Raw genomic sequence first — 57671 nt, 5'->3', positions numbered from 1 at the left:
GCCGTTTTCGTGATTTTTCGTCATCGGCTGTTTTCCGCCTTCCGCATCGACAACCGTTAACCGTTTATGACCAAAGGCAACATGGGCTTCGCTCCAAACATTTTCTTCGTCTGGCCCCCGCTTTGCCAACGTTTTTGTCATGTTTTCCAGCGTTTTCGTTTTTGTCCGTAAATCTTTTTGAAAATGCACCCAGCCTGTTATCCCACACATTTTACACTTCATCCTTTCTATCCGGACTATCAAAAATATATTGGCTCCCTGTCTTAAAAAGATTTACAGTCCCTAAGTATCGCTCAGCATCATTCCGTAGGAACCCCCTGCCCACAACGCCCGGCGTCGTTAATGAATTGTTGAGCAAAGCATCCCGTGTTTAAACATAGCCTATGCAAAGACGGAAAGATGGTTATTTGTCCATAATATTTTAAAATATACAGTTATATTTTCATTGGATTTTGACTAAAAAGTAGGTGAGGATTCCACTATTGGAGGTATATGTATGAGTCAGCAACAACGAACTAAGTTAATGAACAGGCAAACAAGAGCTTTTACCGAAGGAACAGTGGAAAATATCAATCAACAATGGATTTTTTTCGATGATGAAACAGATGAGGCCTGCTCCATTGAAGACCACGTTGACAGCATCATCGAAGTCTACAGGGGTGGGCGCTGGCAGCAAGGAGTAATTGAAGAAGAGGGGAAAATCCTGCTTCATCGGGAAATCACCTTCTTAAGGGAAAATGAGCCCATTCGGATACGCAAAAAACTGCTCTACTCTTTTGAACGTTTATTGGAAGAATTGAACGACGATTCTTTTTTCCAATTTGTAACGACATTGAATTCACTTGATTTTTCTATTTATGATTGTATATATAGCTATAACCAGCTCACCTTTTTAAGGGCAGTCCCAAACCAGTCCGGCGTGAATTTCTTCACCTTTGATAACGAGAGCCAAATTTGTCTCGTTCAGCACCACTTTTCTTACGGGAAAAAGGATCATGATCGTTTTGAATTCACCCTGAACACCGGAAAAAGGATCGTCATTGAGAAAGTGAATTCACAATAACGGGTAAAAGAAAACGGGTAAATGAGATTTCCTCATTTACCCGTTTATAATTCTGTATTAAAAAAAGTCCATTCCTTGTGGCAGCGAAAGTCCTAAATAAAGGACGAATACAAGCGCTACGATAAACAATGTCCACATGGCACTTGTGCTTTTTCCTTTTTTCGTACGGACCAGCACCATTTCCATCGCCGCAATCACGATGATTCCAACAATCATTTTTACTGCGTAAGCACCAAAATCAGTGATCAGCATGCCGCCAGTAAGGAAAATCAATAGATAGAACAACCGTGTTATCATATGTAGCATTTTCGCTTTCGGGTTTTCACCTTTAAGCATCGAATATGTGACAAAGAAAAGAATGATTCCGATAACCCAAGCTGTAATATGCATATGTGTCATTTTTTTGCCCCCTCGTTCAGTTTCCATTTCATCATATCATAGGCTTTTACAAAAAAACAAAACTAAGGACCCACCTAATGGGTAAAACCAACAATTTAATGAACATCATTTACATTTCTTCTTAACTGGTCCCTACTTGCGCATAACCGGCTTTTTACCATATGTAAAAAAACGCCATATATATTCAACAGGTCCGTAATAAAACAGACCCATCCACAATAAGGAAAGCAGAATTTGCAGGCAAAACAGGGCTATTAGGAAAACAAATCCTGCCGTATAGGAGACTGATCCATATAAACCAAGCCCATATGAATAAAAAATGGCCGTACATACCATCGATTGGAACAAGTAATTGCTCATCGACATCCTTCCGATATACGAAAACGGTTGTAATAGGCGGGAAGCCCCTGCCCGCTCCGCCAAAAGCGCGATTGCCGTGATATAAAAAACCGTAAGTAACGGTCCTCCCAAATAATCCTGCACGAATATCGTACCAAAATGGTATACCGTCACATATGGCAGAATCTTAATTGACATCCCCAATAGCAAGCTTACAATCGATATCGTTTTCAATTGTCGTTTATATTGGGTTGGATTTTGGAGAAAGCCTTGTTTTGCAACGCCTGCTCCCATTAAAAAAAACGGAAAAATCGATAAAAAAAGGATAATGGCATTAAAGGGGTTGTTCACCATATACCAATCCAACGCCCTTTGACTCATTATTTCCGTAAATGTACCAGATTGATAAACTTCCAATGACTGTTTCATCATCGCCGAATCAGTCGTGATTGCCATCGCATCTCCTTCAAAAATGCCCATTATAAGAAATAGTGAACTCAATATCGCAAAAGGCAGGACATAACAAACCGAGCCTAGCAGAATTAAATTCCTTCCCTTCATCTTATAAAAAAACAAAAAGGCAAACCCCAATACAGCATAATTAATCAGGATGTCCCCATGCCAGATGAAAAAAGCATGAATGCATCCAAGTATCAGCAGGAAACTTAGCCTTTTCATATATAGCAAAGGAAATGAAGTACCCTTTTCTTCACTCCTTACAGCCAGTATGATCGCCCCGAAACCGAACAGAAAGGCAAATAACGGATAAAAGCTGGCCTGTGCGACAATATCACTGAATATATACAAAATCCTGTCCCATCCTCCAGCCCACCGCTCGGCACCATCTATGTACAAGAGAGGCGAGTGGAAAGAAGGCATATTCACTAAAAAAATCCCTAAAATGGCTAATCCGCGTAAAATATCGATGCTTACGATCCTCTTACTTTCCTGCATTGGTACCATCGTGCCCTTCATAGGTACACCCTCTTCCATCCATACAGATTTTTCTATAACTCCATTGCACCATCTTTAACTTTCGTGACCGCTTTTTGCTTTTTTATCAGTATGACAAACAAGCTGCCCAATAAGCAAAAGATTCCTGCAAGGAAGAATGCCCATGTATAGGAGTTGAATATTTTGAAGATAAGCCCTCCACCGTACGCCGCCACTGCTGCACCGACCTGATGGGCCGCGAATATCCACCCGTATACGATCCCGCTTTTCTCCATGCCAAAGACTTGCCTTGAAATGCTTATGGTCGGAGGAACGGTGGCAATCCAATCCAAGCCATAAAAAACGGAAAAGATGATCAATAGGCCAATTGAGCCTTCATTTAGCGCAAAAGGAAGTAATACGAGGGAAGCACCCCTTAGAGCGTAATACCAAAACAATAGCCAACGGTTATCAAAACGATCTGATAACCACCCGGATACAGTCGTACCAATCAAATCAAAGATTCCCATGAAAGACAGCATTGATGCTGCCGTCACAACCGGTAAACCAAAACTAATGCAGTAAGAAATGAAATGTGTGCCGATCAACCCGCTTGTCGAAAGTCCGCATATAAAAAAGCTTCCTGCCAATAACCAGAACTCCTTCACTCTCACTGCTTCAATCAACGACTGAAAGGCCATGGCGATGGGGTTCTTCTTTTGGACTGTAACAGCCTCCTGATTTTCCTCTTCTAATCCATATGGAAGAGTGCCCACTTCCTTCGGATTGTTTTTCATGAACAAAAGGATGATTGCCAGCATGATCAAGCTAAGGACCAAAATTAATCCAATCGCCCATCTCCACGAGTAATTCTCAATGATGATGGCTAAAACCGGAAGTAAAATGAGCTGACCTGTGGCCGTACTTGCCGTGAGTATCCCGACCGCCAGTCCCCGCCTCTTTTCGAACCAACGATTTGCCACATATGGGCTCAATACCGTTAAAAACACTCCAGAACCCAATCCAATGATAATTCCCCAGATAAGAATGAGCTGCCATTCATGCTCCATGAAAAAAGTGAGTAAAATCCCTGCCAATAAAGTGGACATGGCCAATACCATCATTTTCTTCAATCCAAGCACTTCAATTAAAGCGGCCATGAATGGACCCGATAATCCATAAAGAAACAAACTTATGGCGAAGGCTAAAGAAATGACGGACCGATCCCACCCGAACTCATTTTCAAATGGAACGATGAATACTCCCGATGATGACCTAACGATTCCGGCTACAATAATCGAGAAGAATGTTATGATTAAAATAACCCAGCTATAATGAATACGTTTCAATGCTCTCCCCCACAATCCAATTCTCTTAAAATAAACATGATAAAAAAATGAAAATTATTATAATTTGAAATATTTTATAATAGTAACACTTTCTCGTTAAACAGGAAGCTTTTTATCGAAACAAATTCCAATGCTCTTGAATGACCATCCTTATCCAACAATGGCATGAGTTACTGCGGCTTATTTACGAATGGAAACATATCGCCCCCGCAATCTTCATTTATCAAGTCCGATATCTTCCTAGCTTAATATGAAACCCCTCGAACGGGTGAACGGAAAAAAACGCTGATCATTTCTGAACAGCGTTAGCGAGCTTCAATTGACGAACCTGCCTGTTTTTCCCTTAGATTCCCAGTAATCATTACGGAGATGGATTTTTTGTATTTTCCCCGATGCCGTTTTCGGAAGCTCATCGACGAACGACACACTGGTAACTGATTTGAAATGAGCTAGTTTTTCCCGTGTGAAGGTCCTTACATCATCCTCCGTTAATTCCACGCCCCTTTTTGGCACAATGAAGGCATGCGGCGTCTCCCCCCACTTTTCATGGGGAACGGCAATGACTGCCGCTTCAAGAATGTCCGGATGTTCGTAGAGCACTCCTTCCACTTCTATGGAAGAGATATTTTCTCCGCCACTAATGATGATATCCTTTTTGCGGTCAACGATATCCACATTGCCCTTTTCATCAATCGTGGCCATATCCCCTGTATGCAGCCATCCATTTCTCAATGTCTGGCTGGTCGCTTCTTCATTTTTCCAATAACCTAACATCACTCCATGACTGCGGACGATGAGCTCCCCGATATCCACGCCATCATGGGCCACTTCCTCACCATTATCATGGATGACCCGTACCTCACTGCCTATGATGGGATATCCGGCTTTCGCCTTCATTCTGTATTTTTCTTTTTCCGAAAGATCATCGAATTCAGAACGAATCAGCGATATCAGACTAACCGGTGTCGATTCAGTCATTCCGTAAATTTGAATGAATTCCCAGCCCAACTCTTTTTCCACCCTTGTAACGAATGCAGGAGGCGGAGCGGAACCCGCAACAACAATTCGAATATCCTGCTCGAGATTCGGAACATTCCGTTCATAATACTGAAACAATGAATTCAGAACCGTTGGTGCCATATGCATGATGGAAACCTTATGCTTTTGTAATGCATCAAATATCGTTTCGGGGCTGGTTTTCCTCAAACAAACTTGAGTGGCACCATTTGCCGTATAATAAAATGGGGCACCCCACCCATTCACGTGGAACATCGGCAGTACATGCAAATATGTATCGCGGTCATTGACCCTGAAATGATGCATCGCACCCAGGGCATGTAAATAGTTGTTGCGGTGAGTCAGCATCACCCCTTTAGGATTCCCAGTGGTCCCGCTAGTATAAAGGAGACTCGAAACATCATTTTCATCCACGGTTTCCCGGTTAAAGCACTTGTCATCATAACGTTCCAGCCAACGGTTGTAATCGGTTTCATTTATTTCTTCACCTTTATAATGAACGATTATGTGCTCCACCGATTCAAGTTCATCCTTAACAGGGGAAATAAGATGATACAATTCCTGATCTACGAAAAGGACCTTTGACTCGCTGTGGTTCAAAATGAATACATAATCTGCAGGTTTCAAGCGGATATTCAAGGGAACGATTACGGCCCCAAGCTGAAACACCCCATAAAAGCCTTCAAGCATTTCAATTGAGTTAGGTGCCAAATATGCCACCTTTTCACCCTTTTTGACTCCAAGATTCCTTAAACCATTTGAAAGCTGGTTTACACGGCCGTTCAATTCTGCGTAGGTTAATACCCTGTCATCTCCAATGATGGCTCTCTTATCGCCATATAGTAAGGCTGCTCGATCTAAGAACTGCGATAATACTAATGGTACATTCATTTCCTCACCTCTGTTTTTATTTGAAAATTCTGAATTAGCATAATATTACCATATCTGTTTATAACATTTCAATAATATCCACCAGTGTTATATAACAATATATTGATAGGCAGATGAATCACATCAATCTTCAGTCAACATACAATACATTGAAACTCCCTTCAGCGCTAGGCTCATGCCTGAGATTCAGGGAAAAACCAGAATAAAAAAAGGGTGATTTTCTTGCCGGCCATCGTAGGAGTCGTTCAAGTCATCAACGTCGGTAGCAGTGGAATTGTCCATATTGGTGACGTCTTTAAAATTAGTCCCTATTCCACCTCAAAAACGTTTGCAGGTGCTGGCTCGTTTAATACGGGTGAATCCATATCCCTCTATAATGCCTATAGCACCACGAATACAAATGATACAGATGGTGTTGATCAGCCACTGGTCTTAAATCTCTAATGTTTTAAGAAAGGAGTCAGCATGATCTTCAATATTCACCAGACCATACAAATCAATATGATAAAAATTGAAAGCATCGCCAATTCATCCGTTTTTCAAATAGGAAGTGCCGGGGTGATCAAACCATATTCCACATTGGCCAATACCGGTGGATTCACTGAGCCTGCTCCACAAATTGAAGCTGATGTTACCCCATCAGCCAGTTTCGTCCCATTTACCCCTGGTTGATAGGCATTCACCTACATCCAACTTTTTCATATACTGTCATATATGAAATTTACTTATTGTGAAGGTGGGGTGTTGAATCGTGAATCAGGATCTCTATTCATATTCCATACAAATGCAGCGTTTCCTTGAAGCCCAGGATAAACGGATCATGAAACTTGAACACGAACTCAAACGCCTGACAGATGAAATTGCCGAGCTGAAAAATAAACCGCCAATCCATGTGGATAAAATTGAATATAAATTCGATCAGCTAAAGGTCGAATCTTTAGATGGAACATTGAATATCGGTTTAAATCCAACTGACCTTAACAACATTGATGAATTTGCCGTCAACAACCAACCCGTCCAACCAGCACCTAACCTATTTCCAGGCAGGGAAATCGTCGTCCAGGAAATTCATAACGATATACTTTCAGACTTGGAAAATATGATCAACGATGCGGAAACCCAGCTGAAAATATCATTGGAACCCTCTTATCATGACTTCATTAAGCAAGACGTCGAGCGCCAGCTTCATCAACGGATCAATATGTATTTCGATAATCTTTCTTACGCCGAACGTGCACCGCAGCAACGGGATAATGTCAAGGAAAAGATCAGGGAGAAGGTGAAATCCGATATTCAAACTGCATTATTACAATTCATTACCCATTCACAAGCCGAGACAGGAGGAAATCCAAATGGAGTTTAATGTAACCAATCACCAGCTTTGTGTAGGAGATATTAAAATTACCGGTGTAGCAAGCTCTGCCTTATTTCTAATTGGGGATGTACAAACGGTCCAACTTTCTTCAGCATTCGATACCCCGCCGGAATCCCTTATCATCGGGTCATTCGTGCCGCTTTCTCCAGAAGGATAAATAACATGTTTTCTAGAATATCAAAAGTAAAATCTTTATTATCCGACACGGTATCATTCAGCTCCACCCTGCAAATCGGGGATACTTCATATATAGATGGAAATGCCCTGGCTATAGCCGTTCAGAAGAAAAGTGAAACTTTCCATTCAGTCGATATTCATTTCGAAGACTATGACATTTTTAAGAAACCACTTTATATCCCGAGATTGAATGAACCCGTGATATCAAGTTTTTCAAATCCGAATCCCTTCATACGGGTCGGCAATATCAATATAATCGGGATATCTTCCTCATCTGTGGTTGGTGTGGGGAACGTAGGCCATGCACGTATGGAATCAAGAGTGAAACATATTCGGGAGGTTCCTAAAAAACCCGAAGAGACGCCAATCGAGGATTCGACCAACAACACTTAAACTTTTAAAGGAGGGGTTCATATGCCCGCCATTATCGGCCCAGTTCAAGTATTTAATGTCGCTCAAGGAAACCTGTTATTCGGTGATTGCGCCGTCATTTCCCCTAAGTCTTCCTCCAAATCGGTTAGCGGATCCGGCTCAGGGAACACGGCTGCAATCGTTTTTACGGCCAATGGCCTGAACGGCAGCAATGTCCTTGATGTCAATGGGGTCGACCAGCCCATTACAGGGAATAATTAGTCACAGAAAAAGCCTCCCATTTCCAGGGAGGCTTTTATATTCGGCTTATTTTTCTAACATGTTGAATACTTGTTCGACATCTTTGTCTCCCCTGCCTGATAAATTAACGATCAGTATATCATCTTTTGTTAACTCTTTTGCGAGCTTCATGGCGTGAGCTAGGGCATGTGAGCTTTCGAGAGCAGGAATGATTCCCTCTGTTTTGGATAATACCTGAAAAGCCTCAAGCGCTTCTTCCCCTTTTACCGTCACATACTCCGCTCGTCCGCTTTCTTTCAAAAAACTATGCTCGGGTCCCACGCTCGGGTAATCCAAACCGGCAGCTATGGAGAATGTCGGTTTTGGTTCCCCTTGTTCGTCCACTAACGTCAAACTTTTGAATCCGTGCAATACTGCCGGGACACCTTGCGAAATACTTGGGGCTTCAATTGGCTCTACACCAATTAAACGGACATTGTCTTCATCAATATAATGAGCAAAAGCACCGATCGCATTGCTTCCCCCTCCTGCACAAGCAATGATGGCAGTTGGCAGTTTCCCTTCCTTTTCAAGAATTTGGCGCTTTGATTCTTCACTTATGATTGATTGGAAATGTTTAACGATCGTTGGATATGGGTGTGGTCCCACTGCTGAACCAAGCAAGTAAAAAGTATTTTCATAGTTTTGCACCAAATCATTCAATGCCTCATCAACGGCATCCTTCAAGCGACCCTGTCCCTTTTCGACCGCTACGACTTTTGCCCCCAGCAATTCCATCCGAAAGACATTCAATGCCTGCCTCTCCGTATCCAGCTTACCCATATAAATCACACACTCCATGCCAAACATCGCACATGCAGTCGCAGTCGCCACACCATGCTGCCCAGCGCCAGTTTCTGCGATGATTCGTTTAGAACCCATCCGTTTAGCGAGCAGGATTTGGCCGATCGCGTTATTAATTTTGTGAGCACCTGTATGGTTCAGATCTTCACGCTTCAAGTATATTTTTGCCCCGCCAACCTTTTTCGTTAAATTCTTTGCAAGTGTTAACGGGTTTTCGCGTCCTACATATTCTTTCAGATAATATTTAAACTCCTCAATGAATTCGGGGTCATCCTTATATTTCAGGAATTCCGTTTCTAAAATATCCATTACTTCCTGAAGTTCACCCGGTACAAAGCTTCCGCCGAACTCACCAAAGTATCCCTTGTTCTTAATCTCACTCGTCATACTCTTCTCTACTCCTTTAAAAAGGTATTTTTCTCCACTAGTATATAGTAAGCATTTATACCTTTTCAAACTATTCTGTTTATTTATCCAAAAAGAAGCGTCCCACATCAATGGGACACTCCTTCTCTCTTATACTTCCAATAAATGCGAGCCGTCAAAGAAAAACAAGTAACGGCCGGTTACCTTCTTATTCATTATCCCTTCAACAGCCCGCGTATAAAGCTGAAGCTGCATCCGGTATCGATCGGCAAGAATCTCTTTAGCCCCTTCATACCCGCTGGCAAAACGGCCGGTGATTGTATCCGTTTTATAATCGAGAAGCACAAGACCTTGTTCATCCTCAAAGATACAATCAATTACACCTTGGATTAGGATCTCTTCATCTCCAGCTGCCCAATCGCTGTAAGCTTCCTTTGCAGGCAGCGACATCGTAAATGGCACTTCACGGCGAAGGTTCACGGCCTCTAGCATTCTTTGCCCGATTTCACTGTCAAAGAAATCGACGATCGTCTCAGGGTCCACAGCTTCTTTCTGTTCCTCCGTCAACAGTTCACGTTGAATCAAGTCAACCATCAGTTCCTGAATCGACTGAATGGTAACCTCTTTTGATAAATCAATATGCTGCATGACTAAATGTGTAATCGTACCCCTTTCAGCAGGAGTCAGTGACTTTTCTTGCATGAAAGTCGGCCGCTTCGTGATAGGCCGCTTAAATTTACGCAACAGCTCTGTGGAGCTTTGCTCGTCCTTGAGTTCATATTGACGTTTTAATTCAGAAACGGATTGCTTGGAACGATACACCGTTGCCTCATGCTCGGGGTACTCCCACTCGAGCTGTCCCTTGATATCATCATAAAACTCAGAAACGATATCAACCTTCTCCGATTTCTGGACATGTTCAAGCATTCGCTCTTGAACCAGTGCCTCTTCCTCATCCAGAACAGCAAGCTCTTCACTTGGAATGACGGAAATGGACCAATTCGATGGGTGCGACTCCATTTCCAAGCCAAGACCTGCAGCCCCAAGAGAATCCCGATGCCGGACAAGGGATGGACCAATCCAATCAAGATAACTTTTTGCACCTGCCCGTACATAGTCCTTCAATAGCCAATCTCCATGTGCCGCATTACTTTCCCAGTTTTGCTGCATCTTTTCTGCATCATTGATACTGGCAATCAAATAAAGCTTTTCCTTAGCCCTCGTTAGAGCCACGTAGAGGACACGCATCTCCTCGGCAATTAATTCAAGCTGCTTTTTTTTCTTAAAAGCCAATTGAGGGAGGGATGGATAAGTTATCCGTAATTCGGAATTCACATACTTTGCCGCAAAGCCATAATCCTTATCAAGTAAATAGGGCTTGCGTAAATCCATCATATTGAATTGCTTGGAAAGACCGGCAATGAACACGATCGGGAACTCAAGCCCCTTTGACGAGTGAATCGTCATCAGCCTGACTACATCTTCCTGTTCCCCTAAAGCACGAGCTGCCCCTAGATCATCTCCACGTTCTTGCATCCTTTCTATGAAACGCAAGAAACGGAACAGACCGCGGAAAGAACTTGCTTCATATTGCCTTGCCCTGTCATACAGCGCTCTTAAATTGGCCTGACGCTGTTTTCCGCCCGGCATCCCACCTGCAAAATCATAAAACTGCGTTTCGCGGTATAGCAGCCAGATCAAGTCTGATAATGCCTCCTGCCTGGCAAGCTTTCTCCACGTCACTAGTTTTTTATAAAAAGCAGTGGCCTTTTCATAAAGCCCCGGATGTTCTTCCGGGTCACTCTTTCTGTAAAAATCAGCTAGCGCTTCATAGTAGCTTCCTGTATGGAATAAACGCACCTGTGACATCTCTTCTTCATCCAATCCGACGATGGGTGAACGGAGAACGGATGCCAATGGGATATCCTGTTGCGGATTATCAATCACCTTCAATAGGGAAATCATGATGGCCACTTCGGTCGCTTCAAAATACCCTGTCGATAAATTGGCATAGACTGGAATTCCTTGTTTTTTAAATTCCTCCATGATTTGCGGTGCCCATGGCATCGAACGAAGAAGAATGACCATGTCCCGATAAGTGGCAGATCGGTACTTTTGGGTTTTCGTATCATATATCCGATGCTTTTCGCTTATAGCCTTTTTAATGAGCTTTGCCATCTGCCTTGCTTCGAGCTGCGCTTTTTCAAGCTCCTCGGCCTCAAACCCGCCTTCCGATCCTTCCATTTCAGAATGAGCTTCCGGATCGGCTGTTCCGTCAATTAAATGGAGTTCGATCGGGTTTGGATCGTCTTCGGGATATGGGGCGCCTTTTTTCAATTGGGCATCTTCATCATAATCAATCTCACCGACAGTAATGCCCATCAACTGTTGAAACAAGAAATTGGTCCCATCGAGAACTTCCTTTCGGCTCCGGAAATTGCGGTTTAAATCAATTTTCAGTCCGGAATCAACACCATCATGGGTAAAACGTGTGTATTTTCCAAGGAAGAGATTCGGTTCCGCAAGCCTGAACCGGTAAATGGACTGCTTGACATCGCCTACCATGAAAAGATTCCCATCATATTCGCCGTCGGCCGTCACAAGTTTTAAAATGGATTCCTGAACCAGGTTAGTATCCTGATATTCATCCACTAGTACCTCTTTGAACTGGTTCCTGTATTCAATGGCTGCCGCTGAGGGCTTTCGTTCACCATCCACCGTTTCCCCTGTCAAAATTTGTAGACAATAATGTTCCAAATCGGCGAAATCCACCAAGTTCTTTTCTGCTTTTGCAGCAAAGAACCTTTCATCAAACCGTTTAACAAGCATTACAAGTGTATCGACATATCCCTTGAGCTCCCTTATATCCCTCAAGTAGCTTTCCGGTTTACGGGAAAATAACTCTTCCTGTAACGATTTGATGATTTTCTTCGCCTTATCCCGATACTTGGTAGCCTCATCCGTAATTTCTTTGATAAACTCCGCACCAGAAAGGCGTTTCGCCGTCCCAAACTTCACATTTTGGATTTCTTCATAAAGAGCATTCCAGGATTGGTCCTTCACTTCCGAAAGTTTAGCAACCACGGCAAGATCGGCTAAATAGTTTTCAGCCCTTGGTGCCGGTCCCCCAGGGATTTTTGTCAACGCAAGCGAGCGTTCCAATAAATCTCTGGAGGTGTCCAATTGTAAACCAATATCGAACTTCAATGAATCGATAAACGAAAGATCATCAATCCCATCATCATCTGCCAGCTTATACATACTGGCGGCACCATCAAGCCATCGGTCCGGGTCTGGATTCGATTGCGAAAAATCATGCAGCGATCGAACGATATTCTGAAGTGCATCATCGTTTCGATCGCTAGTGAAAGCATCAACCAAATTAAAGAACTCTTCATTATCACTTTGGCCATACTGCTCCTCGAAAAGCTCTTCCATCACTTCATCACGAAGCAGCTGGATTTCCGTAGAATCTGCAATCCGGAAGCCCGGGTCGATATCCGTCAGATAATAATACTTCCTGATCACCTCTAAACAAAAAGAATGAAGTGTGGAAATCGAAGCACGATTAATCAAGCTCAACTGCTTACGCAAATGCTGTGAATGCGGATTATCATTGATCGCTTTTTCTAATGCCTCACTTATCCGATGACGCATTTCGGCAGCCGAGGCATTTGTGAATGTAACGACGAGCAGTTCATCAACATCGATTGGTTCTTCTTCTGAAATGACTTTTTGAATGATCCGGTTGACCAGCACCGCTGTTTTCCCTGAGCCTGCTGCGGCCGCAACCAGAATGTCCTGATCTTTAGCCCATATCGCCTTCCATTGATCTTCCGTCCAAGTCACGTCTCCTGGCAGAGCAGGAATTTTCGTTTTACTCATCGCTCTCCCCCTCCCCCCTTAATAGCTCAAGAACGTCATTTTGTTTTTTCTGTGCCAAATTCCTGAATTGGTTCTCCTCCAGTGACTGGTCGAATTGGCATACAGATTTAAAGGAACAGAAGGTACACGGCGTTTTTTCCTTTAATTTGTATGGTGTTATATCCACATCACCATCGACAATTCGATCACCAGCCTCCTGATAAATACGGCGCACATGATGATTAAGGAGCGAAAACTCTTCCCTGCTGGCAACTTTGGAAGCCGCAAGGAGCGATCCGTCCTTTTTAAATCCAGCTGGAATGATATCCGACTTACCAGGATTTTCAATATCAAGTGAGGTATCCATCATTTGAATGACATTTGAATGATCCAGTACAAGTCCATTCATTTTAAAACTTTTATAGATTTCTTCTTCAATTTTATCCAAGCTGAGCATTCCCTTTGATTTGACAACGGGATTATGCACATGAAAATATAAAACCCCGGCAGGGATCGCTTCTTTTCCAATAAGCGACTTGGAATGGGTGACGACGATATCAAGGTATGTCAACATCTGCAGCGCGAGTCCATAATATACTTCACTCATGTTCAGTTCCTTTTCACTCGACTTATAATCGAGCACACGCAAATAGACACCCTCATCTTCTTCCGCTTTATCCACGCGGTCTATTCGCCCGACCAATTCCATCTTCGTACCGTTTTTCAATGTGAAAGATAGTGGCGGCAGCTCGCCATTTTTTCCGAATCCGAGTTCTAATCCGATTGGAGCAAAACCGCTCACCTTTGCATGTTCACTTAATACGATCGAGGCCCGTCCAATCACGTGTTCCAGTTTCCTGCGTAAATAGTGATGGCGGTTCGTACTTAACAAGATTTGATTTTGGAGTTTAGGAGCAAGTCTCTCAACGGCAATTCTGGCCAGCTCCAAGCATTGTTCCGAAGTCAATGTAGACCAAGGTATATTATGTTCCTTCAAGTAATCGGAAATCATTTTCAACGCTCCATGGAACATCTCGCCTATATCCGGTGCATCCAAACGGAAAATTTGCCGTTCCCTCAATTTCAAGCCATGAGCGGCATAATGGGAAAACGGGCAGCTATTGAACATTTCCATCCTGGATACACTCGTAAGAATGCTCTCACCGTATAATTGCTTACTAGTTTCCTCAGATAATTTCTTTGTCCTATTTTGATAAAAAAGGCTCGATAAAACCTTAGTTGCTGAAGGACCGGCCCTTTCATCATCAATAATGGCATTATACACATCCCACCATAGTGAATGGATTGGATAGTTTCTTTTTTTCAGCTGCAATTGGGCAGCCAGGTACGATAGTGCCACATCATGATTCGCAGCATATTTCACCTGTTCCTCAGCAGGCAGATCGGACGGATCGTTCATATAATACACTTCGGAAACGTTAGGCAATACGTCCCTTACCCGTTTTAAATAGGATGAGGGTAAAAGAGCCTTTCCTTCCTCATCGGCAAGCGGATATGATAAATAAAGTGCCTCAGCAGGCGTAGTGAATGCTTTGTACGCTGTGAACTCCTCATCCAGCAGGCGCACTTTTGAACTTGGGGCAACATCAAGTCCGCCAGCCAGCAGCACATCACGATCACTATCTGAAAAAATTCCGTCAGATACAGCTTTTCCTGGCAAAACCCCTTCGTTCAGGCCGATAACAAAAGCTGTCTTCACATCATCCAGGCGGGATAAACCTAGATTAGCGACCAACACTTGGTCAATTGCCGGCGGTACCAAAGAAAATTCAAGAGATTCCAGACCAGCTTCAATAATTACTGCAAACTGTTTCATGGAGAGCTCTTCCCCGCTCAGCAGTTCAACGAATTGGTCCAATAGGTCGACAACCGCATTCCAAGTTTGCTCATGCTCTCTTGCCGATACCAAATCACCTGCTTCTTCTGCCTCTAGTTTTAGCTTTTCCAATTTTTCCGGCACATGCAATTCTTCAAGATATAGATAAAGGGCTTCACACAATTCCCTGCCATTAGCAGCCTTTTTAACACGTTTTGAGAGCTTCAAGATGGGCTCGGTAAATAATTGCTTCATCTCATTCAACTCTTGCTCAAGCTTCATTTCCTTATCCGTTTGGTTCCGGTCCTCGAGTTCCAGGCCGCGGAAGCGCCTGTAGGTCCAACGTTCTTTGGACGTCCACCTGCTTCCTTTAATGCCGCGGGCCAGCACATAGTTCTCCAGCTTATCTACCTGTTCGCGCATCCTATCATGATTTTTTTGCAGCGGAAATAGAAGCTCCGTCTTGATTGCACGAAATACCGGCTCATAACGCCAATAGCCATTGATGATCTCCAAAGTGGAACGAATCAGTTCAATCAGAGGATGATTCAGCATCGTCCGTTTGGAATCGACGAACAAGGGTATTTGATAATCCCGAAAAACGGTTTGTAAAATATCTGCGTATGCTTCCCCATTACGGACTAAAATCGCAATATCACGAAAACGGTGCTGTTTCTGTCTGACCAGCGACAAGATGTCCCGGGCAACTCCTTCAATCTCAGCTCTGCGGTTAACTGCCTGGGCGATCGTTACATCAGGTGACTGCTCAAACGTTTGTGCAGGACGAATGGCAAAATGAGTTTCCAGGTGATTCAGCCCTGGACTCTTTCCAAACCTTTCCGTCCCTTTTAAGATTCGATCTTCTGAAATCGGTATGCCATTCCTCAATCCAGACTGATAAAGGTGATGATAAAGATTACCCGTTTGCCTGAACAACTGCAAATCATCCGGGGCATATTGCCTGTAGGGCTGATCTAACGTCAGTGAGATCGTTACACTCCTGCACAGCTTCATCATTTCTTCCACAATCAATAATTCCTGTGGAGTCAAGCTATAAAAACCATCGATGTATATATCCGCATTCCTTATATATGAAGACTCTGGCATTTTCTCGATCAGCAAGGTGAAATAGTCTTCGGAATCTAAATATTTGTTGACCATTTCATCCTCAAAAGCCTGATAGACCAATTCAAGATCATGCAGTTTATCCTGAATGCCGCTGCCTGCCTGTGAGGTTTCTTGCAAATAGTTTTGAATGTCATCAGGTTGGATGCAATACTGCTTGAACTCGGCCAGCATTAGCTCCATCTGTGCAATGAACCCCTGCTTATCAGCAGATCGACGAAACATCTTTAACTCTTCCTTTTTATCTTCCATGATCTTCCGTATCAACATATTGACGCCGACACTGTCCAAATGCAGCCGGCTCATCCCCCCGGTTTCCTGAAGGACGCGCCATGCAAGCCTGCTAAAACTGAAAACCTGTGTCCGGATCATTCCGGCAAGGCCTGGTGTTTTAATTAATTTATATTCAGATAGAAACGTCATCTGATCAGGAACGAGGTAGATAATTGGATTTCCTTCGGGATCTTCTGCCAATTTGGAGCGGATTTCGTCCAATATATTCGAAGTTTTCCCTGCACCCGATCTTCCCAGTAAAAAACGGAGTGACATCTCTTTTTCCCCCTTACAACATAATATCTAGACCCATCATACCAGAAATACTTTCGTCTTTATGACTAGGTTTCTGTTTCCAATTAGATTTACTTTCTATTATTTTACCGTTTCCCTTTAAAAAACACCAATCGTACGTTCGCGTTTTCCCCCAAAAGAAAAAGCCCACATAATTTTGGGGCTTCCACAATCATTCACCTGTAAATTTAAAATTGAAATCATTGACCGGCCAATATCGAACATCCACTTTACCGACAACATTTTCAACCGGTATATAACCAAAATGACGGCTGTCAGCACTTTCAAGACGGTTATCACCCATGACAAAAAGCTTACCCTCCGGAACTTTGGTCATGTCCGTCAATTCTTTTAATGTAAAATCACCTGTAAAATCCTGTTCCGGGAAACCTTCCTTGAATTTCTCAAGATAAGGCTCATCCACTTTTTCACCATTTACGTAAAGCCAATCATCTTTATAACGAATTCGGTCACCTGCAATCCCTATGACTCGCTTAACATAATCTTCTTGTGAATTAGCATGAAAAACAATAATGTCAAAACGGTTGATATCATGAATCCGGTAATTGATTTTATTCACGACAAGTTTATTTCCATCTTCAAGGGTCGGCTGCATCGACTTCCCTTCAACATCATAGCTTGAAAAGAGAAATGTACGGATTAAGATGTAAATAACAAAAGCTATCATCGCTGGTTTTATCCAATCGGATAAAGAATTCTTGTTTGTTTTTTCCATCTAGTTCAACCCCTACTGCATTTATATATTAATTTATTGTCCTTCTTCTCTCTTCATGCTTTTATTTAGCCTGACTTCCAGTCTTTTTCCCACATACCATAGGATAAAGATGACGATTCCGATAATGATCGTTCGCACAGGCTTATGAATTAATGATACTAAATCGTAACCTACGAAGCTGATCGTAAAAATCATCACCGCTTTCCCACCCACTACTGCAAGTCCATATTGCAGGGTACTGACTTTTGAAAGTCCTGCCACGATATTAACGATAGCCGAAGGTGTAAAAGGGAAGCAGAGTAATATGAACAAAGGACCGAATCCATGGCTCTCAACCCAAACCATCAACCTCTGCACCTGTTTATGCTTTTGCAAAAATCGGAAAAACCTCATTTGACCATATCTTCTAATAATCCAAAAGATCAAAAAAGACCCCGCTACCGCACCAATCCAAGAAAATAAAAATCCCCACCAGAGACCAAAAGCCGTTGCATTAGCAAGCACGAACACCACTAAGGGCAAAAAAGGCAAAAATGCTTCCAGCATCGGCAGCAAGATCCCAGGAATTGGACCGAATGAGCGATATTGCTGAATTAGTGCCGATATATGATCAAGTGTAAACCACTCACGTATAGTATCCAAATCCATAATTATCTCCCTCGACATGCTGCCATCATTGCAGCATAAACTTATTAAAAACTGTTTATTTTAGATATATCACTTTCCCCTGAAATTGCAAGAATTATTATCCATATATCTTCATACTTTCCCTATCTCCGGAAAACATAATCTTGTTAACGAATATTTCTTGATTTATCAAAACTGCTTGCATATACACTGAAAATACATTAGGATAAAAAAACAGAACGGATGTTCTTGTTTTGCAGAATATACATACTATTATTAAAAACGCGCTATTTTAGAAAGGGGCGGTCATGATGACCCGCATTCCAGAAGATGACCGAAATATGATTGAAAAAGCCATCTACCTCCCTATGGTTATTACAGTCTTAAACCGGGATCTCAAGGTCATCGAAATTAGTCCGTTTAAATTAAAAAGGCCCTATTCGGAGCTAGTCGAACATATTTTAAAAGTGGTTCAAGACGAACTTGCCGAGGTGCGGCGCTATTTGCGCAAGGAGAATATTAAGGTTAGTGAAATCAAACGCGATGAATCCTTCACGATGTATTGTTTTATATATAAAGGATACGAGGAACATCATAATTATTTCAATCCCCGCCTTCGCAACAAAACTGAAGACTTGTTATGTTATTACTTTTTCGAAAAAAACCACCGTTCAAGGAATTAGCGGGTGCAGGCATCCATGTATGTGGATGTTTGGGGCCTTAGATCATCCAGTATCTTATATGAGAAGGTTAAGCTTAATCAGTCAATATATGAATTAACGTAACGGAATGTTTCGATTAAGAATAAGCTATAATGTTTTTTATTTGGAACTTTATCAGCAAATGATATTCCATCGAGTAAATTTGATTTTCTGATTTTAACTACACTCTGTAAATGCTTCTTGATTAATTGCTAACGTATTTAATTATATCCAATCATAGCAACATTTTACTAATATATGGTGTACAATCTATTAGATCTAATTGGAATAGCAGAAAGTATTTTGTCTAAACACAGTATATTGCACCAATTTTCATTTTGAAAACTTTTGTTAAAGAGATTTATCCAGAAGAAACACATAACAAAGAAGACGGAAAGTACAGACCTCCCGAATAGTTAGCGGAAAGAGATAATAAGGGTTACATAGAGACAGAAATTATACAATGGGGTCAAAAAAAGAGAAAAATTTCATAACATATAAATCTTTATACCCTTATATGAAGCAGATTACATTATTCTTACATTAGGAACGTCTTTCATTTTTGGATATATATATTACCTTGAGAAGCAATTAAAGGTCCCCCAAAAGGCACTTTTTATTGGGAGAGCATGTTTTTTTATCACTTTAATAGGTAGTTTCATTTTAGAAGTGATTTGAAATTCAGCATTCTCTCACCTCTATTTCTGAACCATTTGAGAGAAGAAGGCTGTACACATTTCCAGTAACTATACATATTATGATACCTATACTTAAACTGTGTTCAGCTAACTTCCACAAATTAGAAAATTACAGTAAAAATGCTTTATCCTAAGGAAGCAAAAGAGGAAATGTTTGTATATCGATGTTTTTTCAAAGAAGGCTCTGAAACATAAAAAAAAGAAATTCAAGATTTAATGGATGAGCTATTTGAAGATTAATTCTGATGCCCTTCTCATATGAGAAGGGCTTTTGGTTGTGACTTTTGCTAAAGCAAACATTGATATGATTGATCGTATGAAAGAATCATTCCATTATCCGCCTGTAGAATATCATCTCCTCCACCATATTAAAAACTCAGATACATTCCCCTTCTTCACCAGCGAAAATCCATCATAAATACCCAGGATCATTTTACCTAACCACGATTCTGATGCCCGCTTCCTTTTTTTATCACAAGAAAATTATGTCCAAATCCCCATTTTTCGAATTACACATGTTAAATTATTATTTGGAGGGGAAAAATGAAGAAAATAAATATTCTACTGGTTGCTGTTCTTGTTTTGTCTTTATTCACTGGACTTAAAACAACTGAGGCAGCCTCAAATGTGAAGGTACATTTCATCAATGTTGGACAAGGAGATGCCATCCTTATTCAAACCGGTAACGAAAACGTTTTAATTGATGGCGGCGGTAAAGGAAAGGGCGACGAAGTTGTAGCCTACCTAAAAAAGCAAAAGGTGAAAACACTTAATGCATTAGTATCCACTCACCCAGATGCGGATCATGTGGGCGGTCTGGCTTATGTGATTAAATCGCTTAATGTAAAATCTGTGTATGCCCCTAAAGTTTCTCATACTACCCAGGCATATAAAGACTTTTTAACGGCTGTTAAGCAGAAGAAGCTTACAATAAAAAAAGCGCAGACTGGCGTGGAAATCAACACTAAAGCTAAGGATAATTCCCTTAAATTCATTGCACCTGTTAAAGAATATGCCAAGTCTGACTTAAATAATTGGAGTGCAGTCCTTTTACTTAAACACGACAAAAAAACATTCTTGTTTACAGGTGATGCTGAAGAAAAATCAGAGACAGATATGCTGGCTAAAAAACTGGTACCAAGTGTGGATGTACTTAAAGTCGGCCATCATGGTGCAAAAACATCAACTAGTTCCGCATTCATTAACAAAACAAAACCGAAATACGCTGTAATCAGTGTAGGAAAAAATGGCTATGGGCATCCTACTTCCACTGTTATAAAACGGTTGAATTCAGTGAAGGCCAAAACTTATCGCACAGATAAATCAGGTAACATTATTTTTACTTCTACAGGTCAGAAAATTACTGTAAAGACGGTGAAATAAATGGTACAAGGTATTATTGACCGCTTCGAAGGAAAGATCGCGGTCGTTGAAATCGATGGTGGTGACATGAAGGATTTTCCTAAAAGCGCTCTCCCCAAGGGAGCAAAAGTAGGAGATATGCTGATTATCGATGGAGATACCATCACCATTTCCAAAGAGGGCACTGAGAAGTTAAGAAAAGAAATTGACGATCTAATGGATGAATTATTTGAAGATTAATTCCTGGGCCCTTCTTTAATAAGAAGGGCTTGCTTTAATTTTGAATGTCTAACGCGGTATATACTTTGACATTACCTCTGAAGCCTTGACCCCGTTTGCTTCCGTGAACAGATAGAATGATTTCCTCTTTGTTTCCTCAATCCTCTGGATCAATTTCGTTTTTAAAAACGAAGTCCGGTGCAGCTGGTTTTCGAAAGAACTGCATGATACTGCTATATCGATGGTTTGTCTATTCCTGAATGTGATGGTAGTATGTTTGGAATCCAGGCGATCATAGGATACCACATGCTCATGTGATAACCAGATGCATTGAGGACGCAACGGAGATGTAGTGGGAAAGAAGAAAATCGAACTGGTCGGATCGATCGCAATAGGTGCTTTATGTGTGATGTTTATAAGCTGTTTTGTGCCTTGCTTGCGTCCTTCATAACTTGATCCGAAAAACTCACAGCTTTTCTTTATTATTTCCAAAGGTTTAAACGGGGATATGAACTCGTCCTCCATTTCAACTATACGGGCATATATTTTACTGCCGTAATTGATTGGCGAAACCATCAATGTATGTGGCGTGATTTCATATTCCTCGATGATTCCCTGATTGTTTTCCTTCATTTTTAATCCACCTCTTCCTCATTGCTAAACATCGCTTTTACTTTACCAAAGCTTATGCCCTTAATTGCTTGTACCCTTCCATTCCCCATTGCCGAAGAAAAGTGAATGGAGATAGTAAATGTATGTTAAATTACTCACTATAATAGCACAACCCTTGATCATAAAAAGTAAGTTCACAAAGAATTAAAAATTCTTTTATATAGTGGCTTTTTCTTCATATAAACGACACATTCTCTATTAATATTTAAATTTTTTAAATTTTCAGTTGATTTTATCCGCTCAAATCCATATAATAATAAAAAGGGTCAGGGGTGGTAACTTTGAAAAATGAAAAATCTTATTCAGAGTCAGTGAAGTCCTTATCAATGAGCGAAATGAAAAACGATGCCGTGGTTCAGGAAATGTTAATTGATATGATTATTCAGGAAGCCGTCCTTACTACCAAAAAGAATATCCTTGCAAAACAGATCGATGAAGCCTTGGATAAGAAAAACAAACCTTTATTCTTAAAACTAAGTTCTGAAATGAACGTTTTACTAAAACAGTTTGGAAATTAAAATGCATGATTTAAAAAAAGCCTAATGATCAAAAAAGCCTCCCATAATGTTGGGAGGCTTTTCTAATTATCATCACTCTTTATGAAACATCCCCATGACCTCGGATGTTTCGGTAATATTGACAAAAGCATTCGGATCAACTTCTTTTATCATCGTTTTTACATCGGTTAACTGATAACGTGTAATGACTGTCATCATTACTTTACTCTTTTCTCCTGAATATGCACCTTCACCATCCATGACTGTAATACCACGATATAGGTTGGTCAGGAGCTTCGTTTTCATTTCGTCACTCTTTTTGGTCACGATCATCAATGTTAATTTAATGTGATTGGAATGGATCGTATCGATCACCTTTCCTGCTGCATAAATGGAAATCAGCGTATATAATGCGGCATCCCAACCGAAGATGAAGCCTGAGATAACCACCACAACTGCATTCATCACCGAAAGCAATGTACCAAGCGGAAAGTCGCTCTTCTTAGCCAATAGCATGGCAATGATGTCAAAGCCGCCCGAAGACCCCGAAGCGCGAAAGACGATGCCTATACCGATTCCCGATATGATTCCGCCAAATAAAGAAGACAAAATCGGTTCAGTGGAAATTCCGTGAACTGGAATGAGATATAAACTGACGGAAATCACTACAACTGATAATATCGTATAGGTGATAAAGCGTCTCCCTAATTTCAGGTATCCAAGAATCAGCAATGGCAGGTTCATCAGAAAATTCAATATCCCTGTGTTGACCGGGGTGATGATTCCGAACATAATCGCAAGCCCACTAAGTCCGCTGCTTAAAATTAAATGTGGTATCAAAAATAAGTTGTAGGCTACTGCCACAAGCACTGAGCCTATAGTGATGAAAAGTACATTATACATATCCGATCTCCTTAAAACGAACTGGGAATTTAATTTATTATAGTAGAGAACCTAAGATTTTTAAAAATAATAGTTTTTTCTGAAAACAACTACAAACTTCCATTTTCCGAAGAAAAAAAGCCAGCTGGTATTCAGCTGGCTTTCAATCACCCTTTGTATCTGCATTTTCAACAGTTGAAATCCGTTCGAGCATGGTTGGATGGGAATACCTCAGCCATTTAACCAGGAATGGCGGGTTGACCTGACTCAAACCCGACCTCGTGAGTTCCTGGAAAGTCGTGATTGCTGATTCTTTATCCCCGGTCATTTCAATGGCGTAACGGTCAGCCCTTGTTTCTTGATATCTGGAAACATAATTGGACAGCGGACTCGAAGCAAAGAGCAGCACAGACGTTATTAAGAGAAATAATGGAAGAGATGATATGCTGTCAACCGAACGGACCTTTAACAGTTGGCCCCAGCGTCTAATGATAAAATTCATTATTTTCGATGTCAGCCACAAACCGATTAAAGTCAGTCCTAAATAACCTGCAATCCCTATATAAATGTGCTTTTCCACATAATGAGCCATTTCATGTGCCATGATAAAAAGGATTTCATCTTCCTTCAGTTTGTTCAGAGTCGTATCCCAAAGAACTATTCTTGAGTTGGAACCTATGCCGGTCACGTATGCATTCAAGGCATTTGTCTTTTCCGCCATATTTACTTCATACACATGTTCAGCCGGAATTTCAGCCTGTGACGCAAGTGCCAATATTTCCGTTTCCAGCTCTTTATTTTTTAGCGGGTAGAATTCATTGTACAGCGGATCAATCACTACAGGCTGAACAAACATCAGGAACAAGGTAAATGGAATGGACAACATCCAGGCATAGAGCCACCACTTCTTCACACTTTTCTTCATTAACCAATATAAAACGGAAACGATAATGAACATCATCCCAAAATTCACCCAGAATTCAATAACTCCATCCTTCATCCACGAGGTAAAACTTTGTGTACTTATATGGTAACTTTTGCTCATCCGATATCCAATGAAACTGATTGGAAACAGTGCCACGTAAGAAATAACGGAAAGCCAGAATAAGTAAATGCCCGTTCTGATCGCTTTCCTTCTCGAGACCGCCTTTGACGACTTTTCAAATGCTTTTGATAAACCAAATAGTAAAATGAAGAAATACAGCAGCCATTCATATGGCGTGGATACGAAAAAAATGAAATTCCGCAGCCCTGAATATTCTTCGCTAAGCTTTAGTTCCCTTGCATTCAGGAATGTTGCAGGATCTGCTGCAGTTCCACGCAAAGCTTCGGGAATGGAGGTATCAGCTCCATAAAAAATATACCAATACATCGCTGCTGCATAAAGGATATATAATAGAATCGCTCTGCCAGCCCATTTTCTGACCATGATGCCCCTCCTTAAACCGAATCTCCCTCTTAATAGTTTAATCCAAAATGGACAGGTTAGAACCGCATTTACCTTCTATATATTTATTCTTTTCAATCTCCATCATTTTCTTGATTCTTTATTATCCACCAGGCGGAATGATGCATATGCAGAGGCATTTTTAAAAAGCTGAGGGCTGGGTGGGTTAAACGATTTTGTCTCTCTGCCGCTACCTAATTGTTTTGGAATGTGACTCCGATAAAGAATCCGTGAAAACGATTAACGGGCGGACGGACATGAGTAAGTCATCCCTTCATCCCGCTATTTTGAAAGCTATACAAAAGCGCAATAAGCTCAGGTCGATTATTAACATTCAGTTTTCTGTAAATCCGGCTTATATAGTTTTTTACCGTGCCGATGGATAGAAAAAGTTTTTTTGAAATTTGCTGATTCGTTTCCCCTTGGGTTATCAGGATAAGCAGTTCATACTCGCGTTTGGAAAAGGCCCCCAATTTTTCGATTGCCTTATCCAAAGTTACTGGTGATCTTTCAACATTCTGCTGCAGTTTCTTCATTAATATTGATTTTATTGAGGCAGGATAGACTATTTGACCATTGGCACATTGACGGATTGCCGACAGCACTTGTTTCATTCCGCCACCCTGTAACACATAACCTGCGGCACCATGGCATATCGCTTCGATAAGATAATGATCTTCTGAATAGGCAGTAAAAATGACGAAAGGAGTAAATGGGTGTTTTTCCTTTAGAATTGGCATGACTTCCTGTCCATACTTCCCTGATGACCGGGCATCAATAAGAATGGCATCTGGCATGACTGATGGTCTATGATCAGAATCAAGAAGGTCCATTTCATTTCCGGTTATCCCTATGACCTTAATGTCTTCTTCATTTTCGATGATTCCCTCAAGTCCTCCCTGACCACCATATATCATTAGCTTAATCGACTTCATAACTTCACCTGTTCTTTTCATTATTTGTTATTAATCCGATCGTTTTTATAATTTCCCGCAGCGAAATAGTTCTAATGGTCTATATTTTACATCATTAATTCACCTGATAACAAATTTAAACTGTAAAATACTTTAATTAAATATGCTCCTCCTGACATAAAAAGGCTATCAACCCGTTTGCCTTCAGGATGATAGCCTTTTTCTTTGTTCCTCATCTATGAGCGTATCAAGTTTCATGATGCTCTCCTTTGCCCGTGGAAAATCAATTTTGCGATAATGGTGTTTTCCACCTTCTTCTTCATCTTTTTCGTCGGCCCATTTGACGACTTGCTGAAGCGGTGTACGAATAATATCATTTGAAGGTAAGAACGAATCGGTGTGAAATAAGATGGCGAGGGAAATGGTCTTTGCCTTAATCGGGTTTTCTCCCAAGCGGATTAACAGTTTATGTGCTCGTTCTGCACCTTTTATGGGGTGAATATCATTTTGTTTATACAGATCATAATCCCATTTACCATTGCGATACCAGGTGAAATGACCCATATCATGCAAAAGTCCAGCTTTAGCAGCAATATCAGGGTCGACATTATATTCGTTTGCTAAGTGAAAAGCATGGTATGCTACCGCAATCGCATGTGACAGCCCTGAACGGTTCAAGTATTTTTGAGCAATGGGATGTGTAAAAATATCCAAAAGCTTTACATCTCTCATCTAACCCCTCCTTACAATTATGTGGAAATTTTTAATGACTATCATAACTCTTTTCTAAACAAGAATCAAGGTTTTAAGTTTCTCCGATATATTTTATGCAGCTTGATACACTTTGGTTGTACAAAAAAAGGACCATTGCCGGTTATAGGCAATGATCGATCAATGAATTCAGTTTTGCAGTACATGGTTTTTCAAAGAGCGTCGTAAAATTTTACCTGTCGCGTTTTTTGGAAGTTCATCCAAAAATTCAATTTTTGCCGGTACCTTATATTTGGCCAAGTGTTCCATGCAATAGGAAAGCAGTTCTTCCTCGGTCAATGCATTGTTTTTCTTTACCACAAAGCATTTAACCACTTCCCCCTGATTGGGATCGGGAACGCCTATGGCAGCCGCCTCAACTACTTCAGGATGGGCATACAGAACCTCCTCCACTTCACGTGGATAGACATTATAGCCACCGACGATAATAAGCTCCTTTTTACGATCTACAATGAAAAAATAGCCTTCATCATCCATCCTGGCTAAATCGCCTGTATATAACCAGCCATCTTTCAAGACAGCGGCTGATTCTTCAGGCATTTTATAATACCCTTTCATTACATTCGGACCTCTGACAATCAATTCCCCTACCCCATTGATCGGCACTTCTTCTCCAAGCTCATTGACCACTTTGTTTTCCACCCTAAGGATGGAGGTTCCGATGGATCCCGCCTTCCTTGGACGATCCAAAGGATTGAAGCAGGTTACAGGAGAAGCTTCGGATAGGCCATATCCTTCTGAAACCCTGACATTAAATTTCCGCTCGAATGATTCAAGCAAGGACACCGGCATGGCGGATCCGCCCGATATGCAAATGCGTAACGACTTTAAAGCATCTTCTTTCGCATCTGGATATTGGAAAAGAAAGTTATACATCGTAGGCACTCCAGCAAAAACGGTCGCATCATATTTTTTGATTTGCCTGAATATTTCCTTTGGACTGAATTGCGGGACAATTAAAAGCGTACCTCCGCTTATCAATGGGGCATTCACAACTACCGTTAAACTGAAAACATGGAACATTGGCAATGTCGTAATGACACGGTCACTTTCCGTGATTCTTAAATATTCACCAATATCATGTGCATTGGAGTAGATATTGGTATGTGTGAGCATGGCCCCCTTTGGTTTCCCCGTTGTTCCCGAAGTATAGAGTATGATTGCCGTATCTTCAGGATCCAGTTCTGGACCTTTAAAGCCTTCATCCCCCGATTCGATCATTTTTGTAAACGATTTCATTTTTGGGTAGATGTTAAATTTGCTAATATCCCCATTATCAGGCTGCGTTTCACAAATCACATATTGTTCTACGCTTGAGAGAATCGGGTTCATTTTCTCAAGTAAGGGTAAAAGCTTATCTAATGCCACAACAACCTTTACATCGCCATTATTCAGGATATAACCAATCTCGTCAGGTGTGTAAATTGGATTGACGGGAATTACGGTCGCCCCTGCTCGCATAGCTCCATACAACGAAATGATGAAATGTGGAGAGTTGCCTAATAGCAGCGCAATGTTATCACCCTTTGAAACACCAAGCCTATGTAATTCGTCTGCGAACTTCGTAACGGCTTTATCCAATTCCCCATATGAAGTGGATTGATCCATAAAGTAATATGCTGGCTTACCTGCCTTTTTTAAAGCCATTTGATGAAGCTGTTCAGATAAATTCATCTTTCTCCCTCCCCTGCAAATAGCATGAATGAATAGTCATTCATTTTTATGGTAAACTAAATACATTTTTATTATATTAAAAGAATGCGATTGCAGCAACAATTTTATCCATATTCCAGCAATTACTGTCATTATCAGGAACAAAAGCCATCCCATTAAGTCGGGACGGCTTTTCAGGCTTAATATATTAAAGCCAATATTTCTTCTTTCGTTACATTGCCAAAATAATGACGAACATCAATCTCATCTAGTACCCTGCTGATTGCTTCCTTTTCATAGCGTATTCCAGTAAGCTTTTGTTCAATATCCGTAACCTCTCCGACCCCGAAGAAATCGCCGTAGATTTTACAATTTTCAATGATTCCCCTGTTCACTTCAAGGCGGATATCAACAGATCCCACAGGGAATCTATGTGAGTTTTGCAAGTTGAATTTAGGTGATTTCCCGTAATTCCACTCCCAGTTTTGATATCTTTCTTCCGAGATTTCGTGAATTTTCTCCCAATCCGTCTCGGTTAAAACATACTCTGTTACCTTTCCGCTCTCTTTGAAAATATTTTGCAGAAGGAATGAACGGAATTCTTCAACAGACATCGGTTCTTTTAGGAAATCGGCAATATTACCGACACGGCTTCTTATCGATTTAATCCCTTTGGACTCGATTTTATCTTTTTTCACTTTTAAAGCGGATACAATGTGATCCATTTCTGATTGAAACAGCAATGTCCCATGACTGAACATCCTGCCCTTAGTTGAGAACATCGCGTTTCCCGAAATCTTCTTTCCTTCAGCCAGAATATCGTTACGACCACTCAATTCAGCATGTATTCCTAGTTTCTCGAGCGTTTCCACGACAGGCTGGGTGAATTTCTTAAAGTTATGGAAACTATCCCCATCATCTCTCGTAATGAAGCTGAAATTGAGATTCCCTAGGTCATGATAAACCGCTCCACCCCCGGAAAGGCGGCGAACAACTGTAATGCCATTTCCATCTACATAATCGGAATTGATTTCTTCAATCGTATTTTGATTCCTTCCTATGATGATTGAAGGACGATTAATGTAAAATAGAAGATAGGTTTCATCTATATTTAAATGTTTAAGCGCATATTCTTCGATGGCCAGATTAATTCTTGGATCTGTAATTCCCTTATTATCAATAAAAAGCACAGTTGTTCCTCCTTGTAGACTTCATATCCCCGATGTTTCATTTATAGTTGAAATTCAAGATTGGTTTTGGCTACAGCTATTTCTCTTTTGAATACCTCGGATGCTTCTTTTTTCAGTTGATCAAGATTCCCATAATGCGGGAGGTGAGTTAACAGCAAAAGCTGGACGTCAGCCTTTTCTGCCAGCATGCCCGCTTCCCTTGCCGTCATATGCCCCGCCTTTGACCCATCCATATCACTGTAAAAGTTACTTTCACATAATAAAACATTTGCGTCTTTAGCGAAATCTGCAAGCTCATCCATATATGAACTGTCACCTGTGTAAACTATCGAATGATTTTCAGCTTCAATCCTCATTGCAAAACAAGGGACTGGATGTTTCGTTTTCATGAACGTAAATTTACACGGTCCAATGGTTAAGGGTTGATCAGCAGAGAAAGCTATCCCCTTTGTCACGTCTTTATAAGTTAACTTACCAAATTCGACTTCGTCCAAATCATGACCATAAATAGGAATGGTCCTTTTTTCGCTGCCCAATATCTGCTGTATGAACGCAGCGTGCTGCAGTACACCAATATCCGCTACATGATCCGGATGATAGTGGGATAATACAACTGCACCAAGATCCTCCGGCTTCATATGGTTTTGCAGCTGTGATAGAACACCGCTGCCACAATCAAGCAGAATGCGAAAATCTTCATATTCAAGCAAATAGCCGGAACTTGCCTCATTTTTAGCTGGATAACCGCCCCAGCAGCCAATTACGGTGATTTTCATGCTTAGGCACTCCTTTTTTTCTCTCAATGACTTCCCCATTAATATAAACTATTCTTGCCCTTATTTCACCTTTTTTACTTATGTTATAAAACATTCATTGACATTTAAAATCTGTTATAATACAATAAAACCATAGAAAAGCGAATAATAAAAAAATTCAGGAGATGATTTCATGCTTCAAAGTAGCGTTGAGTTCTTTAAAAACCTGCCACCGAAACAATGCACGGAATGCGGAAAAAAAATTGAAGAACAGCACGAATGTTATGGAAACCACTGTGATCATTGCCTTTCTGGAGAGTAGTTGTCCTGTGTTTCACCATCCGCTTCCCAAATAGCAGGATGAATTCATATATGGTTTCGGTTTCGCAGCTGAAAACCCGAAATAAAAAGAAGAGGTACCGAACGGTATCTCTTCTTTTTATTTCGGGTTCATTGCATTTGAGCAAAAAAAATAGAATTATCACTTAACGGATAATCCTTTAAATAAATATATTTTAAATAGTTCAGCAATTTCCTCTTTCTCTAATGGGGCATGGTTCCTTTCCCAATCAAAAATCAGGGCTAGGTACATCTTTAGCATCAGGAATGCTGTTATCTCTGGATCGCAAGGCTGTATATAGCCCTTATCAATCGCTATTTTTAGTTTTTCCTTAATGTAGGAGACAATGGCTTCTTCCATTTCATTAACCATTTCCTGAACGGCCGGCGTCCCAATTTCGCGCTCTTCCTGAAGAAGTTTCAAAGATAATTGATGTTCCTGCCTGAACTCCAGAATTCGATAAACGGCCCGATGCAGGTTTTCAAAAAAGGAAAGTTGGTCATCCAAAGATTGTTCCGCCTCATATTTCATTTCCTCTATCAACCGCTGAACGATTTCTTTAAACAGCTCTTCTTTATTTTTATAAAAGGTATAAATGGTCCCTTTTCCCACATTGGCAATTTTAGCGACTTGATCCATCGTCGTTGCCTTATATCCAAAAAGTGAAAACGACTTGGTCGCAGCTTCTAAAATTAATTTTTTACGATCAACAGACATTTCCCACCTCAATCCTGACCAAACGGACAAAACAGTCATTATGTTCAACGATATCATACCAAAAATTTTCAGTCTTTTCAATTATATTTTCAATTACTTATAGAAACAATGGCCATCCTCATTACTGGACAGCCACTTTTTCGAGTATTCATTTAAATCACCAAGGTCAAGTAAAAAGAAAGCGGTGCTTTTCCAGTTACAACATCTTTCAACTTCACATGTAAATATGTAGAGCACATTGCAAACATTGTTAAACTACTTTCTCCTATTGACTGATCACTTTTCCTGTAATCTGTTTAAAATGATTGTTGCCAAAGCATCGATGAATTCAGGTTTAACATTGGGCATATCCGGCCTATAGTAGCCTGCACCAATCTCTTCCGTCACAACCTTACATTCATAATCGTTATCATAAAGGACTTCAAGGTGCTCGGCAACAAAGCCGACAGGAATATAAATGAAAGCTTTATAACCTTTTGCTTGATGAAGATCTCTGGTTAAATCCTGTACATCAGGTCCCAACCATGGTTCAGGTGTTTGTCCAGCGCTTTGCCAGCCTACTGCATAATTGCTAACCCCTGCGCCTTCAGCAATCATGTCTGCCGTTTCCTTCAGTTGATTTGGATACGGATCTCCCGATTGCAGGATTTTTTCAGGGAGGCTATGTGCCGACACAATCAAAGCGAAATTATCGCGTTCTTCCGAGGTCATTTTCCCGATTACTTCTTTTACTTGGTCTACCCAATATTGGATGAATTTTGGCTCATCATACCAGCTTTCAACGGAAGTGATGGTGAGGTTCCCCAATTTAGCTGCTTCATCCTGGGCACGTCCATTATAAGACTTCACGCTGAATGTGGAAAAATGCGGAGCCAATACTATACTGACCGCTTCTTTGATTCCATCTTCATGCATTTGTTTCACTGCGTCTTCAACAAAAGGTTCAATATGTTTCAGTCCAAGATATGCCTTGAATTCAACTTCCTCCTGAACGGAATTCAATTTCTTTTCAAGCGCTTCAGCTTGTCCTGCCGTTATTTTTGCAAGCGGGGATAATCCACCGATCGCTTCATATCTGCCCTTTAGGTCGGCAATCAATTCGTCGCTTGGCCGTCTCCCATGACGAATATGTGTATAATACCTTTCAATATCCTCTTCAGTGTATGGAGTACCATAAGCCATGACTAAAAGGCCCATTTTTTTTCTTGACATGAAGTTACACCTCTTTTAAAGATTCGTTCTTTTATTGTGCATCCAATTAAGGAGTTTTAGCAAATGGTTCGCTCACCTTACTTCATTTTTGATGAATATTCATGAATGAAAGCGGTCAGCCTCTTCAGTGTATCCGGATTTACGGACGGGAAAACCCCATGACCAAGATTAAAGATGTAGCCGTCCTGCTCCATGCCCTGATCCAGGATCCTTTTCGTCCGTTCTTCTATAACATCCCATGAAGATAATAGCAGGGCAGGATCTAGATTACCTTGTACCGTTTTCTGGATTCCCATTTGTCTTGCTTCTGTAATTGGCAGTCTCCAATCAAGCCCGACTACATCAATCGGAAGATCATTCCACTCAAGTGCCAAGTGACTTGCGCCGACCCCGAACATGATTAGCGGTACATTTTCTTCACGCAATGATGAAAAGATACGAGTCATGATCGGCTTGATGAATACGCGGTAATCTTCAACATTCAAAGCACCCACCCAGGAATCAAAGATTTGGATGGCTTTAACGCCGGCTTTGATTTGCGACTTGACATAGATGATGATCATATCCGCTAACTTATCCATTAATGCAAACCATGCCTTTGGCTCTGTATACATGAAAGCTTTCGTCTTATTGTAGTTTTTGGAGGGGCCGCCTTCAATCATGTATGAAGCAATGGTGAACGGAGCCCCGGAGAAACCGATCAAAGGAACGGACAATTGCTCCGTGGTCAATAATTTAATCGTGTCCAACACATATGGGATGTCTTTCTCTGGATTCAATTCACCTAATTTTTCAACATCTGATACCGATTGGATCGGATTGGATATGACCGGACCGATTCCGGACTTAATCTCAACATCGACACCAATGGCTGGTAGCGGTGTCATTATATCTTTATATAAAATCGCAGCGTCTACATCATATTGCTCGACTGGCAATCTAGTTACATAAGCGCATAATTCCGGCTGATGAGTAATTTCAAAAAGAGAGTACTTCTCTTTCAATTTACGGTATTCCGGCTGTGAACGGCCGGCCTGACGCATATACCAAACAGGCACATGATCCGTTTTCTCTCCTCTCGCAGCTTTTAAGAATGTATCATTCGTAATTTCCTTAGACATTAATATCCACCTTTCAAGCAATCACGTTTCTATTTTTATTCATTACCTACATAGAATATCAGAAGGATGTTGAATTTCAAATCGAATCTCCTTAAACTATAGCTTTTTCTATAATAGAAGTATAGCCAACCTATATATTTGTCAGAAAATCGACGTTTTTATAAATACCTTACCGGTTTACAAGCCCAATGGTTAGTTTGGAAATGGTAAAAGCATTATTCATTGGGTAAAATGGGTATACAGATACTATATAAGAATTGGAGGGGAATTTATGAATGTATTCATCACATCAGGTACTTATGATTTTTTGAAATTAAAAAAAGATAAGCACCCGAATGAAAAAATATTACTTATGCAGAATGCTCAAAACACAGTACTTTTACATGAAACAACAGGTAAAACGCTCTTCAGCTCGCCACGTAAATATGAGGTAGTCGATGGGAAGGGAACTCTTCAAGATCATGGATATGTGGTCATGAACAATATTCCTGTCAGTGAGGAAGGACGGCCGGTATTTGAACACCGTTTTAAAAACAGGGCCGGATTCATTGAAAATGAACCAGGCTTCGTTGCCCTTCGTATCCTGCGTCCAATCAACTCTGAAACATATGTAATCTTAACGATTTGGGAAAAACAATCGGACTTTATGAACTGGAAGAAATCCAGTTCATTTCAGCAGGCGCATAACAGTGACTCCAAACCTCCTGTTACGAATTCCAGCCAGAAGATGTTTTCAGGTGAAGCCTTTGTAACGCAGTATACATTGGTGAAAGATTCCGAAGAATAATCCATTCTTGTCAATAAAAGGCCCATCCCCTTAAGGATGGGCCTTTTCATAGTAATGCAGATCGTTATTTGGACGCTAAAAAATCATAAAGACCTATAACAATCCGACAAATTCCTTCTTTATTTCCGGGGAAATACAACGGATATTTACATATATTTTATCTGAATCCTTTTTTCAAAGTACTCTAGGCCCCAGGAATTTATGCAATTTAAACAAGGTTAAACTATATGCCGCGCCTAATGCATAACCTGCAAAGATATCAGTTGGAAAATGAACCTTCATAGCAATCCTGCTGACACCAATTAGCAGAATGAGACAAAAGAAACCGATTCCTAATGCCCATTTCAATGAGTTCCCTTTAATTTCTTTCATGATTAAATAAGCAACCATACTGAAGAAAATAAGGCCCACCATTGCGTGGCCACTTGGAAAACTGAAGCCAGCCGTATCCATCAAATGATTTTCAGGGCGCACTCTTTTTACATGATTTTTTATCCACCCGTTTAACACATCACCCCCAGCAATTCCGATAGAGAAGACGGCCATGGTCCAATAATCCTTCTTTATTATCCACAAATAGAGAACACATAATAAGCTTCCAAAACCAATGAACTTGGATTTCCCAAGATAGGTAATGGTTTTGAAGAAAGTGAACGAAAAAGTATTTTCACCTACCGAAAAAAGTTCCGCAACATATGTATCGAACGCTAAAGCCTCCTCACTTTGGACTTCATGCATCAAAAAAAAGAATAGCAACATGCAAAGCAAAACCAAAGCAATCCAGAAATATTTAATCATTATATATCTCTCCTCGAGGTATTTAATATACTTTGGATTATTCAGAATATGATATACTATTTACAATTAATCCAATCAATGGGAGGTGCAAAATGATACAGCGATTACACGATCTTCTAGATGGTTCATATGAAGAAATGGTATCCATCCGGCGTTATCTTCATCAAAACCCCGAGCTTTCTTTTCAAGAAACCCAAACGGCGGCCTTCATCGCCGGATATTATGAAAAACTTGGAATCGAACACCGAACAAATGTAGGCGGTAATGGTGTTATTGCCAAGGTCACAGGCAGTAAGCCTGGTAAAACCGTAGCATTGCGCGCTGATTTCGACGCCTTACCCATTCAAGATGAAAAAGAAGTTCCCTATAAATCTTCCGTACCCGGGGTAATGCATGCGTGTGGACACGATGGCCATACAGCGACACTCCTTGTCCTTGCAAAAAATCTGAATGAACTGAAGGATGAGCTCGAAGGTGAATATATATTTATCCACCAACATGCTGAAGAATATGCTCCAGGGGGTGCCAAACCGATGATTGAGGCTGGCTGCCTTGAAGGAGTGGATGTAATTTTCGGCACCCATTTATGGGCAACGGCCCCAACCGGAACAGTCCAATACGCTTATGGACCCCTTATGGCCGCTGCTGACCGTTTTGAAATCACCATTCAAGGGCAGGGCGGGCATGGAGCCCAGCCGCATAAAACCCGTGATGCAATCGTAGTCGGCTCTCAGCTCGTCATGGCCCTGCAGCAAATCGTGAGCCGCCGCCTAAACCCAATAGATTCTGCAGTCATTACCGTCGGTTCCTTTGTAGCAGATAATGCCTTTAACGTCATTGCAGATAAGGCTAAAATAATCGGGACCGTCCGCACATTCAAGGAAGATGTCCGTTCATTCATTAGCGAAGAAATAGAGCGGATTGTTAAAGGAACCTGCATAGCTGCGGACTGCACCTATGAATATCAATACTTTCAAGGTTATCCAGCTGTTATTCCACATGTTGAGGAAACTAAATTCCTCATCGAAAGCACTGAGTCGGTCAAGGAAGTTTTGATTACAGAGGAAATTGACCCGGATATGACAGGTGAAGATTTTTCTTATTATTTACAAAATGTAAAAGGTACATTCTTCTTTACGGGAGCCAGGCCAAAAAATGAACATACATATCCGCATCATCATCCTTTGTTTGATATTGATGAAAATGCGATGCTCATTGCAGCCAAAATATTAGGCACTACAGCGGTAACTTATCACAATAAGAAACAATCATCCCAAATGGTGAATGAATCTTTATTGCGGTAATGGTGAAGGGACGGGTTACCCCCGTCCCTTACTCTTTAAGAAGTCTGATTCGGTAACAATTGACAGCCGTTTCCCCAAGATGTTCCAACAAATGATGGTTGGCATATCCACCGACAGCTGCCCCAATACCTGGAACGAGCTGGAACATTTTGATGACATCGATGTGATCGCGATATTCCTGCTGAAATTCTTGCCAGTCTATTTCCGGCCATTTCCCTGAATCCCATTCCTCTATTACCTGTAAAGTTTCCAATTTCTTCTCCTCGCTTGAAAATGCCATCTGGAAGATATGGAGAATGAATAATCGTTCCTCATATTTATTTGGATCGAAACCGTATATACGGGATAGTTCGAATAATAATTTCATCTTGATGCTAAGCAGTAATGGGAAATCAGCCAATCCAATTAAAAGCCCTGCCGCTCCGGTTCCCACTCCTTCTATAACGGCCGTTTTCCGATATGCCGTTACAGTTTCCGCAACCCACTCTTCTTTTTGCTGCAAGGATAGTAGCACTACATTTTTTTCTTTAGACATATATTTAGAACCTGATAATACGGCCTCTATCATCCCTTTAATACTATCAGTAATCATTTTGTGCACTCGGTCTGGAATATAACTATTCAATTTGATCTGCGCTTTTTTGGACATCCGCTCAAGCCTGCCAGATTTCTTGGCTACTTTCTTTTTCCATGATATTAGTTTCGAAAATGCCTTTTGTTCATATTCATCCATTCATTTAACACCTCCGTTAAATATGTATATACCCCCTACGAGGCTTTTATTTTCAATTTTCATAAAATCAACTGAAACGTTTTTTTTGAGGGTTTGTAAAATTCGAACGTTGTTTTCCACTCCAGGCTTGCGCCGAGGAGGCTTGGAAAGCAGTCGGCGCAAAGGGAGAAGATTTCTGAAATCAACTGAAACATTAATAAAGAAAAAGCTGATTTTTTGAAAATCAGCTTCTGCTTAAAAGTTTTTAATTTTCTTTGCTGCATAGATTTTAAAACCGAATATGAAAACAAGCCCCATTGCCAAGGCGGCTAAAGCGGACATCCATTCCCCTTTCACTAGCAGGACTAAAATGAAGACAAGGTCCTCAAATAATAGGAAATAGGAAATTAGCTTTATGACCGCAGATTCTCTCATTTTTGCTGGCAATGGATATAGTGAGACCCATACTTTCCATTCATGAGCCTTCCAAACCGGCAGCAGTTGCAGGGCTGTCATGAATAGGAACATGAACGTTACAATCAAATGTGCCCATATGTTAGTGAATACACTTAAAATCACGGATCCAATGATAGTTAAACGCAAACAAAGGCCCACATAATCATTGGATCGCAGCAGAGTACGGGCGTAAAGATAGGTATAAGTTGATTTATCACCATACGGAATGAGTGATAATAGCCAGTCCATCCATTTCCTTCTCGCTACCTTCCCTTTCAAATGAGGAACATCTGTAAACATGTTCGCTATTCGATAGAAAGAATTCATCCGTTTGTTCTCCAGTTCCACCAGCCGTTCCCACTTCAGCACAAAACCTTTAGTTGCGCTTCGGTAATACATGTAAAGACCTAACAATAATAAGAAGGTTATAAGTGCAAACAGTATATTTGCCCTTGAACAGATGAAATAAAGAATCACTCCATTAAGTAAAAAACGGATGAGAGAATCCCAATGGCTCACTGATGTATCCTGATATTTCAATACCAGCCAGCGCATGGTTAAATTCAAAAACTTCAAAATAAGCAATACGACCAGGATAATTCCAAGGTCCTTACCTCCTGCCCCCGTAACTTTCGAATACATCGGTATCGATGCAATCAGGACAACAAGAAGAATAAAGCCTTGCATGACCCAGCTTAATATCAGTGAATTCTTGAAATAGCTTCTCAACTTCGTTTCAAGCGGAAGCAGGAATACCGTATCGGGTTCTTTCAAGAAAGTATTTATCGGGCTTCTGGTTACAATGATCGATAAAACTAAGGCCATGATCAATTCAGCAGGGAAATCACTGTTTAACGTCTTCACCCAATCACTGTAATAATATGCCAAACCACCTAGAACCAATACCATGACAAAAACAAGATGGCCATTAAAAATATAACGAAGATATTTTTGCGTTTCATTTATATAGCCTAAATATCTTTCCTTCCAGAGATTTTGACTATTCATGACCGATTTCTTCTTTCGTCAATTGGATATATAAATCGTCCAGAGTTGCCCCCGGCATCGAAAATTGTTCACGAAGCTGCTCAAGATTGCCTTTTGCCCGAATTTCTCCATTATGCAATATGATGAAAGAATCACAATACCTCTCGGCTGTCGCCAGTATATGTGTAGACATTAAAATTCCCGCACCGCTCTCTTTCATCTTCCTCATCAAGTCAAGCAAGGATTGAATGCCTAATGGATCAAGACCCACGAATGGTTCGTCGACGATATATAAAGACGGTTGCACTAAAAAGGCGCACATGATCATGACCTTTTGCTTCATTCCCTTTGAAAAATGTGCCGGGAACCATTTAAGCCTTTTCTCCATATGGAATTCCTTTAACAGAACGTCCATCCTTTCTTTATATGTGGCTTCCGCCAAACCATGTGCCATGGCCGTAAGCTTTAAATGCTCCTCAAGTGTAAGCTCATCATACAGAATTGGCGTTTCTGGAACATAAGTGAATTGTTTACGATATGTATCCGGGTCCTGGGCAAGTGTTTTACCATGAATCGAGACACTTCCGCCTTTCGGCTCCATGAGTCCGATGATATGTTTGATTGTCGTACTTTTCCCAGCCCCGTTGAGCCCAATTAACCCTACTAGCTCATTTGGCTGAATTTCAAAACTTATTCCTTTTAAAACGGGCGTTTTCGTGTATCCGCCCACTAATTGCTTTATTTCCAATAAGGACATATAAACGATCCTTTCTATATAGAGGTTCTTATTTCCATTTTATCAAATTCTCCTGCTTTTATATAGTCGAGTGTTCCCGGAACTAAATTTCCATAAATAACTAATTATATTTCTCCTCCTTTGTGGTCATCATAATTAAGGAAGAAGGGGTTAGTCATTACGTGTGATTCACATCATATTGTAAATGAGGTGTCAGTTAAAGACGTATTACACTGAAATACCCATAAGATTTATTACAAATGATTCACATCATATTGTAAATGAGGTGTCAGTTAAAGACGTATAACTGAATTAAACCAGAAGCTTCATAAAAAAAATCGTTTCGAGCAAGGAGATGGTTCTCTTGCACGTAAAAGCAGAAAAATCATTCAATAATTATCAATTATGCTTTGAAAGTTGATGAAACTTTAAAGATATAGGAGATGGTTGCTTTGAATGGAAAATCTCTAATCAGATAATAACCGTATTTTACTAAAATGTAGATGAGGTGTTTGTCGCAGAGAATTTATGCTAATGCGAATTTTGAAGCAAAACCCCCTTTTTCGACAGGCAGGGTGCAACTTAATGTTGCATCCTGTTTTTATGATTTTTCCTTTTCTCAAGGATTCAAGCTATGGTACGATTAACCAAATACATTAACTTTTAAAGGAGCGTTTTTAATGAGTGATTGCATATTTTGCAAAATAATCGACGGGGAAATTCCAAGCAGTAAAGTTTTCGAAAATGAACATGTATTGGCCTTTCTCGATATCAGTCAAGTAACAAAAGGCCATACACTGGTAATACCTAAAGTACATAAGGAAAACCTTTATGAGTTGACACCTGAGATTGCCAAGAATCTTTTTGAAGTGGTACCGGAAATTGCCCGCGCCATGAAACAGGAATTCCAACCTGTAGGCCTGAACCTTTTAAACAATAACGGGGAAGCTGCAGGACAGTCCGTTTTCCATTTTCACATGCATTTAATTCCACGACATGGGGAAGGTGACGGCTTTGGGGCAGTTTGGAAAACGAATACCAGCGACTATACACCAGATGACCTGAAACAAATCGCTGACTCCATTGCACAGCATTTAAAATGAACTGCTGGCACATGAAGGTTTCTTTCTCCTTTCTTAATATCTTTTTAAAAGAATCGAACTTAAGCACGCTTGTTGCATGAAAAAACAATGATCCTAATTTGGTCCTCACTTTAAAGTGCAGGACCTTTTTTACTTTGGCCTATCATTAAAATGGATTGTCACTTAAAATTCTAAATTTTCCTCCTATTGAATTTAGTTTTCTGGTAGGATATATGAATAGTCTCAAATACTTTATCACATAGTCGCATAGGAGGAAAAAAATTGAAACGTGCACGCAATTTTAACGCTGGGCCAGCCGCCCTTCCATTAGAAGTTTTACAAAGAGCCCAAAACGAATGGTTGAATATTGAGGATTCCGGTATGTCCGTCATGGAATTAAGCCATAGAAGTTCGGAATTCGAAAAAATTCATAACCATGCCATCCAATCATTAAAAGACCTTATGGGAATTCCTGAGAATTATGAAGTTCTCCTGCTGCAAGGAGGAGCAAGTCTGCAATTCTCCATGATTCCCATGAACATTTTGAATGATGGAAAAAGGGCAGATTATGTCCTCACTGGTTCTTGGTCGGAAAAAGCATTAAAAGAAGCCAAAAAGGTTGGTGAAACGGCCGTAGTCGCTTCATCCAAAGATGAAAAATATACGTTCATCCCTAAAGTCGAAGATATCAAATTGAATGATGATGCTGCATATCTTCATATCACAAGCAATAATACGATTTACGGAACACAGTGGAAAGATTTCCCGGAAACAGGCAACATTCCTTTAGTAGCCGATATGTCAAGTGATATTCTCAGCAAAAAGATTGATATTAGTAAATTCGGCATCATCTATGCAGGTGCACAAAAGAATCTAGGTCCGTCTGGAATCACTGTCGTAATCATCCGTAAAGACTTAATAACGGATAATGACAAAATCCCGTCCATGATGAACTATTCCATCCATTCAAAAAATAAATCTTTATACAACACTCCTCCGACATTGGCCATTTACTTATTGTCCCTTGTGTTGGATTGGGCAAAAGAACAGGGCGGCGTGGAAAAGATTGCTGAGATCAATGAAGAAAAAGCAAAAGTCATTTACGATGCCATTGACGGCAGTGATGGTTTTTATAAAGGCCATGCCCTACCGGACAGCCGTTCATTGATGAATGTAACGTTCACGCTTCCGTCAGAAGAAGCTGAAGCACAATTCCTTAAAGAAGTGAAGCAAGCTGGATTCGTAGGACTGAATGGTCACCGTTCCATCGGTGGCTGCAGAGCTTCCATCTATAATGCGGTCCCTCTATCCCATTGCCAGGACCTTGCTGATTTCATGAAGAAGTTCCAGGAGTCGTATAAAGCGAAGGAAGCTCAAACCCTATAAATCAAACAAATATGACTTCTTAAAAAATAGGTCTTATGATATACTATGTTAAACTTCTTGCAACAGGCAATAGTGCATTGTTGAAGAAAAAATGTTAGTTGAGATGAGAATAGGAGAGATGAGTAAATGAAAACGAAAACCCTTGTGTCACTGTCCCTATTAATCGGGATTGGGGCTGCCCTGCATTTTATCGTACCTGGATTCTTCCTTGGAATGAAACCGGATATGATGCTGTTGATGATGTTTTTGGCGATTACCCTGTTTCCCGCGAAGAAGAATGTATTCATTGTCGCCCTGGCTGCTGGAGCCATCTCTGCCATGACAACTACATTTCCTGGAGGACAGATTCCAAATATCATAGACAAATTGGCAACAGCCTTTCTGTTTTACCTTTTATTCATCAGTCTTAAGAAGTTTTCAACATCCGTTGTCACCGTTAGTATCTTGACTGCCGTAGGAACAATGATTTCCGGCGCTGTCTTCCTTGGTTCGGCTTATTATATCGTATCCCTTCCAGGGCCTTTCGTTGCACTTTTCGGCGCTGTTGTACTTCCTGCCGTACTGTTAAATACAGTTGCGATGGTCATCATTTATCCAATTGTGAACGGCATCGTTAGAAAATCAAATATACCCATTAATGCATAAAGCGGGATCATCATACCTTAAAAAGCACCGGAATGTCCGGTGCTTTTTTTCCAATCTTATGAATCTGGAATTCTAGTCACAATCATCCTCCAATGATCAATGAATCAATATCCACATAAACCAAATGAAAAGCAGTAAAGCCCCAGGGAGACCCATTGCGAAGGCTCTAGCCTGGAGCACCCTCTTGGGCGGATAGATGCCAGGAGTTTTTGCTTGCCTTAGAAAATACCCCATTCCGCACAGGCATATCAGGCCTAATAAAAAAATGATTTTCATTATTAACCCACCAGTGCCATCCATGTTCCGACAGCTTGTTTTTATTATCTATATGCTGCTCTTCCCTTTATATGTAGCATTATTAATAAAGCTTCAAGTTATTTTTAAATATTATATATTTACTCTCTAAGTTTAAAAAAATATTTTTGTGATATAAAGATAAAATGGTCGATTCTCTTCCATAAGGATGAAAATTATGGTATTTTGATATCAATAGTATTTCTCTCCCTATTTATCATAATTTCCAATTGATGCAGCAGGGATTCAGACCATGGAAAGCGAAAACATATTATAAAATGAGGTGATCCTAATGAAAGCAAAATCATTACTAATTGGCTTTTTGACCGGAACAGTAGTAGCTGGTGCGGCAACCTTACTTTCAACACCGAGTTCAGGTAAAGACCTACGGACCCGCATCAAAACGAATACCGACGAAATTAAGAATACAATTGATGAGTTAAAGGTAAAAATGCTAAATATTAAAGATGACACGATGGAAGCTTCACAAATCAGCAAAGAAACGGTAAAAACGTTCATTTCGGATGTTCAGGTGGTCATCGAGAGCTGGAAGCGGGAAATCGAGCCCAATAAGAATGAATTATTGAAGAACGTTCAGGAAATTGAAAATTCATTGAAAGAATTGGAAGCGGCAGCACCTACTTCTAAAAATTAATAGCTGGCATCGACACACAAGCTTGATTCTCCATTTTTCCCAATAAATTACATGGTTTATTGGAGAAGAATGGAGAATTCATTAAAAAAACTAAAATTTTCTAAAAATTTTGCAAATATTTATCTTTATTAATTTTTATTTTATTGTCATAATAAATATATAGAATCTTATAAGTAGGTGAGCCCATAATATGCAGAATAAAAATTATTCTATGAAAGAAGCAATGATTTTTAGTCAACGAATTGCACAATTAAGCAAAGCATTATGGAAATCAATTGAAAAAGATTGGCAGCAATGGATCAAGCCCTATGATTTAAATATCAATGAGCACCATATCCTTTGGATTGCCTACCATCTTAATGGCTCTTCCATTTCAGATGTTGCAAAATTTGGGGTCATGCATGTTTCTACGGCATTTAATTTTTCAAAAAAATTAGAGGAACGCGGGTACTTAACATTTTCAAAAAAAGAAAATGACAAAAGGAATACCTATATAGAGATCACAGCGGAAGGTGAAAAAATCCTACTTGACTTAATGGAGACATATGACCCAAGTAAGAACTCTGCTTTCTCGGGTGCACTCCCACTGCGTGAGCTTTATGGCAAGTTTCCGGATATGATTGAAATGATGGCCATCATCCGAAATATATACGGTGAAGACTTCATGCAAATCTTTGAACGATCCTTCGATAACATCGATCAGGAGTTTACTGACGTGGAGGGTAAAATCACAAAAAAAAAGATAGAGAAAGAAACTGAGCCAGTTTAATCTCATACTCTATCCATTTCCTTCATGAATGATACATATAACCCCTGTGCGAGGCATGCATCAATGCATTCCTTTGTGGTTATTTTTGGATTAACCTTTCTTTCAAATTGATTAAAAAGCGGTCGAAAGTTCATATACCCTTCCGCTTTTTCTATTTCATAGCGTTTGCTCAAGATATCACATGTTTCCAATAATTCTTCCGCTTCCTTCTTCGTGAAATTTTTTTCCACAAATAGATAGTCCAACTTGGCCTCCGGATTGCGTATAAGGTTCAACAAAAGCCGTTGATGAAAACGGAGTATTTCTATTTCTTCATTTATATTTTTCATACATCACTAATCCCCAATCGATCATTCAATTTAACATAAAAGCTTATAACCAATTTTTGATTTTTCACACTCAGTAATCCTTCTTATCCCTGGTTCAGAACCTGGCATGAATTGCCCTTAGCCATGCTTACACACTAAAGTGATTTTATCTTAAATTTAATCCAAGAATTTCATTGCTTTTTCCACCCATTCATCGTAATGTATGTAAGTAAATTCAACAGCTTTGGAGGGCTGATTTCGAAATGAATTCGTGGAAAACAATTGACGTGGCAAAACAATATGGGAATTGCCGTCTGCTCTTTTTTTCAGTTTTTACTATATTGATGTCTTTTGTTCTGATCTATACATTATTTAGTGTCTTTTCAACCCATGTTATTTTGTATGGCGATCAAACAATGGTATTTTTTAGCCTATTGCTCTTATTATATCCTGTTCACAAACTATTACACTATTTACCGTTACGATTATTATGTAAAAAAGTAAAAACTTCTTGGTCCTTGAAGTGGAACGTTGTGCTTACATGCAGAGTCAATGTGCATGATCCGATTCGAAAGCATCTTTATCTCTTGACCCTTGTGTTGCCTTTCTTCATTATGTCGGTCATATTGATTGGTTGTGCCCTTAGCTTTCCGCATTACATCCATTATTTCACTATTTTATTATCTCTGCACACCGGATTATGCGTATCGGATTTTATTTATATAAAAAATCTGGTTGGTTCCCCAAGGCATTCTTTTATCGAGGAACATCTCGAAGGATACGATATACTTATTCAAAAGTGATTTCTTATTTATCCATAAAGATACCTGATAAGATTTTTAGGTATCTTTTTTCATTATAATTTGGTATCGTATTTATACATGATGTTTTGCAAGGAGGGATTTTAGGTTTTGATCTCGTTCTGGTTTATTATTTTTGCTATTTTGATCCTTTATAATATTAATAGAATGACAAACTCTTTATGCATTCAAAAGGAAATTGCTGAAGACCGGCAGCCTAAAGTATTCAGGACCATTAATGTATTAATTACTATTATGTTATTATCCTCCTATATTGAAATTTTGTATACGTAGAGATGAGCAACAAATGATGACCATCATTTGTTACATACATTGGTGATACCCGGAGCATTATCCACATAAAGAAAAAGGGCGAAGCAACAGCTTCGCCTTTTGTTTATGGGCGCTTATAACCAAGAAGCTCCAATGATGATTAACAGGATGAAAAGAACGACAATTAGAGCAAAGCCTCCACCTATTCCTCCAGACATTGATCTTCCTCCTTTCCATTCTTAAGTAATAGTATCTTCATGCACACTCTTATATCCGCCAAAAGGAATCCATTCCTTTCCTAGCTTGAGAATCACTTCAATCTTTTTTGTTGAGCGGCTACCCTATCCTATTCAACTCCATGGCAAAAGGAGTGGGCTCTTTCCATTATTAATTTTGCAGCCGATTAGCAAAAGGCTGCTCCTACAATTATTAATAAAATGAATAACACCACTAACAAAGCGAAGCCCCCGTTAAATCCATTACCCATTATGCTACCCCCTTTTGTTGTCCTCGATTTATCATATGTAATGGATTAATATCTGGGTAGGCGAACACCCATTTTTCAAAAAATTCTTATTCATGCACCAATATATTATTTTTTGTAAAGTAACCAGAATATGTTATAGTTAATTTTGTGGAAATACGAAAAAATAGCAAACAAGAAACTTATAACTAGGAGTTGTTTTTATGAAGAAGTGGGCATTATCGATTGCTGTTACTGCAGGGCTGATCGGACTTACAGCATGCAACAGCGACAAGGAAGCAGTCGTTGAAACTAAAGCGGGGGATATAACTAAAGAAGAATTTTACAATGTAATGAAAGACCGTTATGGTGAAACCGTTCTTCAAGAACTTGTTTATGAAAAAGTTCTTTCTGAAAAATATACAGTAACGGATAAAGAAGTTAAAGCTAAAACGGACGAACTTAAAGAGCAAATGGGTGAAAACTTCGAAACGGCCCTTGCCTCTTCCGGATATAAGAGCGAAGATGATCTTAAACGTGCACTTAAAATCGGCATGCTTCAAGAAAAAGCAGCCGTTGCCGATATAAAAGTTAAAGAAGCTGATGTGAAAAAAGCTTATGAAGACTATAAACCGCAAATCAAAGCGAGACATATTCTAGTGGAAGACCAAAAAACAGCCAACGAAGTTAAAGCTAAATTGGACAAAGGCGAAGACTTCGCTAAACTTGCAAAAGAATATTCAACAGACACAGGCACAGCTGAAAAAGGCGGGGAGCTAGGCTGGTTCGGACAAGGTGAAATGGTTCCTGCATTTGAAGAGCAAGCTTACAAAATGAAGAAAGATGAAATCAGCAAGCCGATTAAATCCGATTATGGCTACCACATCATCCAACTTCTTGATACAAAAGAAAAAGAATCATACGAAGATATGAAAAAAGATCTTGAATATGATTTGAAAGTCGCTCAAATTGACCAAACTAAAGTTCAGGACATTTTGAATTCAGAAGTCAAAAAAGCGGACGTGAAGATTAAAGACGAAGATCTAAAAGATGCAATCACTTCCGGTGACGCAGCCAATGCTGAAAAATAATTGAATAGTAAAAAGCGACAGGACTTTGCCTGTCGCTTTTTTATCATGGTTCGAGCTATGCTCCCTGATTTATATCCTTTTTACGCCTCTCGCGCTCTTCTTCCATGCGTTCAATGTACTTCTGACCTTCCTTCTCAATCCAAGCATCATCTATGAGGCGTTCCTGCCTAGCTGTCCAAATTGACATGACTGCACTGACGATTATCCCAATAAACACGAACCAGATCCAAATTGGCATGTCCATTCCCTCCCCAAAAATCTACTATTCATTTACTAGAGAATATGCGCGAACAAATAAAATATGCTTCTTTCTCCATCGAGAAAGAAGCATATTTCATTAAAATGTTGGTTTATAGAATGAACGATTATCGAGTGCGAAAACTCTTTCCGTAAATTCACCCGGTTTCACTTTTTCCAAGGCCCGGTCCATCATATTTATCTTGGCATCCATATTATCAATATAATGCAGCACTTCCGCTTCCCTAACCATTGGCGGCTTGGGACTGCCCCACTCAGCTTTACCATGGTGGCTTAGTATCAGGTGCTTAAGAATCATGATTTCTTCCGCTTCAATGCCCAATTCCTCTGCAGCTTTACCGACTTCATTCACCATGATGGTGATGTGCCCCAACAAGTTCCCTTCCACTGTATAAACAGTCGAAACAGGTCCAGATAGCTCATGTACCTTTCCAAGGTCATGCAGAATGACTCCTGCATACAAAAGATCCTTATTGAGCGAAGGATATAGGGTTGAAATGGCCTTAGCCAACCCTAGCATCGATACAACGTGATAGGCCAGTCCCGACATATACTCATGATGGTTCTTGGTAGCAGCAGGAAACGTCAGGAATTCATTCTGATATTTTTTAATGAGGTGCCTAGTCACCCTTTGGATATTCGGATTCCTCATTTCAAAAATGAATTGAGTGATGGTTTCCATCATTTCTTCCTGACTTAAAGGCGCCGTTTGAATTAAATCGGCTTTCGTGACCCCATCAGTATCTGAAGTAATTCTAATGTTACGGATTTTCAATTGGCTGCGTCCTCGATAATTCTGGACTTCCCCTTGAACTTTCACCGTAGCTTCCGCACTGTATGTTTTCTCATCAACCTCGGAAACATCCCATAGCTTTGCCTCGATCTCCCCGGTTTTATCGCACAAAATCAATGTTAAAAACGGCTTTCCATTACTTGCCACCGCTTTTGTGCTCGTTTTAATGTACATATATATGTCTACTACTTCACCAATTCCGTAGTGTATGATCCCATTTCCCATGCGACTGCCTCCGTTCAATTAAATATCAACATTATAACATACCAATCTCGTTAATGCGTTTAGTTTTCGATAATAAGTGATGGACAATGGACAGGCTGACCTTCCCTCTTATCACTCCACAAAAAAACCAGGCTTGACCCCAAGCCTGGCTCTCCAATCAAATCTATTTCAACAGTTTTTGTTCGGACAATACGCGCACTTGTCCTGGCCGTCAATTCGGTAATATAAACAGCATGTCACCCGTTTATAAGGATTCATGGACTCCGGAACACTTTTTTCCCCAATGAATCGTTTAAAGGGGGAACGCGGTTCAATATTCAGCCATACTTCATCTTCAAGCAGTTTTTCAATGTCCTTTTCAACTCGCGTCTTTATATCAGTCTGCTTCAATAACTCACTATACATCCATACCGTATAGCTCCAAATATTTTCCCAGAGTACTAGTTTTGATATTTTAGCAGTTCCGGAAAAGAAGCGAATGGCATCAGCACCAAAGCTGCTCAATATGGAATGGAGGGCAGAAGGGCTTTCCTTTTCCGAGACATTGCTCCAACTGTTAGTTTTCAGTAAAAAGTTCGGGAGCCAATGTTCATCTTCCTGATCATCCAAAACACCAATATCCAGAAGTCTGCCTTCCCAGATAAGCCGATGTTTGCTTAACATGTAAAATTGTGCCGTGACAAAAAAAGCATAGCGTCTGAACCACATTGAAATGGCTACCCCTGACGCTTCCGCCCCAGTCCGGGCTTGTGCATACTGAATAAGTTCATCTGCATGATTGAAGGTCTTGGAAACTTTGGCCTCATCTCGGAAGGATATGCGATATCCTTGCAGCTCTTTTTCCATGGATGGTGTGAGTTTATGCATTGGCCAGCGCTTTTACCTGACTTTGGGCGTAGCGGCCTTTACCAAACGGGACGCACATGGGACTGCCGAAAATTGGATCAAAGGATATTTGGCAGTCCATGCTGAATACATGCTGTACCAATTCAGGGGTGATGATATCCTCTGGCCGGCCTTGAGCGTGTATCGCCCCATCTTTAAGTGCCACCAGATTATCCGCATAACGGCAAGCTAAATTCAAATCATGAAGCACCATCACGATCGTTCTGTTCTCAAACTCATTCAAGTCGAACAATAAGTCCAAAATCTCGATTTGATGGGTCATATCAAGATATGTAGTCGGCTCATCCAATAATATGATGTCCGTATCCTGAGCCAGCGTCATGGCTATCCATGCCCGTTGCTTCTGGCCTCCCGATAATTCATCGACTGCCTGATCCTTTAAATCGGTCAGGTTCGTTGCTTCGATCGCCTTTTGAACTTTTTCTTCATCCACGGAACTCCACTGTTTCAACCAACTTTGATAAGGATATCTTCCTTGTTTAACAAGCTGATATACTGTAAGCCCTTCAGGGGCAACCGGGGATTGTGGAAGAATCGCCATCTTTCTTGCTACATCCTTCGATGACATGGTCGAAATCGCTTTGCCTTCGAGCAAAACTGATCCGGATTGAGGTTTTAACAATCGGGCAACAGACCTTAGAAGTGTTGATTTTCCACATCCATTAGCACCGATGAATACGGTGATTTCCCCTTTGGGTATTTCTATATTCATATCATTTATAATTAATTTATCACCATAACCGAGCGATAAAGACTGTGTGTTAATAGCTGGTCGCATTAAAATACTCCCCTTTTAGTCTAATAATACCAGTTTAATGAAAATGATTCTCACTGTCAATCTTAAAAAAGAATATAAACCAAAAACTCCATGTCCCATTCCTGTTTGATTCATTAAAGTGAATGCTCTTTTAAAGATATGAAGCTTCCTTTGGAAACATTAATGCCATTTTCCCATACCATGCATGCAGCTTCCCGATTCATCAGTGCGTGCTTCTCCGCTGGACTAGCCTCTTCTCCATTTAGGGAAAAAAAAAGCCCTCCATATGGAGAGCTTTTTAACCTACCAGCAGGCGTTTTGTACAATGTGCCAAGGATTCATCCCTAATGAAGGTAAATAAATCCTGATCGATAAAAGGAATTAATCCTTCTGCAATATTCCATGCATTGACCTCTATTTGATAAAGGATTTCTGATTTTCCTGTACTGTGTAGCTCCTCACTAAGCACAGCGAGATCAGGGTCTGATGCGTGGCCCATCTCATGTGTAAGGATCACCCATGTATATTCCTCAAGCCTTGCAAGCGAGCCTAGGGAGCGCTCACACTGAATTTCGATATCTCTCTCATATAAAGTGATGCTATGTCCTTTGGCGGAATATTTTCCCCCAACACACCGTTTACCAGGAAACTCCTTTTCGATGATTAACTTCAAAGAAGAATCATGGTGGCTTACAAACTCATTCATATTCAATGACTTCACTCTCTTTATCTATAGTTTAAAACCCATTATATTTCAGGGATGATCAAATCATTCATATCCTGGCGCAATACGGGGCTGGATAGACGGATCACTTGATTTTCGCTAAAGTGCTCCATTATATATCGGTGACAAGTAAAAAATAAAATTTGCCGCTTTTCCGAAATTTTTTTCAATAACTCGAGCATCCGTTTTGTCCTTTCCGCATCAAAATTGACGAAACTATCATCAATGATGAGAGGGAATGAATCATTTTCAAAAGTATGGTCAGCAAGTGCAAGCCTTAGGGAAACATAAATTTGCTCTGCTGTCCCGCGACTGACCTCTTCAACCCTGAAACTCAAACCATCATTGCGCTGTACCCAAATTCCTTCACCCGACTGATCAAGTATGATCTTACGATAGCTCCCATTCGTTAAAAAGGAAAAGTGCCGCTCGGCATCAGCGATGACCTTAGGTAGGCGTTCCCTTTTATATCGGTCCAATGTTTTATTCAATAAGCTTTTGGCTATTGCCAATTTCGCCCATTCCTTCGCCTCTTCGTTAAAAGCAGCTTTTTCTTCATGAAAACGATGAAGTAAATCATCATAAATCCCTGAAACTTCAAGCTGTTTTATCTTATGCCTCGCATCCGCCTGCTTCTCTAATAAGTGGGATTTCACCTTTACAGAATCCTTCCGCTTCCGTTCCAAATTTTCAAATGTATAAGTATTGATCTCCTGTTTTAAGTAAGTTCGGATTTGATCAGGCAGCATTCTGGATTGCCCAATTTGAATGGCAATCAAATCAAGCTGTTTGTGTAAAGTGATTTTCTTTTCGGACAATGCGGCGTCATGCCTGAATTCTTCCTCGTCCTTGGCCTTCGCTAACTTAAAAAGCATTTCCATTTCTGCATCAAGATAGCCATTTTCCATCTTCAGCTGCTCGATTTCGTTCGTCAAACGACTTCGTTCCTGCATCCATTGCGTTAGTTGAACCGAGAATTCAACCGCTTTATTCAATTCCCGCTTCAATAGGCCAATCGCTTCCCGCCATGTGGATGGTTCAAAATCAAGGCTGTGTGCAAAATGAAATAAAGCCTTTGATTTACCCTCAAATTCTGCCTGCAGAAAATTATGCCTCTTGATTGATTCATATTTCCTATCAACGGCTTCCTTCCATTTCTCAAGAAGTTCAAATACAGATTCAAGATTGATTTCCATTCCGGAATAAGACAGACCCCAACCGCTTAAGATGCTCCTCAATTCTTTATCCAACCGGTCCCTTCTAGCTTCCCAATCGGCATACTCCTGAATGGTCGATTCAAACGCTTCCTCCCTTTCTTCATATTTGAAACTTTCACTTTCAAAACGCCTTTGGAGACGTTGGTCCATTTCAAGCAGCCGACCCATCGACTCTCCTTCACTCCCCCTATTGGTCTCACTCCCAATTGCTGCCCTTTTCCTTTTCATCTCATCCAATTGCCTGATATACCCGGACAATACATCAACACCTTTAAAAAGATACCTGGAAACCGCAAACAGAACAGCCACGGCTAGTAGTATCATCCCCAACAAAATCTGTTCACTGAAATAACTTCCAATAGCACCTAAACAAAGAAGTGCTATTAAACTGCCATTCATGATATGTGAACGTTTGCGATTATCCGCTTCCTTCTTCCTCTGTAATGCCAATTGCTTTTCAAGTTCAAGTATTTGTTCATCAAGTATAAGCGATTGTGCTGCTTCAAATTCGATGTTATTCTGCTTGTTGTATATGGACTCCAGCTCGATTCTTTTTTCATCTGGCATTAACTGGGCCTTTATCTCCTTCAAGCGGGCTTCTGTCGTTTCCAAACTTCCCTTTTGCAGTTCATATTTCTCATCAAGCTGCTTTTTATCTTTTTGGAGTTGATGCTTTTCCCTCTCAGCCCTTTTCACCTTTTCCTTCATGAATGTACTGATATCCAGTTTTCTTATTTCATCATCAGAAACATCCAAGAATAATTCCTGCTTCACCTTTTCGATATTCTTTTCTTCCAACAGCCTTTCGTGTTCCGCTTTTCTCATATCCAGCTCGAGCTTCTCCAGCAATGTTCCTTGATCGATTGCATGTTCAATTTGCTCTTTATGCTCCTTGATGAACGGATTGATTTCGATTTCCGTGAGTTTCCCCTCAAGTTTGTCCTTTTTCTCAGTCAATGCCGCAAGTTGGGCTTTCATGGGCATTCCAACTGCCTGTAGCTGTTCAAGTCTTTTTAAGCCATCAACAGGAAAACTCACATCCGGAATTTTACTTATTTCGGCCTCAAGTTCCCCCTGTTCTTCAACCAATGGTTTAATTCGCAAAAAAGTACTCACGTTAACAAGGTTTTCTTCTATCTCTTGAATATCTTCCGTGACTTTGTAGAGCTCCTCCTTAAGTTTTGCTTCCTCCTGAAGTAATGCCGTATACGACTGCTGTTCTTCTTCTGAAGCTTTCACCTTTTTCTGCAATTCCTTAAGTTCTTTCAATTTCACATTCAGTAAAGGTTTTTGGCCTGATGGCTTGAACCTCGAATCGAGCTCTTTTTGCAATTTCGTTTCGGCTTCAAGAAGTTTATCATTCCCGATCAGCCCAGCTGAAAGCAGATATTTACTCATGGTCCCTTCACTTAGTGTATGTAATCCCTGCAGCCCTTGAAGGTCGAAAGAAAAAATGGCTTGGTAATAGTTTTTATCAACTCCATGGAGAATCTCATTCAATTCTTCCTCACCGCCGACCCTTCCATCCTCGAAGGTCAATTTTACATCGCCAGTAGCTTTTCCCTTCACACGTTCAATAACGATTTCCCCATCTTTTTTTGTTATGAGACTGAGCCTTCCCCCATATTTGGCATGCATTTTGGGCTCGTAACGCGGTTCGTTTTGAACCTTTGTCGGAAAACCAAACAGCATACTATGAATGAAGGACATGATGGTTGACTTGCCCGATTCATTTTCCCCAAAGAAAATCTGCAGCTGTCCCAATTCAGGAAAACGCTGATTTTCCAGTTTGCCGTAACCATAAACATGGAGGTCTTTAATAATCAAATCCGTTCCTCCTCCCTACACTCATTTATTCGCATCAAAAACTTGCAATAGCCATCTTTCCGCTTCATCCACAAGTTCCCTCTGCTCCTTTGGCTCTATTGTATCAAGAAACCTTCTTGCACCCGGATGAATATAAAGCGGGGCCAGAGCAGCATCCGTATCATCAAATTCAGATGCAAGCATTGATACCTCAGCCATAAATGGCAATAATGTTTCATTTGACTTAGTCATCGGCATCGATTGGATGATTTTGATTTTATACACCCAGACAAACGATTCCCCCTGGTCCTCTTCCTGCAAGATCCGGGTCAATTCTTCAAGATATTCCCCGGAAGCCCCTGCTGCGTCACCTGCATCCAGCTTCAATTCCAAAAGAAAGCTTCTCCCATCGAAGCCCTTCCGTTCAATTACTTCCCTGCATTGCTTGAACAGGGCATCAAATCCACCATCCGCGGTTATTTCAATTGTTTCGCTTTCCCATATCACTTCAGAAGTTTCAATAAAGGAATGACGCTTCATGTCCCCGTCGAATTCGACGAGCAGGCACCCTTTAACGCCAGACTCCTTTCTGTTCCTGCCTTGAATATTTCCTGGGTATATCACTAGCGGATCTTCTGAAACTACCTGATGCTTATGAATATGGCCTAATGCCCAGTAATCGAAATCTTTGGCAGCTAGTTCCTTCAATGAAAAAGGGGCGTATGGGCTATGTTCGGAATTACCTTCCAAATTCCCATGAAGCAGCCCTATATGATAATCGGCCCCTTCAGCTTTTATGTAGGTTTCGATCATTCTTTCCCTTACGTGACGGCGCGGATAACTGAACCCATAAAGGTGGACAGTCGTCCCATCGATTTTTTCAAACCGTTTCACTTCGGTTTGCCCTGAAAATATGTAGACATTATCCGGCAGCTCCACAGTAATCCATGAGCCGCTGAGATGATCATGGTTACCATGAATGATATAGGCAGGGATCTGATGCTGCTGGAGTTTTTCCATTTCAGTCCGAAAGCGGACCTGTGTCCGGAGACTCCGATTCTCCCCATCAAATAAATCCCCCGATAACACGATAAAGTCAACCTGAAGGAAAATTGCTTCATTAATGATGGTTTGAAAAGCTTTAAAAGGAGCTTCCCTTAATTCCTTTAATATAGATGACGGCATATCCTTCAACCCTGAAAAGGGACTATCCAGATGGAGATCCGCCGCATGAATGAACCTCACACCGCTCAATAGTGTCACCTCGATTTCTATCAACGTTTCACATTTAATTTTAACATGAACAGAACATACTTTCCCATACATTATTATTTTAATATGTCATCATGCAGTATGGGCAAATTCAACAGGAAAAAGACCGAATGGCGTGAACATTGTTTCATGCACGGCATTCGGTCTTTTTCATCATTCAAAAATATCCATACTTAAATAGCGTTCACCATTATCCGGTGCAATGCATAATACTCGTTTTCCACTTCCAAGACGACGGGCTTCCTGCAGGGCAGTCCAGACAGAGGCACCTCCTGAAGGTCCAATCAATATACCTTCCTTCGAAGCCAGATCCTTCATGGTGGATATCGCATCTTCATCAGCCGCTTGAACGATTTCATCAAATACCTCTGTATTTAAGATGCTGGGGATAAATCCAGGGCTCGTACCCACTAACTTATGAGGACCAGGCTTTCCGCCCGAAAGAACTGGGGAACCCTTAGGTTCGACAACTACAACCCTTAAATCCGGCAGATGTTCTTTTAAGGCTTCACCTGTACCGGTTATCGTTCCTCCCGTTCCAGCAGTAGCGACAAACACATCCAGTTTACCATCCATCTGATCCAAAATCTCGACTGCTGTCGTCACTCTGTGAATATCAGGATTGGCTTGGTTTTCGAATTGCTGCGGAATAAAGCTATTAGGAATTTCTGCGGCTAGTTCCTCAGCTTTACGGATGGCTCCCGGCATCCGCTCTGATGCAGGGGTGAGGACAACTTCCGCTCCGTATGCCTTTAAGATATTGATTCTTTCTTTCGACATATTATCCGGCATGACCATAATCGCCCGATACCCCTTTGCCGCGGCATTCATAGCAAGCCCAATACCTGTATTACCTGATGTTGGTTCTATGATCGTGGCCCCGGATTGAATGATGCCGTCCAGTTCAGCCTGCCTAATTAAGTTGAAGGCAGCCCGATCCTTTACACTGCGGCTCGGATTGAAATATTCAAGTTTCACAAATACTTCAGCATCACCCTCCGCCGTTAAATGATTAATCCTTACAACAGGTGTATCTCCTATCAATTCAGTGATATTATTAACGATTTTTACCGTCATTCAAAAAATCCCCCTTCGATCCATACACTTCCTAGATGCACTTTTACTCAGGTTCATTATATCATTTATGATTTTTCATTTTAAAGAGAGAATTCCTCTAGTATAAATAGGTTTTGTTTTGAAGTTAGTTCGGTATAGTTATTTTCCATCGTTTTTCAAGATATTCAGCTACATATCAATATTCCCTATCTTAATACATTTCCCTCACATAACAATAGTCAAAATTGACAGATAATGATAAAATTTTGATAACAGTTACTAAGACAATAACATTTTTGATAAGGGAGTTTTTGAAATGAGCAGAATATACAAATTAACCGTTTTTGAACCGTCAGGGGAAAAACTATTGGATGAATCATTTACAGCCGAGAATGATGAACAAGCTAAAGAATTGGGACAAGATCTGTTGAAGGAAAAAAACTATCAGGATCGAACACATCGCTGTACATCACCGTCAGGCGCTTTATTGCTTTTTCATCGCTGATCGAAAATGGAAGCGCAATCACTAAAACATGATCAGGTTTCAGACACATTCCTTATATAAAAAAGGCCGTCACAATAACGTGACGGCCTTTTTCATTCATTTTCCGATGAAGTTCGGTTTCCTTTTTTCCACGAATGCTTTTATTCCCTCTTGATGGTCCGCTGTTTGGCGCATTTTCATCTGGGCAGCTTTTTCAATCTCAAGGATCTTAATCAATAGCGGGCGATTTTTTTCACTAAGAATTTTTTTCGTTTTAATCATGGCCTGAACCGGGCTTTGCAGCCATGATTGCACTTTCTTCTCTACCGCATGTTCCAAGGTTCCGTCAGCCACTTCATGAATGAGGCCCTTTTCTTTTGCTTCAAGCGCAGTAAGCACTTTACCTTCCCAGATTAGTTCTTTTGCACCCACTTCTCCAAGACGGCGTTCAAGGAAGAAGTGTCCCCCGCCATCGGGGATTAATCCAATCCCGATAAAATTCATCGCAACCTTACTTTCCGAATCGGCAATAAGATGATCGGTTGCAAGAGCTATACTTAACCCAAGCCCTGCAGCTGCGCCATGAATGGCACTGATGGTCAATTTAGGCATGAAGTATAGAGTGGTCACCAATTCACTGATTCCATCCATCAGTTCATCGAAAGCGTTTTCTTTTCCAGGCGATAGCATCATCTTAATGTCACCACCTGCGGAAAATGCTTTCCCATTCCCTTTTAAAATGACGACATCCACATCATCATTCTCACTTACTTCCTTCAGGGCATGAATAAATTCATGCAGCATTTTCGGATTTAAAGCATTCATGGCCTCTGGACGGTTCATTGCAACAGTGGCCGTCCTGTCCGAATATGTGACTAAAACAGTGCCTGCAGGTGATGTCGATTCAATACTCAATTTATTTCCTCCTCTTTCGTTCTATGACTCTATTATATATTCCTCACCATTATCAGAATAGGGGGAAAAGTTACAATTATACAGATCCAGCATTATTTATTGATATATTTATCCTGAAGCTGATCACGCAATGCCCTTTTCAAGAACTTCCCAACACCCGTTTTCGGAATTTCATCCAAAAAGACCACTTCATCCGGCAGCCACCATTTTGCAAACTGCGGCATTAAGAATTCGATGATGTCTTCCTGGGACACTAGCCCCTTATATGCGCCCTTCAAGACAACACAAGCGATCGGCCGTTCCTGCCATTTTTCGTGAGGCACTGCAATTACCGCCGCCTCAAAGATTCCTTCATGGGCCATTAATGCATTCTCTATATCTACGGAAGAAATCCACTCACCGCCGCTTTTTATCAAATCTTTCGTCCGGTCAACGATTTTG

61 protein-coding genes (1 of these 61 running past the window's edge) are annotated in these 57671 nt (G+C 40.6%); 23 read left to right on the top strand and 38 right to left on the bottom strand.

Translation table 11 applies throughout. The features are described 5' to 3' along the window. Positions 1 to 210 carry the start of an asparagine synthase (glutamine-hydrolyzing) gene (asnB, locus tag ACQKMF_RS14565; protein WP_427573823.1) on the bottom strand. 1638 nt of this gene lie to the left of the window's left edge, so the window shows 210 of its 1848 coding nt (coding positions 1-210); the start codon lies at positions 208 to 210; its stop codon lies off the left edge, out of view. Positions 211 to 496: 286 nt separating this feature from the next. On the opposite strand from asnB, the gene ACQKMF_RS14560 reads away from it, so the two are divergent. Continuing rightward, positions 497 to 1063, top strand: coding sequence for a DUF2777 domain-containing protein (locus ACQKMF_RS14560; protein ID WP_020018810.1), 567 nt, complete (start codon positions 497 to 499; stop codon positions 1061 to 1063). 57 nt (positions 1064 to 1120) lie between these two features. Here the strand turns inward: ACQKMF_RS14560 and ACQKMF_RS14555 are convergent, their stop codons facing one another. From ACQKMF_RS14555 to ACQKMF_RS14540, 4 genes are all read right to left on the bottom strand, one after another. Then, entirely contained in the window at positions 1121 to 1462 is a 342-nt protein-coding gene (locus ACQKMF_RS14555; RefSeq protein WP_101224146.1) for a YisL family protein, read from the bottom strand. A gap of 132 nt (positions 1463 to 1594) precedes the next feature. Next, positions 1595 to 2776 carry a DUF418 domain-containing protein gene (locus tag ACQKMF_RS14550; RefSeq protein ID WP_427573821.1) on the bottom strand — a complete coding sequence of 394 codons (1182 nt, stop codon included), beginning with the start codon at positions 2774 to 2776 and terminating at the stop codon, positions 1595 to 1597. A 32-nt stretch (positions 2777 to 2808) separates the two neighbouring features. Then, positions 2809 to 4083: an MFS transporter gene (locus ACQKMF_RS14545; RefSeq protein ID WP_101224438.1), complete on the bottom strand. Its 1275-nt coding sequence runs from the start codon at positions 4081 to 4083 to the stop codon at positions 2809 to 2811. Between the two features lie 315 nt (positions 4084 to 4398). Next, entirely contained in the window at positions 4399 to 5991 is a 1593-nt protein-coding gene (locus ACQKMF_RS14540) for a long-chain-fatty-acid--CoA ligase (protein ID WP_427573818.1), read from the bottom strand. 222 nt (positions 5992 to 6213) lie between these two features. On the opposite strand from ACQKMF_RS14540, the gene ACQKMF_RS14535 reads away from it, so the two are divergent. From ACQKMF_RS14535 to ACQKMF_RS14510, 6 genes are all read left to right on the top strand, one after another. Beyond that, complete coding sequence (locus ACQKMF_RS14535) at positions 6214 to 6435, top strand: spore germination protein (RefSeq protein ID WP_063577089.1); 222 nt, start codon at positions 6214 to 6216, stop codon at positions 6433 to 6435. Between the two features lie 21 nt (positions 6436 to 6456). Further along, positions 6457 to 6663, top strand: a complete 207-nt coding sequence (locus ACQKMF_RS14530; RefSeq protein WP_402941294.1) for a spore germination protein GerPB — start codon at positions 6457 to 6459, stop codon at positions 6661 to 6663. Between the two features lie 79 nt (positions 6664 to 6742). After that, a complete protein-coding gene (gene gerPC, locus ACQKMF_RS14525; RefSeq protein WP_427573816.1) occupies positions 6743 to 7354 on the top strand; it encodes a spore germination protein GerPC in 612 nt (203 codons plus the stop codon). Continuing rightward, positions 7344 to 7523: a spore gernimation protein GerPD gene (locus ACQKMF_RS14520; protein ID WP_402941288.1), complete on the top strand. Its 180-nt coding sequence runs from the start codon at positions 7344 to 7346 to the stop codon at positions 7521 to 7523. Before gerPC ends, ACQKMF_RS14520 begins: the two co-directional genes overlap by 11 nt. Before the next feature lie 5 nt (positions 7524 to 7528). Further along, positions 7529 to 7936: a spore germination protein GerPE gene (locus ACQKMF_RS14515; protein ID WP_427573813.1), complete on the top strand. Its 408-nt coding sequence runs from the start codon at positions 7529 to 7531 to the stop codon at positions 7934 to 7936. Between the two features lie 21 nt (positions 7937 to 7957). Continuing rightward, positions 7958 to 8176: a spore germination protein gene (locus ACQKMF_RS14510; RefSeq protein WP_095391926.1), complete on the top strand. Its 219-nt coding sequence runs from the start codon at positions 7958 to 7960 to the stop codon at positions 8174 to 8176. 45 nt (positions 8177 to 8221) lie between these two features. Here the strand turns inward: ACQKMF_RS14510 and trpB are convergent, their stop codons facing one another. The 5 genes from trpB to ACQKMF_RS14485 form a co-directional block, all read right to left on the bottom strand. Further along, positions 8222 to 9385 carry a tryptophan synthase subunit beta gene (gene trpB, locus ACQKMF_RS14505; RefSeq protein WP_427573811.1) on the bottom strand — a complete coding sequence of 388 codons (1164 nt, stop codon included), beginning with the start codon at positions 9383 to 9385 and terminating at the stop codon, positions 8222 to 8224. Positions 9386 to 9514: 129 nt separating this feature from the next. Further along, complete coding sequence (gene addA / locus ACQKMF_RS14500) at positions 9515 to 13249, bottom strand: helicase-exonuclease AddAB subunit AddA (protein ID WP_427573809.1); 3735 nt, start codon at positions 13247 to 13249, stop codon at positions 9515 to 9517. Further along, positions 13242 to 16739 carry a helicase-exonuclease AddAB subunit AddB gene (gene addB / locus ACQKMF_RS14495; protein WP_402941275.1) on the bottom strand — a complete coding sequence of 1166 codons (3498 nt, stop codon included), beginning with the start codon at positions 16737 to 16739 and terminating at the stop codon, positions 13242 to 13244. Before addB ends, addA begins: the two co-directional genes overlap by 8 nt. 190 nt (positions 16740 to 16929) lie before the next feature. Beyond that, positions 16930 to 17493 (bottom strand): signal peptidase I, encoded by a 564-nt coding sequence (gene lepB / locus ACQKMF_RS14490; RefSeq protein ID WP_230177350.1) that lies wholly within the window; start codon positions 17491 to 17493, stop codon positions 16930 to 16932. Positions 17494 to 17526: 33 nt separating this feature from the next. After that, the gene (locus tag ACQKMF_RS14485; RefSeq protein WP_048680052.1) at positions 17527 to 18141 is read right to left on the bottom strand and encodes a TVP38/TMEM64 family protein; all 615 of its coding nucleotides are present in this window, start codon (positions 18139 to 18141) and stop codon (positions 17527 to 17529) included. 290 nt (positions 18142 to 18431) lie between these two features. Here ACQKMF_RS14485 and ACQKMF_RS14480 point away from each other — a divergent pair, with 290 nt between their 5' ends. The 3 genes from ACQKMF_RS14480 to ACQKMF_RS14470 all read left to right on the top strand — a co-directional run bounded on the left by ACQKMF_RS14480 (position 18432) and on the right by ACQKMF_RS14470 (position 21121). Continuing rightward, complete coding sequence (locus ACQKMF_RS14480; RefSeq protein WP_427573806.1) at positions 18432 to 18803, top strand: hypothetical protein; 372 nt, start codon at positions 18432 to 18434, stop codon at positions 18801 to 18803. Positions 18804 to 20062: 1259 nt separating this feature from the next. Continuing rightward, positions 20063 to 20902 (top strand): ComEC/Rec2 family competence protein, encoded by an 840-nt coding sequence (locus ACQKMF_RS14475; protein ID WP_101224158.1) that lies wholly within the window; start codon positions 20063 to 20065, stop codon positions 20900 to 20902. Beyond that, positions 20903 to 21121 (top strand): DUF3006 domain-containing protein, encoded by a 219-nt coding sequence (locus ACQKMF_RS14470; RefSeq protein ID WP_057275817.1) that lies wholly within the window; start codon positions 20903 to 20905, stop codon positions 21119 to 21121. Between the two features lie 48 nt (positions 21122 to 21169). Here ACQKMF_RS14470 and ACQKMF_RS14465 read toward each other — a convergent pair whose 3' ends face one another. Beyond that, complete coding sequence (locus ACQKMF_RS14465; RefSeq protein WP_137017120.1) at positions 21170 to 21733, bottom strand: competence protein ComK; 564 nt, start codon at positions 21731 to 21733, stop codon at positions 21170 to 21172. A gap of 320 nt (positions 21734 to 22053) precedes the next feature. Here ACQKMF_RS14465 and ACQKMF_RS14460 point away from each other — a divergent pair, with 320 nt between their 5' ends. Then, positions 22054 to 22290 (top strand): IDEAL domain-containing protein, encoded by a 237-nt coding sequence (locus ACQKMF_RS14460; RefSeq protein ID WP_137017118.1) that lies wholly within the window; start codon positions 22054 to 22056, stop codon positions 22288 to 22290. A gap of 72 nt (positions 22291 to 22362) precedes the next feature. Here ACQKMF_RS14460 and ACQKMF_RS14455 read toward each other — a convergent pair whose 3' ends face one another. From ACQKMF_RS14455 to ACQKMF_RS14425, 7 genes are all read right to left on the bottom strand, one after another. Further along, the gene (locus ACQKMF_RS14455; protein WP_101224162.1) at positions 22363 to 23172 is read right to left on the bottom strand and encodes a YitT family protein; all 810 of its coding nucleotides are present in this window, start codon (positions 23170 to 23172) and stop codon (positions 22363 to 22365) included. Positions 23173 to 23314: 142 nt separating this feature from the next. Then, positions 23315 to 24580 (bottom strand): M48 family metallopeptidase, encoded by a 1266-nt coding sequence (locus ACQKMF_RS14450; protein ID WP_427573803.1) that lies wholly within the window; start codon positions 24578 to 24580, stop codon positions 23315 to 23317. Positions 24581 to 24864: 284 nt separating this feature from the next. After that, a complete protein-coding gene (locus ACQKMF_RS14445; RefSeq protein ID WP_260356903.1) occupies positions 24865 to 25533 on the bottom strand; it encodes a LuxR C-terminal-related transcriptional regulator in 669 nt (222 codons plus the stop codon). A 183-nt stretch (positions 25534 to 25716) separates the two neighbouring features. Beyond that, on the bottom strand, positions 25717 to 26244 hold the full coding sequence (locus tag ACQKMF_RS14440) for an HD domain-containing protein (protein WP_101224165.1): 528 nt from the start codon (positions 26242 to 26244) through the stop codon (positions 25717 to 25719). Positions 26245 to 26412: 168 nt separating this feature from the next. Further along, positions 26413 to 27957 carry a fatty acid--CoA ligase family protein gene (locus tag ACQKMF_RS14435; protein ID WP_230177346.1) on the bottom strand — a complete coding sequence of 515 codons (1545 nt, stop codon included), beginning with the start codon at positions 27955 to 27957 and terminating at the stop codon, positions 26413 to 26415. Positions 27958 to 28136: 179 nt separating this feature from the next. After that, a complete protein-coding gene (locus ACQKMF_RS14430) occupies positions 28137 to 29126 on the bottom strand; it encodes a lipoate--protein ligase (protein WP_101224167.1) in 990 nt (329 codons plus the stop codon). A 41-nt stretch (positions 29127 to 29167) separates the two neighbouring features. Further along, positions 29168 to 29902, bottom strand: coding sequence for an MBL fold metallo-hydrolase (locus ACQKMF_RS14425; protein ID WP_101224168.1), 735 nt, complete (start codon positions 29900 to 29902; stop codon positions 29168 to 29170). 172 nt (positions 29903 to 30074) lie between these two features. On the opposite strand from ACQKMF_RS14425, the gene yhfH reads away from it, so the two are divergent. Beyond that, a complete protein-coding gene (gene yhfH / locus ACQKMF_RS14420) occupies positions 30075 to 30203 on the top strand; it encodes a protein YhfH (protein ID WP_101224169.1) in 129 nt (42 codons plus the stop codon). A 159-nt stretch (positions 30204 to 30362) separates the two neighbouring features. Here the strand turns inward: yhfH and ACQKMF_RS14415 are convergent, their stop codons facing one another. From ACQKMF_RS14415 to hemE, 3 genes are all read right to left on the bottom strand, one after another. Then, positions 30363 to 30938, bottom strand: a complete 576-nt coding sequence (locus ACQKMF_RS14415; protein WP_402941256.1) for a TetR/AcrR family transcriptional regulator — start codon at positions 30936 to 30938, stop codon at positions 30363 to 30365. A gap of 276 nt (positions 30939 to 31214) precedes the next feature. Continuing rightward, entirely contained in the window at positions 31215 to 32150 is a 936-nt protein-coding gene (hemH, locus tag ACQKMF_RS14410; RefSeq protein ID WP_101224171.1) for a ferrochelatase, read from the bottom strand. 77 nt (positions 32151 to 32227) lie between these two features. Next, on the bottom strand, positions 32228 to 33271 hold the full coding sequence (hemE, locus tag ACQKMF_RS14405) for a uroporphyrinogen decarboxylase (RefSeq protein ID WP_101224172.1): 1044 nt from the start codon (positions 33269 to 33271) through the stop codon (positions 32228 to 32230). A gap of 271 nt (positions 33272 to 33542) precedes the next feature. On the opposite strand from hemE, the gene ACQKMF_RS14400 reads away from it, so the two are divergent. Continuing rightward, the gene (locus ACQKMF_RS14400) at positions 33543 to 34058 is read left to right on the top strand and encodes an antibiotic biosynthesis monooxygenase family protein (RefSeq protein WP_034314668.1); all 516 of its coding nucleotides are present in this window, start codon (positions 33543 to 33545) and stop codon (positions 34056 to 34058) included. Between the two features lie 174 nt (positions 34059 to 34232). Here the strand turns inward: ACQKMF_RS14400 and ACQKMF_RS14395 are convergent, their stop codons facing one another. Then, positions 34233 to 34856, bottom strand: coding sequence for a phosphatase PAP2 family protein (locus ACQKMF_RS14395; RefSeq protein WP_101224174.1), 624 nt, complete (start codon positions 34854 to 34856; stop codon positions 34233 to 34235). Between the two features lie 92 nt (positions 34857 to 34948). Here ACQKMF_RS14395 and ACQKMF_RS14390 point away from each other — a divergent pair, with 92 nt between their 5' ends. Next, entirely contained in the window at positions 34949 to 36160 is a 1212-nt protein-coding gene (locus ACQKMF_RS14390; protein WP_427573796.1) for a M20 family metallopeptidase, read from the top strand. Between the two features lie 28 nt (positions 36161 to 36188). On the opposite strand, the gene ACQKMF_RS14385 is transcribed toward ACQKMF_RS14390, so the two are convergent. From ACQKMF_RS14385 to ACQKMF_RS14375, 3 genes are all read right to left on the bottom strand, one after another. Continuing rightward, on the bottom strand, positions 36189 to 36893 hold the full coding sequence (locus tag ACQKMF_RS14385) for an EcsC family protein (RefSeq protein ID WP_427573794.1): 705 nt from the start codon (positions 36891 to 36893) through the stop codon (positions 36189 to 36191). Positions 36894 to 37127: 234 nt separating this feature from the next. After that, positions 37128 to 38336 (bottom strand): ABC transporter permease, encoded by a 1209-nt coding sequence (locus tag ACQKMF_RS14380; protein ID WP_427573792.1) that lies wholly within the window; start codon positions 38334 to 38336, stop codon positions 37128 to 37130. Beyond that, positions 38329 to 39072 (bottom strand): ABC transporter ATP-binding protein, encoded by a 744-nt coding sequence (locus ACQKMF_RS14375; RefSeq protein ID WP_101224178.1) that lies wholly within the window; start codon positions 39070 to 39072, stop codon positions 38329 to 38331. The genes ACQKMF_RS14380 and ACQKMF_RS14375 overlap by 8 nt, the downstream gene beginning before the upstream one ends. Positions 39073 to 39731: 659 nt before the next feature. Here ACQKMF_RS14375 and ACQKMF_RS14370 point away from each other — a divergent pair. The 5 genes from ACQKMF_RS14370 to ACQKMF_RS14350 all read left to right on the top strand — a co-directional run bounded on the left by ACQKMF_RS14370 (position 39732) and on the right by ACQKMF_RS14350 (position 43882). Further along, positions 39732 to 40154, top strand: coding sequence for an HIT family protein (locus ACQKMF_RS14370; RefSeq protein WP_053534082.1), 423 nt, complete (start codon positions 39732 to 39734; stop codon positions 40152 to 40154). Between the two features lie 261 nt (positions 40155 to 40415). Continuing rightward, positions 40416 to 41519: a 3-phosphoserine/phosphohydroxythreonine transaminase gene (gene serC, locus ACQKMF_RS14365; protein WP_427573789.1), complete on the top strand. Its 1104-nt coding sequence runs from the start codon at positions 40416 to 40418 to the stop codon at positions 41517 to 41519. 126 nt (positions 41520 to 41645) lie between these two features. Continuing rightward, positions 41646 to 42164, top strand: coding sequence for a tryptophan transporter (locus ACQKMF_RS14360; RefSeq protein ID WP_076367276.1), 519 nt, complete (start codon positions 41646 to 41648; stop codon positions 42162 to 42164). Positions 42165 to 42750: 586 nt separating this feature from the next. Then, positions 42751 to 43113 carry a YtxH domain-containing protein gene (locus tag ACQKMF_RS14355; protein WP_101224181.1) on the top strand — a complete coding sequence of 121 codons (363 nt, stop codon included), beginning with the start codon at positions 42751 to 42753 and terminating at the stop codon, positions 43111 to 43113. 190 nt (positions 43114 to 43303) lie between these two features. Then, complete coding sequence (locus ACQKMF_RS14350) at positions 43304 to 43882, top strand: HTH-type transcriptional regulator Hpr (protein WP_034314691.1); 579 nt, start codon at positions 43304 to 43306, stop codon at positions 43880 to 43882. 2 nt (positions 43883 to 43884) lie between these two features. Here the strand turns inward: ACQKMF_RS14350 and ACQKMF_RS14345 are convergent, their stop codons facing one another. Beyond that, positions 43885 to 44211, bottom strand: a complete 327-nt coding sequence (locus ACQKMF_RS14345; RefSeq protein ID WP_101224182.1) for a DUF1878 family protein — start codon at positions 44209 to 44211, stop codon at positions 43885 to 43887. Between the two features lie 242 nt (positions 44212 to 44453). Between ACQKMF_RS14345 and ACQKMF_RS14340 the strand changes: the two genes are divergently transcribed. Both ACQKMF_RS14340 and ACQKMF_RS14335 read left to right on the top strand, forming a co-directional pair. Next, positions 44454 to 44993: a DUF3267 domain-containing protein gene (locus tag ACQKMF_RS14340; protein WP_101224183.1), complete on the top strand. Its 540-nt coding sequence runs from the start codon at positions 44454 to 44456 to the stop codon at positions 44991 to 44993. 108 nt (positions 44994 to 45101) lie between these two features. Beyond that, positions 45102 to 45284 (top strand): hypothetical protein, encoded by a 183-nt coding sequence (locus ACQKMF_RS14335; RefSeq protein WP_034314696.1) that lies wholly within the window; start codon positions 45102 to 45104, stop codon positions 45282 to 45284. A 113-nt stretch (positions 45285 to 45397) separates the two neighbouring features. On the opposite strand, the gene ACQKMF_RS14330 is transcribed toward ACQKMF_RS14335, so the two are convergent. Continuing rightward, entirely contained in the window at positions 45398 to 45481 is an 84-nt protein-coding gene (locus ACQKMF_RS14330) for a YjcZ family sporulation protein (protein WP_061462016.1), read from the bottom strand. A 185-nt stretch (positions 45482 to 45666) separates the two neighbouring features. Continuing rightward, positions 45667 to 45750 (bottom strand): YjcZ family sporulation protein, encoded by an 84-nt coding sequence (locus ACQKMF_RS14325; protein WP_083450669.1) that lies wholly within the window; start codon positions 45748 to 45750, stop codon positions 45667 to 45669. A 200-nt stretch (positions 45751 to 45950) separates the two neighbouring features. On the opposite strand from ACQKMF_RS14325, the gene ACQKMF_RS14320 reads away from it, so the two are divergent. Next, positions 45951 to 46817 carry a peptidylprolyl isomerase gene (locus ACQKMF_RS14320; protein ID WP_101224184.1) on the top strand — a complete coding sequence of 289 codons (867 nt, stop codon included), beginning with the start codon at positions 45951 to 45953 and terminating at the stop codon, positions 46815 to 46817. A gap of 55 nt (positions 46818 to 46872) precedes the next feature. Here the strand turns inward: ACQKMF_RS14320 and ACQKMF_RS14315 are convergent, their stop codons facing one another. The 8 genes from ACQKMF_RS14315 to cysK form a co-directional block, all read right to left on the bottom strand. Next, positions 46873 to 47055, bottom strand: coding sequence for a sporulation YhaL family protein (locus ACQKMF_RS14315; RefSeq protein WP_053344914.1), 183 nt, complete (start codon positions 47053 to 47055; stop codon positions 46873 to 46875). Positions 47056 to 47154: 99 nt separating this feature from the next. After that, a complete protein-coding gene (yhaM, locus tag ACQKMF_RS14310) occupies positions 47155 to 48093 on the bottom strand; it encodes a 3'-5' exoribonuclease YhaM (RefSeq protein WP_101224185.1) in 939 nt (312 codons plus the stop codon). A gap of 168 nt (positions 48094 to 48261) precedes the next feature. Then, complete coding sequence (locus tag ACQKMF_RS14305; protein WP_427573785.1) at positions 48262 to 48960, bottom strand: (2Fe-2S)-binding protein; 699 nt, start codon at positions 48958 to 48960, stop codon at positions 48262 to 48264. Beyond that, positions 48953 to 49777, bottom strand: a complete 825-nt coding sequence (locus ACQKMF_RS14300) for an ABC transporter ATP-binding protein (RefSeq protein WP_101224188.1) — start codon at positions 49775 to 49777, stop codon at positions 48953 to 48955. The genes ACQKMF_RS14305 and ACQKMF_RS14300 overlap by 8 nt, the downstream gene beginning before the upstream one ends. A gap of 277 nt (positions 49778 to 50054) precedes the next feature. Further along, positions 50055 to 50462 carry a hypothetical protein gene (locus ACQKMF_RS14295; RefSeq protein ID WP_230177338.1) on the bottom strand — a complete coding sequence of 136 codons (408 nt, stop codon included), beginning with the start codon at positions 50460 to 50462 and terminating at the stop codon, positions 50055 to 50057. A 41-nt stretch (positions 50463 to 50503) separates the two neighbouring features. Further along, positions 50504 to 53524 (bottom strand): AAA family ATPase, encoded by a 3021-nt coding sequence (locus ACQKMF_RS14290; RefSeq protein WP_427573782.1) that lies wholly within the window; start codon positions 53522 to 53524, stop codon positions 50504 to 50506. A gap of 21 nt (positions 53525 to 53545) precedes the next feature. Further along, positions 53546 to 54748: a metallophosphoesterase family protein gene (locus ACQKMF_RS14285; RefSeq protein WP_427574163.1), complete on the bottom strand. Its 1203-nt coding sequence runs from the start codon at positions 54746 to 54748 to the stop codon at positions 53546 to 53548. Positions 54749 to 54928: 180 nt separating this feature from the next. After that, positions 54929 to 55852, bottom strand: a complete 924-nt coding sequence (gene cysK, locus ACQKMF_RS14280) for a cysteine synthase A (protein WP_101224192.1) — start codon at positions 55850 to 55852, stop codon at positions 54929 to 54931. A gap of 295 nt (positions 55853 to 56147) precedes the next feature. Between cysK and ACQKMF_RS14275 the strand changes: the two genes are divergently transcribed. Then, positions 56148 to 56336 (top strand): YhzD family protein, encoded by a 189-nt coding sequence (locus tag ACQKMF_RS14275; RefSeq protein ID WP_101224193.1) that lies wholly within the window; start codon positions 56148 to 56150, stop codon positions 56334 to 56336. A 96-nt stretch (positions 56337 to 56432) separates the two neighbouring features. Here ACQKMF_RS14275 and ACQKMF_RS14270 read toward each other — a convergent pair whose 3' ends face one another. Both ACQKMF_RS14270 and ACQKMF_RS14265 read right to left on the bottom strand, forming a co-directional pair. Continuing rightward, positions 56433 to 57230, bottom strand: a complete 798-nt coding sequence (locus tag ACQKMF_RS14270; RefSeq protein ID WP_427573779.1) for an enoyl-CoA hydratase — start codon at positions 57228 to 57230, stop codon at positions 56433 to 56435. Between the two features lie 92 nt (positions 57231 to 57322). Then, a partial coding sequence (locus ACQKMF_RS14265; RefSeq protein ID WP_427573777.1) for an AMP-binding enzyme occupies positions 57323 to 57671 on the bottom strand: 349 nt, incomplete at its 5' end.

The organism is Peribacillus sp. NPDC101480, from assembly GCF_050277335.1.
Taxonomy (GTDB): domain Bacteria; phylum Bacillota; class Bacilli; order Bacillales; family DSM-1321; genus Peribacillus.
This window is presented reverse-complemented; position numbering and strand designations above follow the sequence as displayed.

Excerpts from the sequence above, each read along its gene's own strand:
- ACQKMF_RS14560 (WP_020018810.1), top strand. The coding sequence starts at position 497 with ATGAGTCAGCAACAACGAACTAAGTTAATGAACAGGCAAACAAGAGCT.
- ACQKMF_RS14555 (WP_101224146.1), bottom strand. The coding sequence starts at position 1,462 with ATGACACATATGCATATTACAGCTTGGGTTATCGGAATCATTCTTTTC.
- ACQKMF_RS14550 (WP_427573821.1), bottom strand. The coding sequence starts at position 2,776 with ATGAAGGGCACGATGGTACCAATGCAGGAAAGTAAGAGGATCGTAAGC.
- ACQKMF_RS14540 (WP_427573818.1), bottom strand. The coding sequence starts at position 5,991 with ATGAATGTACCATTAGTATTATCGCAGTTCTTAGATCGAGCAGCCTTA.
- ACQKMF_RS14530 (WP_402941294.1), top strand. The coding sequence starts at position 6,457 with ATGATCTTCAATATTCACCAGACCATACAAATCAATATGATAAAAATT.
- ACQKMF_RS14520 (WP_402941288.1), top strand. The coding sequence starts at position 7,344 with ATGGAGTTTAATGTAACCAATCACCAGCTTTGTGTAGGAGATATTAAA.
- ACQKMF_RS14515 (WP_427573813.1), top strand. The coding sequence starts at position 7,529 with ATGTTTTCTAGAATATCAAAAGTAAAATCTTTATTATCCGACACGGTA.
- ACQKMF_RS14510 (WP_095391926.1), top strand. The coding sequence starts at position 7,958 with ATGCCCGCCATTATCGGCCCAGTTCAAGTATTTAATGTCGCTCAAGGA.
- trpB (WP_427573811.1), bottom strand. The coding sequence starts at position 9,385 with ATGACGAGTGAGATTAAGAACAAGGGATACTTTGGTGAGTTCGGCGGA.
- addA (WP_427573809.1), bottom strand. The coding sequence starts at position 13,249 with ATGAGTAAAACGAAAATTCCTGCTCTGCCAGGAGACGTGACTTGGACG.
- addB (WP_402941275.1), bottom strand. The coding sequence starts at position 16,739 with ATGTCACTCCGTTTTTTACTGGGAAGATCGGGTGCAGGGAAAACTTCG.
- lepB (WP_230177350.1), bottom strand. The coding sequence starts at position 17,493 with ATGGAAAAAACAAACAAGAATTCTTTATCCGATTGGATAAAACCAGCG.
- ACQKMF_RS14485 (WP_048680052.1), bottom strand. The coding sequence starts at position 18,141 with ATGGATTTGGATACTATACGTGAGTGGTTTACACTTGATCATATATCG.
- ACQKMF_RS14480 (WP_427573806.1), top strand. The coding sequence starts at position 18,432 with ATGACCCGCATTCCAGAAGATGACCGAAATATGATTGAAAAAGCCATC.
- ACQKMF_RS14475 (WP_101224158.1), top strand. The coding sequence starts at position 20,063 with ATGAAGAAAATAAATATTCTACTGGTTGCTGTTCTTGTTTTGTCTTTA.
- ACQKMF_RS14470 (WP_057275817.1), top strand. The coding sequence starts at position 20,903 with ATGGTACAAGGTATTATTGACCGCTTCGAAGGAAAGATCGCGGTCGTT.
- ACQKMF_RS14465 (WP_137017120.1), bottom strand. The coding sequence starts at position 21,733 with ATGAAGGAAAACAATCAGGGAATCATCGAGGAATATGAAATCACGCCA.
- ACQKMF_RS14455 (WP_101224162.1), bottom strand. The coding sequence starts at position 23,172 with ATGTATAATGTACTTTTCATCACTATAGGCTCAGTGCTTGTGGCAGTA.
- ACQKMF_RS14450 (WP_427573803.1), bottom strand. The coding sequence starts at position 24,580 with ATGGTCAGAAAATGGGCTGGCAGAGCGATTCTATTATATATCCTTTAT.
- ACQKMF_RS14445 (WP_260356903.1), bottom strand. The coding sequence starts at position 25,533 with ATGAAGTCGATTAAGCTAATGATATATGGTGGTCAGGGAGGACTTGAG.
- ACQKMF_RS14440 (WP_101224165.1), bottom strand. The coding sequence starts at position 26,244 with ATGAGAGATGTAAAGCTTTTGGATATTTTTACACATCCCATTGCTCAA.
- ACQKMF_RS14435 (WP_230177346.1), bottom strand. The coding sequence starts at position 27,957 with ATGAATTTATCTGAACAGCTTCATCAAATGGCTTTAAAAAAGGCAGGT.
- ACQKMF_RS14425 (WP_101224168.1), bottom strand. The coding sequence starts at position 29,902 with ATGAAAATCACCGTAATTGGCTGCTGGGGCGGTTATCCAGCTAAAAAT.
- yhfH (WP_101224169.1), top strand. The coding sequence starts at position 30,075 with ATGCTTCAAAGTAGCGTTGAGTTCTTTAAAAACCTGCCACCGAAACAA.
- ACQKMF_RS14415 (WP_402941256.1), bottom strand. The coding sequence starts at position 30,938 with ATGTCTGTTGATCGTAAAAAATTAATTTTAGAAGCTGCGACCAAGTCG.
- hemH (WP_101224171.1), bottom strand. The coding sequence starts at position 32,150 with ATGTCAAGAAAAAAAATGGGCCTTTTAGTCATGGCTTATGGTACTCCA.
- hemE (WP_101224172.1), bottom strand. The coding sequence starts at position 33,271 with ATGTCTAAGGAAATTACGAATGATACATTCTTAAAAGCTGCGAGAGGA.
- ACQKMF_RS14400 (WP_034314668.1), top strand. The coding sequence starts at position 33,543 with ATGAATGTATTCATCACATCAGGTACTTATGATTTTTTGAAATTAAAA.
- ACQKMF_RS14395 (WP_101224174.1), bottom strand. The coding sequence starts at position 34,856 with ATGATTAAATATTTCTGGATTGCTTTGGTTTTGCTTTGCATGTTGCTA.
- ACQKMF_RS14390 (WP_427573796.1), top strand. The coding sequence starts at position 34,949 with ATGATACAGCGATTACACGATCTTCTAGATGGTTCATATGAAGAAATG.
- ACQKMF_RS14385 (WP_427573794.1), bottom strand. The coding sequence starts at position 36,893 with ATGGATGAATATGAACAAAAGGCATTTTCGAAACTAATATCATGGAAA.
- ACQKMF_RS14380 (WP_427573792.1), bottom strand. The coding sequence starts at position 38,336 with ATGAATAGTCAAAATCTCTGGAAGGAAAGATATTTAGGCTATATAAAT.
- ACQKMF_RS14375 (WP_101224178.1), bottom strand. The coding sequence starts at position 39,072 with ATGTCCTTATTGGAAATAAAGCAATTAGTGGGCGGATACACGAAAACG.
- ACQKMF_RS14370 (WP_053534082.1), top strand. The coding sequence starts at position 39,732 with ATGAGTGATTGCATATTTTGCAAAATAATCGACGGGGAAATTCCAAGC.
- ACQKMF_RS14360 (WP_076367276.1), top strand. The coding sequence starts at position 41,646 with ATGAAAACGAAAACCCTTGTGTCACTGTCCCTATTAATCGGGATTGGG.
- ACQKMF_RS14355 (WP_101224181.1), top strand. The coding sequence starts at position 42,751 with ATGAAAGCAAAATCATTACTAATTGGCTTTTTGACCGGAACAGTAGTA.
- ACQKMF_RS14350 (WP_034314691.1), top strand. The coding sequence starts at position 43,304 with ATGCAGAATAAAAATTATTCTATGAAAGAAGCAATGATTTTTAGTCAA.
- ACQKMF_RS14345 (WP_101224182.1), bottom strand. The coding sequence starts at position 44,211 with ATGAAAAATATAAATGAAGAAATAGAAATACTCCGTTTTCATCAACGG.
- ACQKMF_RS14340 (WP_101224183.1), top strand. The coding sequence starts at position 44,454 with ATGAATTCGTGGAAAACAATTGACGTGGCAAAACAATATGGGAATTGC.
- ACQKMF_RS14330 (WP_061462016.1), bottom strand. The coding sequence starts at position 45,481 with ATGTCTGGAGGAATAGGTGGAGGCTTTGCTCTAATTGTCGTTCTTTTC.
- ACQKMF_RS14325 (WP_083450669.1), bottom strand. The coding sequence starts at position 45,750 with ATGGGTAATGGATTTAACGGGGGCTTCGCTTTGTTAGTGGTGTTATTC.
- ACQKMF_RS14320 (WP_101224184.1), top strand. The coding sequence starts at position 45,951 with ATGAAGAAGTGGGCATTATCGATTGCTGTTACTGCAGGGCTGATCGGA.
- ACQKMF_RS14315 (WP_053344914.1), bottom strand. The coding sequence starts at position 47,055 with ATGCCAATTTGGATCTGGTTCGTGTTTATTGGGATAATCGTCAGTGCA.
- yhaM (WP_101224185.1), bottom strand. The coding sequence starts at position 48,093 with ATGGGAAATGGGATCATACACTACGGAATTGGTGAAGTAGTAGACATA.
- ACQKMF_RS14305 (WP_427573785.1), bottom strand. The coding sequence starts at position 48,960 with ATGCATAAACTCACACCATCCATGGAAAAAGAGCTGCAAGGATATCGC.
- ACQKMF_RS14300 (WP_101224188.1), bottom strand. The coding sequence starts at position 49,777 with ATGCGACCAGCTATTAACACACAGTCTTTATCGCTCGGTTATGGTGAT.
- ACQKMF_RS14295 (WP_230177338.1), bottom strand. The coding sequence starts at position 50,462 with ATGAATGAGTTTGTAAGCCACCATGATTCTTCTTTGAAGTTAATCATC.
- cysK (WP_101224192.1), bottom strand. The coding sequence starts at position 55,852 with ATGACGGTAAAAATCGTTAATAATATCACTGAATTGATAGGAGATACA.
- ACQKMF_RS14275 (WP_101224193.1), top strand. The coding sequence starts at position 56,148 with ATGAGCAGAATATACAAATTAACCGTTTTTGAACCGTCAGGGGAAAAA.